This is a genomic window from Brevibacillus invocatus (assembly GCF_003710915.1).
GTDB classification, from domain to species: Bacteria; Bacillota; Bacilli; order Brevibacillales; family Brevibacillaceae; genus Brevibacillus; species Brevibacillus invocatus.
Window position 1 is genome coordinate 1 of record NZ_RHHR01000009.1, and the last position, 57,671, is coordinate 57,671.

61 protein-coding genes (1 of these 61 running past the window's edge) are annotated in these 57,671 nt (G+C 47.5%); 3 read left to right on the plus strand and 58 right to left on the minus strand.

Annotated elements, in window-relative coordinates; all coding sequences use genetic code 11:
• Nucleotides 1-698 precede the first annotated feature (698 nt).
• The 13 genes from EDM52_RS04665 to EDM52_RS04715 form a co-directional block, all read right to left on the minus strand.
• Nucleotides 699-1,436, minus strand: a complete 738-nt coding sequence (locus EDM52_RS04665) for a hypothetical protein (RefSeq protein WP_122907882.1) — start codon at nucleotides 1,434-1,436, stop codon at nucleotides 699-701.
• A gap of 12 nt (nucleotides 1,437-1,448) precedes the next feature.
• Complete coding sequence (locus EDM52_RS04670; protein WP_122907883.1) at nucleotides 1,449-2,345, minus strand: tyrosine-type recombinase/integrase; 897 nt, start codon at nucleotides 2,343-2,345, stop codon at nucleotides 1,449-1,451.
• Nucleotides 2,346-2,410: 65 nt separating this feature from the next.
• Nucleotides 2,411-4,222, minus strand: coding sequence for a DUF927 domain-containing protein (locus EDM52_RS04675; protein WP_122907884.1), 1,812 nt, complete (start codon nucleotides 4,220-4,222; stop codon nucleotides 2,411-2,413).
• Nucleotides 4,223-4,405: 183 nt separating this feature from the next.
• Nucleotides 4,406-5,068, minus strand: coding sequence for a hypothetical protein (locus tag EDM52_RS04680; protein ID WP_122907885.1), 663 nt, complete (start codon nucleotides 5,066-5,068; stop codon nucleotides 4,406-4,408).
• Nucleotides 5,069-5,151: 83 nt separating this feature from the next.
• Nucleotides 5,152-5,721, minus strand: a complete 570-nt coding sequence (locus tag EDM52_RS04685) for a hypothetical protein (protein ID WP_023555275.1) — start codon at nucleotides 5,719-5,721, stop codon at nucleotides 5,152-5,154.
• Nucleotides 5,722-6,231: 510 nt separating this feature from the next.
• On the minus strand, nucleotides 6,232-6,711 hold the full coding sequence (locus tag EDM52_RS04690) for a ribbon-helix-helix domain-containing protein (protein ID WP_122907886.1): 480 nt from the start codon (nucleotides 6,709-6,711) through the stop codon (nucleotides 6,232-6,234).
• Between the two features lie 149 nt (nucleotides 6,712-6,860).
• Entirely contained in the window at nucleotides 6,861-6,998 is a 138-nt protein-coding gene (locus tag EDM52_RS24495) for a hypothetical protein (protein WP_023555273.1), read from the minus strand.
• A 44-nt stretch (nucleotides 6,999-7,042) separates the two neighbouring features.
• Nucleotides 7,043-7,369 (minus strand): DUF960 family protein, encoded by a 327-nt coding sequence (locus EDM52_RS04695; RefSeq protein ID WP_103108904.1) that lies wholly within the window; start codon nucleotides 7,367-7,369, stop codon nucleotides 7,043-7,045.
• 2 nt (nucleotides 7,370-7,371) lie between these two features.
• Entirely contained in the window at nucleotides 7,372-7,851 is a 480-nt protein-coding gene (locus EDM52_RS04700; protein ID WP_023555271.1) for a JAB domain-containing protein, read from the minus strand.
• A gap of 70 nt (nucleotides 7,852-7,921) precedes the next feature.
• Nucleotides 7,922-8,167, minus strand: a complete 246-nt coding sequence (locus EDM52_RS04705; RefSeq protein ID WP_023555270.1) for a hypothetical protein — start codon at nucleotides 8,165-8,167, stop codon at nucleotides 7,922-7,924.
• Nucleotides 8,164-8,601, minus strand: a complete 438-nt coding sequence (locus tag EDM52_RS04710) for a hypothetical protein (RefSeq protein WP_103108905.1) — start codon at nucleotides 8,599-8,601, stop codon at nucleotides 8,164-8,166. The genes EDM52_RS04705 and EDM52_RS04710 overlap by 4 nt, the downstream gene beginning before the upstream one ends.
• Nucleotides 8,602-8,687: 86 nt before the next feature.
• Nucleotides 8,688-8,834 (minus strand): hypothetical protein, encoded by a 147-nt coding sequence (locus tag EDM52_RS24500; protein ID WP_164684902.1) that lies wholly within the window; start codon nucleotides 8,832-8,834, stop codon nucleotides 8,688-8,690.
• A gap of 51 nt (nucleotides 8,835-8,885) precedes the next feature.
• The gene (locus EDM52_RS04715) at nucleotides 8,886-9,374 is read right to left on the minus strand and encodes a hypothetical protein (protein ID WP_122907887.1); all 489 of its coding nucleotides are present in this window, start codon (nucleotides 9,372-9,374) and stop codon (nucleotides 8,886-8,888) included.
• A gap of 198 nt (nucleotides 9,375-9,572) precedes the next feature.
• Between EDM52_RS04715 and EDM52_RS04720 the strand changes: the two genes are divergently transcribed.
• Entirely contained in the window at nucleotides 9,573-9,926 is a 354-nt protein-coding gene (locus EDM52_RS04720) for a helix-turn-helix domain-containing protein (protein ID WP_122907888.1), read from the plus strand.
• A gap of 1 nt (nucleotide 9,927) precedes the next feature.
• On the opposite strand, the gene EDM52_RS04725 is transcribed toward EDM52_RS04720, so the two are convergent.
• The 7 genes from EDM52_RS04725 to EDM52_RS04755 all read right to left on the minus strand — a co-directional run bounded on the left by EDM52_RS04725 (nucleotide 9,928) and on the right by EDM52_RS04755 (nucleotide 20,382).
• A complete protein-coding gene (locus EDM52_RS04725; RefSeq protein ID WP_122907889.1) occupies nucleotides 9,928-10,209 on the minus strand; it encodes a hypothetical protein in 282 nt (93 codons plus the stop codon).
• Between the two features lie 20 nt (nucleotides 10,210-10,229).
• Nucleotides 10,230-11,105 (minus strand): tyrosine-type recombinase/integrase, encoded by an 876-nt coding sequence (locus tag EDM52_RS04730; RefSeq protein ID WP_122907890.1) that lies wholly within the window; start codon nucleotides 11,103-11,105, stop codon nucleotides 10,230-10,232.
• Nucleotides 11,106-11,164: 59 nt separating this feature from the next.
• Nucleotides 11,165-11,434, minus strand: a complete 270-nt coding sequence (locus EDM52_RS04735) for a hypothetical protein (protein ID WP_245996515.1) — start codon at nucleotides 11,432-11,434, stop codon at nucleotides 11,165-11,167.
• 24 nt (nucleotides 11,435-11,458) lie between these two features.
• Entirely contained in the window at nucleotides 11,459-12,298 is an 840-nt protein-coding gene (locus tag EDM52_RS04740) for an Rpn family recombination-promoting nuclease/putative transposase (protein ID WP_245996517.1), read from the minus strand.
• Nucleotides 12,299-12,745: 447 nt separating this feature from the next.
• Complete coding sequence (locus EDM52_RS04745; RefSeq protein WP_122907892.1) at nucleotides 12,746-15,328, minus strand: Ig-like domain-containing protein; 2,583 nt, start codon at nucleotides 15,326-15,328, stop codon at nucleotides 12,746-12,748.
• 188 nt (nucleotides 15,329-15,516) lie between these two features.
• A complete protein-coding gene (locus tag EDM52_RS04750; protein ID WP_122907893.1) occupies nucleotides 15,517-18,732 on the minus strand; it encodes an S-layer homology domain-containing protein in 3,216 nt (1,071 codons plus the stop codon).
• A 348-nt stretch (nucleotides 18,733-19,080) separates the two neighbouring features.
• The gene (locus EDM52_RS04755) at nucleotides 19,081-20,382 is read right to left on the minus strand and encodes a TolC family protein (RefSeq protein WP_122907894.1); all 1,302 of its coding nucleotides are present in this window, start codon (nucleotides 20,380-20,382) and stop codon (nucleotides 19,081-19,083) included.
• A gap of 261 nt (nucleotides 20,383-20,643) precedes the next feature.
• Here EDM52_RS04755 and EDM52_RS04760 point away from each other — a divergent pair, with 261 nt between their 5' ends.
• Together EDM52_RS04760 and EDM52_RS04765 are read left to right on the plus strand one after the other, a co-directional pair.
• Nucleotides 20,644-21,297, plus strand: a complete 654-nt coding sequence (locus tag EDM52_RS04760; protein ID WP_122907895.1) for a YigZ family protein — start codon at nucleotides 20,644-20,646, stop codon at nucleotides 21,295-21,297.
• Nucleotides 21,298-21,371: 74 nt separating this feature from the next.
• The gene (locus EDM52_RS04765) at nucleotides 21,372-21,905 is read left to right on the plus strand and encodes a coiled-coil domain-containing protein (protein ID WP_122907896.1); all 534 of its coding nucleotides are present in this window, start codon (nucleotides 21,372-21,374) and stop codon (nucleotides 21,903-21,905) included.
• A gap of 44 nt (nucleotides 21,906-21,949) precedes the next feature.
• On the opposite strand, the gene EDM52_RS04770 is transcribed toward EDM52_RS04765, so the two are convergent.
• From EDM52_RS04770 to EDM52_RS04955, 38 genes are all read right to left on the minus strand, one after another.
• Complete coding sequence (locus EDM52_RS04770) at nucleotides 21,950-25,903, minus strand: S-layer homology domain-containing protein (protein ID WP_245996519.1); 3,954 nt, start codon at nucleotides 25,901-25,903, stop codon at nucleotides 21,950-21,952.
• A gap of 170 nt (nucleotides 25,904-26,073) precedes the next feature.
• Entirely contained in the window at nucleotides 26,074-27,168 is a 1,095-nt protein-coding gene (locus tag EDM52_RS04775; RefSeq protein ID WP_122907898.1) for a glycosyltransferase family 4 protein, read from the minus strand.
• A 25-nt stretch (nucleotides 27,169-27,193) separates the two neighbouring features.
• Nucleotides 27,194-27,931 (minus strand): WecB/TagA/CpsF family glycosyltransferase, encoded by a 738-nt coding sequence (locus EDM52_RS04780; RefSeq protein WP_122907899.1) that lies wholly within the window; start codon nucleotides 27,929-27,931, stop codon nucleotides 27,194-27,196.
• A gap of 91 nt (nucleotides 27,932-28,022) precedes the next feature.
• On the minus strand, nucleotides 28,023-28,475 hold the full coding sequence (gene fabZ, locus EDM52_RS04785) for a 3-hydroxyacyl-ACP dehydratase FabZ (protein ID WP_122907900.1): 453 nt from the start codon (nucleotides 28,473-28,475) through the stop codon (nucleotides 28,023-28,025).
• A 177-nt stretch (nucleotides 28,476-28,652) separates the two neighbouring features.
• Nucleotides 28,653-29,177 carry a CDP-alcohol phosphatidyltransferase family protein gene (locus EDM52_RS04790; RefSeq protein WP_122908118.1) on the minus strand — a complete coding sequence of 175 codons (525 nt, stop codon included), beginning with the start codon at nucleotides 29,175-29,177 and terminating at the stop codon, nucleotides 28,653-28,655.
• 243 nt (nucleotides 29,178-29,420) lie between these two features.
• A complete protein-coding gene (locus EDM52_RS04795) occupies nucleotides 29,421-29,672 on the minus strand; it encodes a DNA-directed RNA polymerase subunit beta (protein ID WP_122907901.1) in 252 nt (83 codons plus the stop codon).
• 28 nt (nucleotides 29,673-29,700) lie between these two features.
• Nucleotides 29,701-30,552: a flagellar hook-basal body protein gene (locus EDM52_RS04800; RefSeq protein ID WP_122907902.1), complete on the minus strand. Its 852-nt coding sequence runs from the start codon at nucleotides 30,550-30,552 to the stop codon at nucleotides 29,701-29,703.
• Between the two features lie 20 nt (nucleotides 30,553-30,572).
• Nucleotides 30,573-31,541 carry a flagellar hook-basal body protein gene (locus EDM52_RS04805; RefSeq protein WP_122907903.1) on the minus strand — a complete coding sequence of 323 codons (969 nt, stop codon included), beginning with the start codon at nucleotides 31,539-31,541 and terminating at the stop codon, nucleotides 30,573-30,575.
• A 6-nt stretch (nucleotides 31,542-31,547) separates the two neighbouring features.
• Nucleotides 31,548-32,564 (minus strand): rod shape-determining protein, encoded by a 1,017-nt coding sequence (gene mreB / locus EDM52_RS04810; protein ID WP_122907904.1) that lies wholly within the window; start codon nucleotides 32,562-32,564, stop codon nucleotides 31,548-31,550.
• An 81-nt stretch (nucleotides 32,565-32,645) separates the two neighbouring features.
• Nucleotides 32,646-32,930 (minus strand): sporulation transcriptional regulator SpoIIID, encoded by a 285-nt coding sequence (spoIIID, locus tag EDM52_RS04815; protein ID WP_122907905.1) that lies wholly within the window; start codon nucleotides 32,928-32,930, stop codon nucleotides 32,646-32,648.
• 195 nt (nucleotides 32,931-33,125) lie between these two features.
• Nucleotides 33,126-33,860: a M23 family metallopeptidase gene (locus tag EDM52_RS04820; RefSeq protein WP_122907906.1), complete on the minus strand. Its 735-nt coding sequence runs from the start codon at nucleotides 33,858-33,860 to the stop codon at nucleotides 33,126-33,128.
• 91 nt (nucleotides 33,861-33,951) lie between these two features.
• Complete coding sequence (spoIID, locus tag EDM52_RS04825) at nucleotides 33,952-34,962, minus strand: stage II sporulation protein D (protein ID WP_122907907.1); 1,011 nt, start codon at nucleotides 34,960-34,962, stop codon at nucleotides 33,952-33,954.
• A 151-nt stretch (nucleotides 34,963-35,113) separates the two neighbouring features.
• Nucleotides 35,114-36,436 (minus strand): UDP-N-acetylglucosamine 1-carboxyvinyltransferase, encoded by a 1,323-nt coding sequence (gene murA, locus EDM52_RS04830; RefSeq protein WP_122907908.1) that lies wholly within the window; start codon nucleotides 36,434-36,436, stop codon nucleotides 35,114-35,116.
• An 18-nt stretch (nucleotides 36,437-36,454) separates the two neighbouring features.
• Nucleotides 36,455-37,204: a YwmB family TATA-box binding protein gene (locus EDM52_RS04835; protein WP_122907909.1), complete on the minus strand. Its 750-nt coding sequence runs from the start codon at nucleotides 37,202-37,204 to the stop codon at nucleotides 36,455-36,457.
• Nucleotides 37,205-37,300: 96 nt separating this feature from the next.
• On the minus strand, nucleotides 37,301-37,531 hold the full coding sequence (locus EDM52_RS04840) for a DUF1146 family protein (RefSeq protein ID WP_122907910.1): 231 nt from the start codon (nucleotides 37,529-37,531) through the stop codon (nucleotides 37,301-37,303).
• Nucleotides 37,532-37,732: 201 nt separating this feature from the next.
• Nucleotides 37,733-39,250, minus strand: coding sequence for an NADH-quinone oxidoreductase subunit NuoN (nuoN, locus tag EDM52_RS04845; RefSeq protein ID WP_122907911.1), 1,518 nt, complete (start codon nucleotides 39,248-39,250; stop codon nucleotides 37,733-37,735).
• A 3-nt stretch (nucleotides 39,251-39,253) separates the two neighbouring features.
• Nucleotides 39,254-40,729: a complex I subunit 4 family protein gene (locus tag EDM52_RS04850; protein WP_245996551.1), complete on the minus strand. Its 1,476-nt coding sequence runs from the start codon at nucleotides 40,727-40,729 to the stop codon at nucleotides 39,254-39,256.
• A 49-nt stretch (nucleotides 40,730-40,778) separates the two neighbouring features.
• Nucleotides 40,779-42,701: an NADH-quinone oxidoreductase subunit L gene (gene nuoL / locus EDM52_RS04855; protein WP_122907912.1), complete on the minus strand. Its 1,923-nt coding sequence runs from the start codon at nucleotides 42,699-42,701 to the stop codon at nucleotides 40,779-40,781.
• 27 nt (nucleotides 42,702-42,728) lie between these two features.
• Nucleotides 42,729-43,040: an NADH-quinone oxidoreductase subunit NuoK gene (gene nuoK, locus EDM52_RS04860; protein ID WP_057134156.1), complete on the minus strand. Its 312-nt coding sequence runs from the start codon at nucleotides 43,038-43,040 to the stop codon at nucleotides 42,729-42,731.
• A complete protein-coding gene (locus EDM52_RS04865) occupies nucleotides 43,037-43,546 on the minus strand; it encodes an NADH-quinone oxidoreductase subunit J (RefSeq protein ID WP_122907913.1) in 510 nt (169 codons plus the stop codon). The genes nuoK and EDM52_RS04865 overlap by 4 nt, the downstream gene beginning before the upstream one ends.
• Nucleotides 43,547-43,960: an NADH-quinone oxidoreductase subunit NuoI gene (nuoI, locus tag EDM52_RS04870; RefSeq protein WP_122907914.1), complete on the minus strand. Its 414-nt coding sequence runs from the start codon at nucleotides 43,958-43,960 to the stop codon at nucleotides 43,547-43,549.
• Between the two features lie 89 nt (nucleotides 43,961-44,049).
• The gene (nuoH, locus tag EDM52_RS04875) at nucleotides 44,050-45,057 is read right to left on the minus strand and encodes an NADH-quinone oxidoreductase subunit NuoH (RefSeq protein WP_122907915.1); all 1,008 of its coding nucleotides are present in this window, start codon (nucleotides 45,055-45,057) and stop codon (nucleotides 44,050-44,052) included.
• Nucleotides 45,057-46,205, minus strand: a complete 1,149-nt coding sequence (locus EDM52_RS04880) for an NADH-quinone oxidoreductase subunit D (RefSeq protein ID WP_122907916.1) — start codon at nucleotides 46,203-46,205, stop codon at nucleotides 45,057-45,059. Before EDM52_RS04880 ends, nuoH begins: the two co-directional genes overlap by 1 nt.
• Before the next feature lie 3 nt (nucleotides 46,206-46,208).
• Nucleotides 46,209-47,204: an NADH-quinone oxidoreductase subunit C gene (locus tag EDM52_RS04885; RefSeq protein ID WP_122907917.1), complete on the minus strand. Its 996-nt coding sequence runs from the start codon at nucleotides 47,202-47,204 to the stop codon at nucleotides 46,209-46,211.
• Complete coding sequence (locus tag EDM52_RS04890) at nucleotides 47,201-47,719, minus strand: NuoB/complex I 20 kDa subunit family protein (protein WP_122907918.1); 519 nt, start codon at nucleotides 47,717-47,719, stop codon at nucleotides 47,201-47,203. The genes EDM52_RS04885 and EDM52_RS04890 overlap by 4 nt, the downstream gene beginning before the upstream one ends.
• A complete protein-coding gene (locus EDM52_RS04895) occupies nucleotides 47,710-48,078 on the minus strand; it encodes an NADH-quinone oxidoreductase subunit A (protein WP_122907919.1) in 369 nt (122 codons plus the stop codon). Before EDM52_RS04895 ends, EDM52_RS04890 begins: the two co-directional genes overlap by 10 nt.
• A 267-nt stretch (nucleotides 48,079-48,345) precedes the next feature.
• Complete coding sequence (locus EDM52_RS04900; RefSeq protein WP_122907920.1) at nucleotides 48,346-49,086, minus strand: DUF6042 family protein; 741 nt, start codon at nucleotides 49,084-49,086, stop codon at nucleotides 48,346-48,348.
• Between the two features lie 230 nt (nucleotides 49,087-49,316).
• Complete coding sequence (locus EDM52_RS04905; protein ID WP_122907921.1) at nucleotides 49,317-49,715, minus strand: F0F1 ATP synthase subunit epsilon; 399 nt, start codon at nucleotides 49,713-49,715, stop codon at nucleotides 49,317-49,319.
• Nucleotides 49,716-49,742: 27 nt separating this feature from the next.
• The gene (gene atpD / locus EDM52_RS04910; protein ID WP_122907922.1) at nucleotides 49,743-51,152 is read right to left on the minus strand and encodes a F0F1 ATP synthase subunit beta; all 1,410 of its coding nucleotides are present in this window, start codon (nucleotides 51,150-51,152) and stop codon (nucleotides 49,743-49,745) included.
• A gap of 48 nt (nucleotides 51,153-51,200) precedes the next feature.
• Entirely contained in the window at nucleotides 51,201-52,064 is an 864-nt protein-coding gene (gene atpG / locus EDM52_RS04915) for an ATP synthase F1 subunit gamma (protein WP_122907923.1), read from the minus strand.
• Nucleotides 52,065-52,138: 74 nt separating this feature from the next.
• Entirely contained in the window at nucleotides 52,139-53,650 is a 1,512-nt protein-coding gene (gene atpA / locus EDM52_RS04920; RefSeq protein WP_122908120.1) for a F0F1 ATP synthase subunit alpha, read from the minus strand.
• Nucleotides 53,651-53,697: 47 nt separating this feature from the next.
• On the minus strand, nucleotides 53,698-54,225 hold the full coding sequence (locus tag EDM52_RS04925; protein WP_122907924.1) for a F0F1 ATP synthase subunit delta: 528 nt from the start codon (nucleotides 54,223-54,225) through the stop codon (nucleotides 53,698-53,700).
• Nucleotides 54,222-54,725 carry a F0F1 ATP synthase subunit B gene (gene atpF, locus EDM52_RS04930; protein ID WP_122907925.1) on the minus strand — a complete coding sequence of 168 codons (504 nt, stop codon included), beginning with the start codon at nucleotides 54,723-54,725 and terminating at the stop codon, nucleotides 54,222-54,224. The genes EDM52_RS04925 and atpF overlap by 4 nt, the downstream gene beginning before the upstream one ends.
• Nucleotides 54,726-54,848: 123 nt before the next feature.
• Nucleotides 54,849-55,070, minus strand: a complete 222-nt coding sequence (gene atpE, locus EDM52_RS04935; RefSeq protein WP_057134194.1) for a F0F1 ATP synthase subunit C — start codon at nucleotides 55,068-55,070, stop codon at nucleotides 54,849-54,851.
• A gap of 51 nt (nucleotides 55,071-55,121) precedes the next feature.
• A complete protein-coding gene (gene atpB, locus EDM52_RS04940) occupies nucleotides 55,122-55,937 on the minus strand; it encodes a F0F1 ATP synthase subunit A (RefSeq protein ID WP_122907926.1) in 816 nt (271 codons plus the stop codon).
• 71 nt (nucleotides 55,938-56,008) lie between these two features.
• Nucleotides 56,009-56,377, minus strand: a complete 369-nt coding sequence (locus tag EDM52_RS04945) for an ATP synthase subunit I (RefSeq protein WP_122907927.1) — start codon at nucleotides 56,375-56,377, stop codon at nucleotides 56,009-56,011.
• An 11-nt stretch (nucleotides 56,378-56,388) separates the two neighbouring features.
• Nucleotides 56,389-56,598 carry an AtpZ/AtpI family protein gene (locus EDM52_RS04950; RefSeq protein ID WP_122907928.1) on the minus strand — a complete coding sequence of 70 codons (210 nt, stop codon included), beginning with the start codon at nucleotides 56,596-56,598 and terminating at the stop codon, nucleotides 56,389-56,391.
• 144 nt (nucleotides 56,599-56,742) lie between these two features.
• Nucleotides 56,743-57,671 carry the 3' portion of an acetyl-CoA C-acetyltransferase gene (locus EDM52_RS04955; RefSeq protein WP_122907929.1) on the minus strand. It continues 262 nt past the right edge of the window, so the window shows 929 of its 1,191 coding nt (coding positions 263-1,191); the start codon falls outside the window, past its right edge — the gene reads right to left on this strand; it ends in the stop codon at nucleotides 56,743-56,745.

Sequence of the window (57,671 nt, forward strand, 5' to 3'; positions counted from 1 at the left end):
CAAACCTAGGGGGTTAATCCGGTATCACTAGGTGTAGTTGTCAAATCTTCAGCAGAAGCTTTATCAACCTCTTGGTTAAATACAACCTCAACTTGTGTACCGTTAATAGCACAAAACCCACGAGAAATTCCCATTTTTCTGGATAGTCCAAAACCCTAACGGACTCAAGGAGTTTGGCAATCGTCTCTTCTCACAGCATAGTAAAAGCCGAGTGAAAGTCTAGTGAGTTGTTGGGGAGCAGAGGAAAAGCTGAGTGAAAGCCGAACGAGGAAAAAACGAAAAACTCCCGGAAAAACCGTGAGAAACCCGCAAATCAAAACCACGTCTTTTCTTGCCAGACAACAAAACCCCGCAATCCCGTAATACCCGATAAAAAAAGTAATTTTAAACATGGAATTTCACCATCAAAAAAGACTCGAAAAAGAAGAGAAGAAACAAGACATATAATAAGGCAGGAAAAAAATAAGGAACCGAAAGAAAAGGGTCGAGGGAACTGTCGTAAGAGCACGAAAGTCACTTGAAAATAATCTGTCGCTCGAACGATCTTCCACCCAAAACGGTTAACTGACTATCTCCATACTGTGGGAGACATCTGGTTTCTTTATTTAGGACAGCCTTTTTCTGTTCGGAAAAACGGGAAATGCGGGGAACCCTTGATCTGACAACAAAAAAAGCGGGGGAGGTTTTCCCGCTCCCCGCTACGCTTGCAACACACTGCTCAGTTGATCTTCGTACCCATACTTCTTGAAAAATTCGGCTAGAGCTACCTCAATGATTACACGTTGGGTGACATTGAACTCCTTGCTGAAATCGCTCAGGAGAGTCATCAGCGAGGTCGGGAAACCAAGCGTTTTGTTGGCCTTGGCTCCTCGAAACTTGTACCGAGGCAGGGTTCCATCGTTCTCCGTTTCCAAAAGGTCAAACAGTTTGTTCTGCTTGGACAAGAGGTAGGCCAACAGCTGCTGGTAGTCTTCCAAGCCGTCTGCTGACTTGGAAGGTAGCTGTACTGCCGCCGTTTGCTCGTTTTTTTTCTTGGTGGAGAGGCTTTCACTGTACTCGTAGTTTTCTTGCTCACTACTCCAAACGTACCCTTGCCCCTTCATGTAGTCGCCCATTTCGTCGACGGTGGCAAACCCTTGCTTGATGGCTACCTGACGGATGTTGGCATTGCTTTGGCTCAGTTGACGAATGATTTGTCCAGCTTTGCTGTTCAAAAAACGAGACTCTTCCGCTGCTGACGTAGTTTCATCTTCTTCGGGAACAAACGTGTTACCGTTCCAACGCATCCCCCTTCTGCGGAAGTACTGGTCGATTGAAAACCACCCTTTGTGTCCAAAATGCTCGGTGATTTCTTGCTTACTTTTGCCTTCTGCCAGCAAAGCAAGCGTGGTTTTGATTTTTGAATCGTCGTATACGCTGGGATCAAACATGGTCATGGTTATTCCTCCTTAGAAATCAATGCGGTTCACGGCTTCTGCCAGATCGGTCTGCTGCACATGCAGGTACCTTGAGGTAGTCCGTATGTTTTCATGTCCTAACAGGCGTTGAATGACCGCCACATGGGTATCCTTTGTGACCAAGTAGCTGGCAAACGAGTGGCGCAAGATGTGACTAGTGACGTGTTTGGGGATGCCCGCTTCTTGGTAAGCTTCCTTCAACAGCCGATTGACGTACTGCTCACTCACTGTTCCCGTTTTCTTGAGGGCAAAGAAGAAGAGAGAATCGGTAGCAGGGCGGTATTTGGCTAGGTACTCCTTCATGTGCTGAATCAGCTTCTGATTCATCGGCACACGACGGTTTTTCCCGCCCTTACCATCAATCACTTGGACAAACCCTTCCTCCAGGTTCACGTCGCGCAGCGTGAGGTTGATGCATTCATTGACCCGAATGCCTGTGTGAGCCATCATCATGGCAAAGTGGTGAATGACTGGGTGCTTGATGGCCTGAATAATGGCTTCGATCTCGTCTTTGTTGAGGTAGGTACGTTCAAATTCCGGTACTTTTACCCTTTCCACGTCATCGACCGGATTTTCCTTTACCAGCTTCTTTTTCTTCAAGCAAGTAAAGAAGGTAGACAAGGCGTTGATCTTACGGTTGACCGTTCTCGGCTTACAGTCTCGTTCGTTGGTCAAGTATTCGACAAACGCATCCACTTGGGGAAACATTACTTCGTCAACAAACACAGGGCCATTCGAACGATCCGACAACCATCTCTGGAATTGGCTCACGTCCATCTTGTACCCCCGCAAGGTTTCTTCTCGCATTCCCCTTGCCTTGAGCCAATCCAAAAAGAGCGGAATGGTCTGTGTGAACAACATGCTATCTATGGGAATCATCGTTTTCATGTGCGTATCCTCCTTGTTTTGAGTTGAAAGTGATGGAGAGAGGAAGGCTCTGTCGCCATCCCCGTTCACATGTCCTCTTCATCAAGCGTAGGGTCATCAGGCAGCCTGCCCCTTCTGACGAGACCCTCTAGCTGTTCGTTCGGGATTTTTAGGTTGTACGTCGTGTCTTCCTGCTTTTTGGGAGGTGTTTCACCAAGCGCTTTTTTTCGCTCCTGTTGTTCTGACTCATCAAAAATCCGTGTACGCATCGTAGATCGATCACTTTCGGTGACGAGCCATTTCCTCTCTTTCCATTCTCGAATCAAGCCCTTTGTATCCTCAAATCCTAGTTGCTTCAACTGCTGCTCCAGGACATGCTTGAGGAAAGCCACCTCGGTGTTGGCCCCCTGCGGGAACATTTTGCCCCAACAATTGATTGGATTGGAGTAGACCCCTTCGATGCGAAAATTGCTCTGATGCTGGATGATGAGCTGAACCATCAGCTTCCATGCTTTCAAACCAATGTCGCGCTCCCCACTGATGGCTTCCTCCTGTTGGACAAGGAAATCAAGAATGGCGTCAAGACGCAGATTGAGATCCAACGCTCGGTTGGCCAAATCGGCTGCTGTCAGGAGAATGGCGTACTTCTTTGCGATCCGTGTACGAAATGGCGTATCCGGCAAAACTTCTGCACAGCGTTCCTGCCACTCCTGCCATGTCTCGTCTATGATGCCAAGCCCTTGGTCGAACAGGTATCGTACAAATGTTTCACCAGCATGACCGTAGTTGTGCTGGACAACCTCCCGAATCGCATCTGCATGGGGGGCTGACTTGGTCCACTCAATGCCTTTGAAATCGAAGGCTCTGACAGTCAAGCCGACATTATGATTGGTTCGTTCAAAAATGGACAGCTCCCCTGTGGAAAGGACGACCAACGCCCACTGCCCTTGTTTGCGTTGTTGGATGGTATCTGTGAGGCGACCCTTTTCCTGGCCCGATGCCAACACATACAACATACTGGTCAAGGATGCTTCATTACTCATGGACAACTCATCGAGGACGACGGGGATTCCGAAGTTACCCCCCAGCATGTTGATCATTGAATTGCTCGTTGCATTCCACGATTTCACAAGCCCCTTCATTTTGAAGGAAGGCTTACCAAAGATCGAAACTTCAAGAAAAGTTCCCGTTGTTTTGCCTTTTGTACTTTTTCCACCTAAGTGAATGATCAGACTATCCACGTCATCGTACAGGTACGAAAGGTAGCCAACGATTGGTGAAGCAAAACCAGCAGACAACAAAAATTCCAGTGGTGCGTATCCGATCACATGTTCCCGAACCATCTTCAACCATGTGCCGAGGTCGCCCTTGGGCTTTAAGTTGTAGTTGCCATTTTCATTGTCATTGATGGCCTTGACTGAGTCGTTGGCGGAAATGATGCGGTGATGGCGAAAAACGAGCTGCTTTTGGTTGTCACGATGCCAGCCGACTTGATGGAAAACAGCTTTGTGTGGGGCACGCTTTTGTTGCTCACGTAAGTAGGTGGCAATCACTTTGACAAACTCATGTGGAATGTCGACGCCCTTGCCCATGAGCTTGATGAGCTCACTGGGAACGAGCTGACCCATCCCGATCCGAAGCTCTTGGTATGTTCCCTTGAACTTGTAGCAAAGATCAAGATGCACATCCTTGGTGTCCAGGTTCTGTACCGTCTGTTTGATAAACAACGGCTCGCAGACTTTCGTAATGGTTTCTTCGCCCGTTTTCTGGTCTGTTTTTTTCAGGAACAGCGCCTTGTTAGTTACGGTGAAATCCCCAAAGGAAAAGGTCTGGCTATTTTTGAGTGCTTCTTCCGTAATGTGGATGCGGTGGGATGACTTTTTCGGTTGGCTTGTCATGTTTGACTCCTTTCCAGGGGGAGGAGGGGAGTACCCTCCCCTGGTTTACTGGTATACATGTCACCCCTACGGCATCAGGAACGATACCATTCCGAACGGTCACATATATATAATTTCTACTTGAAATCTGATTCGTTCCATTTTCTGGCTACTATTCGTGCCTGGATCCACCAGAAGCATCACTTATCTGACGCAAACTTCGATTCCACAAATCTGATCAAAATCTTGCAAGGGTTTTATCTTGTTCTGGTAATCATGGTATAGCTTGATCATCGGGATACTATGGTACCTCAGTTCGCCATCATAGAAGTCCTCTGTCGGGACTGGCGTACTAAAATCAATGCTGATGAGCATCTTGAGGAAGTTATCACGCATTTTGTAAAACTCTTGCTCAGAGAGGAACCTTCTTGCTTCCGGTATCTCCCAAACGGCTGTCAGGGATTCGGGATCATACATAAGGGTAAGCGGAACCAAGGGGAGCTCCTTCAGTGCCTGTTGGAGCTCGGCAATCATTACTAAACGTTGTTCGGAGGTCAGTTGATCAACAGGCTGTCCCTTGTAATCCATGAAATGGACTTCAATGAACGGGCGGTAATTTCTATGGAAGTACTGGACTGCCTCGTTAAATGCCTCGTTCAAATCCTCATCATGAAAATCATCGAACATTTCAACGAGGTAGTTGGCCTTCATCTTCTCTTCCACGAGGTACTGGTCAACGAATTTCATTAAAGATCCCATAGCCAAATCCTGATCCCTCATTGCTTCCTGCCCCACCTTTGGTACTACCACTGGATGTTGAACTCCGAATGCTTTTGCTTGAATGCGGTTGTTTACTTGATTCTTCATGAACATTACCTCCATTTTTCTGGTGCAGTGATTGGATTTGAAAAAATCGGTGACATGCAATTGAGTTCCTTTACACTAAGTGCTTAGTAGAACCCTTTGGGAAAAGGATCACCTGTAATGCCTTTATCTGATCTAAAGTCATATACCAAAATGGAACGCCACAATTTCGATCGATGGTTGCTTAATTGATCTGTAATATGGCTATATTCTAGTTTTTCAGCTTGAATACTTACCCCAAACAATCTTTGGTAGAGAGCTTCCTCGTTGGTCAGTTTGTTCGCCTGATCATCCCATGTAAGGTCCATAATAGTCCCTTTCGTGAAACCAAACGTATTCAGGTAACTTTGGAAGTTTTCAAGTAAATTGTAGAAATCAATTGGGTTTTCGAAGAAAAAAGGAAATGGCGGATACCAGTGTGCTGTAATGCCATCATCAGAGATAAACGCCTCATTTGGAGGTAGTTCGAGCGCACTTAGCCGATTTATAAACGCTTGATACACCTCTTTTATTTCTTCCTTTGCAAAGTCAGTTAGTAAAGTCCCGTTATACGTTTGAAAATTAGCAGCTATTTGGTAGAGAGGAATTTTCCCATTGCACATCTCATGAATCAACTCAATATCCGAAACCGTCAAAATCACTTTATTGTGAACCATATTATTGACCTCCATATCCCTGGATTGAACAAGTGAATCTACTGCATGCTTTTGTCAAGAAACCAAGATTGAACAAAGAAGGGGGAGAAACATAAGTGCCCCTGAAATGCTCCTCCTTTCCGTATTAGTGAACAGCTGAATCATTTTTAGTCAGTGTCTGACTATCAAAACCTCGATTGTCGAGCTCCTTTTTGGAGACGCAAAAAGGACGCTCGTTAACAACAAGAATCCTTTCGTACAGACTTAAATAAGCCTGTGAGCACAACGGCTCTGAAAAAATTCCTCGTGTTAATGGGCGTCTCGTTACGGACTGCGTACTTGGTTACTGTCCGTATTAACTGACTGTTAGCTTGCTTCCCGGAATACATGTATTCCCGCAGGGGCTGCCTTTTGTCGAGGTATTTATTTGTAAACAAACTATATCACGTCACTTACACAGAATTCAAGTACTTTTTTTCGATAACGAAAATTAACTATTCCATCCTAACAACTGGGAAGGAACGGCTACATCTATTCAACTTTGTTTCCGATTCTATTGAGATAGTGGTGGATAGCTTCCGCTACCAGCCAACTGTAGCTGGGGATGTACCGTTCCTTTTTCAGCTTTTCCATCGTCTCGATCAACTCTCGATCCACGTAGACCGTTAGCTTTTTATGCTGCTCATGAAAATCGGGCCGTTTTTGCAACCCAGGGTAGGAAGGGGAGGCATGAGCAATTCCAGTGATTTTTGACGTTTCACGTTCTGAAAAGCCCTGCCTAGACTGGCCCTTTGGATTTCGTCTGCTGCGACTCTCTTCTGCTGGTACAAAAAGACCCGCATCGCCTTCTTCCCAGCCATCTTCCATTTCCGTGCCTTCACTTTTGTCTGGAACCCAGTCATTGTTTACGTGGTGTTCATTCCCCCAGTTGATTCCATGTGTAGCTCCTTCTTGTTGGTTACTATTTTGTGTCCCTGTAAGGTTCCAATTCCGTTTCCGTCGTTCAAACATGGTATTCCCTCCATGACTTTTTTTGTAGTCGACACCGACGTCGACGTCGACTTTATGAAAATGTTTCTATGTATGTGAAAGCAAAAAAAAGAGGGCAAACACTGTCTGCCCATGTATCCCGGCAACTGTACCAGCCGGGACTCATCCGTTTACTGCAACAATGTGTGTAGATCTTCCGCAAGAAGCCCGTGCTCGTTCGCTACCTGAGCAATGGCTTCGTCCCTACTCATTCCATCAAGGACTCGTTCCGCTATGTCCCAAATTACAGCTTGAAGAACTGGATGCATGCCTGATTCCTCCTTTCCAAATGTGGTGTTTCGCGTTTACCGCCTCAGTATTCCTCCGCTAGTAGAGCTGTACTGTACTCCCCCGAATCGATGATCCAAACCGTAACTCCGATCGCTAGATTCTCGGTATGATCCACGTAAATCACTTCCTCATGGAAAGGCTGTTCCTGTCGGTTCAGTACCTTCTGCAACGGCTCCCCGTCTACCCATTCAGCCGAAAGTTCAAAGATTTGGAGGTGATCCAACTGATCTCCCCGTACCTGCCGTTTCTCAAGGATGCTCCACAGCATCCGCTGTAATTCAATCGGCACGACTTCATTGACCCCACGTGTCACGTATCTGTCCGTTGAAAACATTTTCCGCGCTTCCATCTTTACATGTACCCCTTTTCCTTTAGGCTTACGTAGGCACCCTCTACTCCCACCACAATGTGATCCAAAACAGTGATGCCCAGCAGTTCACCTGCTTCTTGAAGTCTTTTTGTTACTTCAATGTCTTCTCTGCTGGGAGTAGGGTCGCCGCTCGGATGGGAATGCGCTACAATGATGGATGCCGAATTGGAGAGAATCGCGATCTTAAATGTCTCACGGGGATGTACGATGGAAGCATCCAGTGAACCAACTGAAACCGTGTGAATAGCTGTTGGCTCATTTTTGGTATTCAGGCAGAGCAACAAGAACTGTTCCCGATCCGTTGCATCCAGAAACTGCCGAAATAGTCCTGCAGCATCGCTAGCCATTCTGATTCGTCTTTGCGGGTACAGGAGACTAGACTCCCGTACCATTTTTACCGAGACAATGCTGACTCGCTTAGCTGGTGTATGTCCTGTTTCAGTTACCACCGTATCGTTCATATGTTCTCCTCCCATTTCTGAAAATAGGGACTCCCCAAAACGGCGAGCTCCTAGTTCATTGTCTTTTCAACTACTCCTCAAGAAATCGCTGTATTTCAATCGCTTCTTTCATTTCGCGAATGCGTTTATTCGCCAGTTCGTCCAGTATCACCCGCACTCTGTCGATGTTGACTTGAATTTCTCCGCCTTCACACTCGATTTTCCGAATGAACAGCAGTCCGTTCATGACATACAAGATGCGTCTATCTTCAAGATACAGCGGGTATCCTCCTTTTAACTCCCGCTTGAACTCCCGGATCAACTCTTCTTTGTTCATCTTCCTTCCCCCGTCCCTTGAAAAATAGCATCTCTTTCAGCCTGTTCTTCCAGCCAGGTTTTCATTTCATCGTCCGTTACAGCTTCAAGAGGAAGGTATAAGGCCATCGCGTACTCATTGGTGTAAATGACCACTACCTTGTACCAGCACTCGCCGTTCCGTTCTACCTTCTCTACAAACTCCGGCAGGCTTCCTAGTAAACCTTCACGATTGCGCTCCAGTCCCACCACGGACAAATCCCGCAGATTGTCGCCTTTCTCCAAGACAACCATGAAGCCGTACATGTCCAACGTGAAATCTTCGTCCAAACCGTCGAAGTCAAAAGCTTCTTTTAGTCCGTGAAACTCTTCCTTCAAGTAGGAAGTAAACGCATATGAAAACACCCGCGCCTGTCGCAGCAGTCGTACATCCTGAATGGTTTTGATTGTCCGCATCATTAATCCCTCCAGAAATGAAAAAGGGACTCCCCGTCTGCCGTAGCAGAAGGAAATCCCCGTTATTTGGAAAATCAGTTGATTGATTATTGCCAGAAAGTACGGAACAGCCATTTTCGAATGGCGACTCCGGCAATTCCACCGACAGTCACTGCCACCATGAAATCAATGTCGCTGAACATCCAGCAGATAGCACCAATAACAGCTCCACCTATCGCCCATTTTACAATCATTTTCTTTTTCCCCTTCTCTTTGTATTTGCGTTCATTTGTTACCGGTAATGATTAACTATTATTAATTTGGTTAGTCGCTTGCCGAATGGTCTCGTAATCATTGAAGGTTTTCCTCAAAAACACGACAGCCTCCATGTTTCCAAGAAGGAATCCGTCTACTGCCACGTAGGAAACCTCAAAGGTGCCATTATCCAAAAGCTCGAACTTGAGTTGCAACTCGTAGTTTTCCATCTCCGAGTAGTACAAACCAGTAAACTCTACGAATTTCTTACCATTGGATTCGCTGAACGTCCACTTTGGCTCCGAGTGCAAGTACTCTAGCACCTCACCCAGTGGTTCAGTGGAGTATTGCTGGAGCGAACTAGCTTTAATGGCCTCCACATACTTTTTGCCTGGTTCAACAGCTTCTTCAATTTTCCCCTGTACATCTACTCCCATCCATGAAGCGATGAACCACACCGCTAGGACGATGATCCCCAGACTCGTCATGAAACTGTAGAATTTGTTCATGCCGTTGAGGATCTTTTTACCTGCTCCCATTCCTTGTACATCCTCCCTTGATGACTTTTGGCCTATCTAAGCGTTTTCTCAATTAGTTGTCGGAACATAGATGATTTCATCGAATCTAGTAGAATCTTCCTATATTATCTTATAGATGTTAATTGTTAGTCAATTACTATTTATAGTGTGTGTAAATGGTTTTTACCCTCTAGTACGCTTGACTAGAGGTGGTTCCATATGGAAGAGAGCACGAAACAGCTTGCGAAAATGTTAGGTGAACGTATCCGCAGTCTCCGTCTGGAACAGGGACTCAGCCAGGAACAACTCGGTGAGCGCTCTGGACTGCACACCAACTACATTGGTCAAATTGAGCGGGGGGAGAAGAACCTTACCCTCGAAACCTTGCTAAAAATTGCCCGTAGCTTGGGGACTTCTTTGGAGCAGCTCCTGCATTCCGTTGATCCGCTCGATGTTCAAACCCCTCTTGGGCAAATTGTCGTCATGCTCTCTGAACGTCCTGTGGCCTACCAAACCCTTGTTTTAGCGTTGATGAAAACTGTTTTTTCATGGGAAGAAGAAAAGCGGAAGTAAGTCACAGTGGACTTTCTTCCGCTTGTTTGTTTGCCGAGGGAAATTGGCAGGCGAGAACGGTCATTTCCCAGCGTACCGCAAAAATCTCCCTGCGCAGCTTTTCTTCCCGCTGTTGAATCCATTCGCACACTTCCTTGAGTGTATCCTGGCATGCTTCTCCCCGTTGTTTGTACAGCATCTCATCCTTTAAGAGATACATCGCTTTCTCGCATGTCCTTGCACCCCGTATCAACGTATCCTCCTTGCCAACAAGCTCTTCGTATTTTTCCTGTACGCTTTTCATGGAATTTCCCCCTGATTCATTTACAGCAAGGCTACAGCCTGCTCCTTGTCCTGTCTGCTAGTGTTGATGTAGTAGTGCGCCGTCGTCTGGATGTGAGCATGGCCTGCCAGCTTAGAGACGGTGGTGAGCGGTACCCCTTTCTTGAGCAGTCGGGAGCAGAAGGTATGGCGAAATTTGTGGGGATAGAGCTTGAAACCAAGCTGCTTCTCCAAGCCCTCTAGCAGCGTGTTGACTGCGTCCTTATGCATCTTCTCGGCTCGTTGACTGAGCAGGAGGTAGGGACTGTCTCTGTGCTTATTTGCCTGCCGTTCTGACCGGATGTACTCTTTGATGAGTTCCACAAGATCAGGGCGAAGCGGAATCTCCCTGTACTTGCCACCCTTACCCGTTACCCTGAGCGTATTCGTGAGGTAGTCCAAGTCATGAAGCTGAATCCCACACAGCTCGCTTACACGAACGCCTGTGTACAACAGCAGCCAGACAATGAGGTGGTTGCGCACACTGACTTTGCTCCTGTCCTGGACGAAAAAGAGCAGCTGGTTGACCTCTTGCTCCGAAAACACCTCCACCTCTCCCTCACTGCCAGCGGCCACCTTGATCCTGTCTTTCTGCAGCGTGACGACTTGCTCAGTGGTCAGCTTACGGTCGATCAGGAACAGGTTGAACGCCTGTAGCGAATTGATTTTCTTGTTGATGGTGGCCACTGCGTACTTGTTTTCCATGAGGTGATTTTTGTAGCTGGAGACGTAGAAGCGTTTCAAGTCAGCGGGCTGCTCCACTCCCATCCCTGTCAGGAACGCACAAAACGCTTTTACGTCGCCCACGTACGACTCGATGGTTTTCGGCGCGATCCCGTTTTCTACGAGGGACTGCTCAAACTCCTCGATCAGTTGCATTCATTCTCCCTCCTGAAACGCAAAAATGCCCTGCTGCCTTTTGATTGGCGCAGGGCGTGTTAGTCTTGGCTTACTAAAGTAAACTTGCGAAAGGTACGCCAGATGGATGACTCATCTGGACTCCATGCCTGACGGACATTCTCTGGATCAAGAATGCGGTAATGCTCGGTGATGAGGTTTTTCTGTAGCTTCCAGCCGTTTTTCCTGTCCAGGGTGTCCCAGAAGAAGCTCCCTCCTAGTGTTTTGGTCGGTAGGTTCGGGAAAAGCATGTACAACAACTCCTTTGATTTTTTTGAACGTAAAATGCCCTGCATCCATTGATTGGACACAGGGCTGATTGTGAGAGCTGCTGTTTAGTGAAGCTGCTGTTTCAGTTTTTCGATTTCTTCCGTTGGCAATCCCGTTGCTTTTGCAACCATTTCAACAGTCATGTCCATCGCTAGCAGATTTTTGGCAACTTCCTTTGCCTTTTGACGCTCGCCTTCTGCCTTTGCGCCTTCAATCATGTTGAGCTCATCCTTCAAGGCCATTTCCCGCATCTCATATAATTTACGGGCTTCCTTATCCTGATTCAGAAACTCAAGCACATTGACCGCCTTACGAATCGTTGGTTCACTCATCGCCAATTCCTCCAGTTTCGTTTGGCTCTCGGCTTTCAGGAACAACAGCCATTTCACCAGCAGATCGCTGGTTTCCTGATGTTCGAATCCAAGTTTCGGCAACTCAAGAAAATGGATTTCAAGATTGTCCGTCAAAACGAAGCTCTCTGTGTCTTCCCTCAGACGAAAAACACTGTGGTAGCTCTTCGAGTGTAGGTACGAGAAATCCACAATGCTAATCGTGACAGTCTTTTTGAGGTTTCGGTATGGTTCACCCTCTGCCAGTTGACCTTCGTACATCTTTGCCCAGTAGTACAGGGAGCGTTTCTCCATGTCGTACTTGTTGTGCAGTTGTACTTCGATGTTGATCTGTTCGCCTGTCTTCGTTTTCCCCCTGACATCAAGGATGGATGCCTTGTCACCCACCTGATCCGCGTTGATGTGCGGGTCAACCAGCGTGATCTCCTGTAGCTGTTTTCCTTCCTCTGGCTTTAGTGTCGCGTTGAGAAAAGACAGCAACAAGTCTTTGTTTTCCTCAGTACCAAAAATCCGCTTGAACACGAAATCGACGATGGGATTCATTCGTTTGGTCACGCCATCACTCTCCCTTGTTCCGTACGTCATATATTTTTATATTTATTATACCACCGGAATGCTTTTCAGACACTCCAGCCAAAGCCTCCTTTCAGACATATTCCTATTAATAATATAGTATTGAAATCTTGATAAAACCGGATTGCTGATCTCTCCTTGAACTGAAAAAAGCCAGCTGCCAAAAACCGGCTACTGACTGCATTCTTTATATTATGCAGAATATTCTGTTATTTATCTTGATATGATGTTATTAGAAAGTACTTAGTGGCAGTCCCTCGGGAAAAGTTATGCAGGGAGTTCTTTTAGCGTTTTGCAGTCAGTTCCATCAAAAAGAAAAAGCCTACCCCTTTCGCGAGGTAGACCCTTTCGACATTCTTCGGGCGGTGACAGGCACCGATCCCCAAGAAAAAAGAGCCCGAGTTATCGGGCTCTCTCTTTGCAAGGAAATTACTTAACAGTAATCTCTTTATCACCTTTAACAGCATTACCTGTTGTAGAAGCATCCTTAACAAGTGTTGGAGTTGCTTTAGTTGCGAGTACAACAGAAGAAGCACTGTTCAGGTCATAGTTTCCATCTGCAGCAAACGCAATTGCTGTAGTGTCACCAGTATCTACTGCACTGATGAGAATATCACCAGCATCATAAATTTTAGAACCATTTACATCTACAAAAGTAAACTTAACAACATCTAATGCATCTGCAGTAGTGTGTGTTTGTCCGTTAACAGTTACTTCCTTATTGTTATCAGAAGCGATACCAATTACGGATTTTTTAACTGTCAATACATATTTACCAGCTTCGGAACCAGTACCATCAGCAATTGCAAATGCTTTGTCAGTTCCTGTGTTGAATTTAGCAGAATCGTTTACAAACAATTCGAAGTCTGCTTCAGTATTAGCACCAGACAGAACTGCTTCACTGAAGGACAGTGTCAATGAACCATTTGTGTTCAGAGTCGCAGCAGACAATTCTGGAGCAACAAAGTCTTTCAGCCCTACCGCATTTTCAGTAAGAGTAACTGCAGTATTACCAGCTTTATCTTTAATTCCAGATACAGTCAGTGCATAGTCTTTGTCTTTAGAAATTGCTTCAACAGGAAGGTTAACTTTAGCAGTTAATGTGGTAGTTCCTGTGATTGTGATATAAGTTCCAGCAGGGAGTGGAGCACCATCTAAACGATAGTTGTTCAGATCCAGAAGTGTTGCTTTGTCAACTTCTACATCATCACTCGCCGTAATTGTGAATGTATTACCAGTTGCAGCGGTACCACCCTCAGTACCAAATGCTACTGTAGGAAGTGTTGTATCATCAGAAGGAACTGCATCTGGATCAACTGTAGTAGATACTACTGCAGAAGTATTTGTATTTGCACTCAAGGAGAGATCATCAACTTGGCCTTGTGGCAATCTTACAGTCAAAGAAGTAATTTTGTCTGTAGCCAAGATTGTAGCTTTGAGTGGAATAACAACTTCTGTTTTATCAAGTGTATTTACTTTAGCTGCAGCGAGTTCAGTATCTGTCAGATACGTAGAAGTAACAACAGCACCGTTATTGTCAATTAATGTCCAGCTTGCAGAAGCAGTATCCATTGCAGCGTCTTTAGCAACTTCTTCGCTGAATTTGACAACCAAAGCACCCTTAGCTAAAGATACACCACCATAAGTTCCAGTAGCATTAGCTTTCTTGAAGCTTACACCAGTTACTGTTGGTGCAGTTTTATCAAGAGTCAATGTTACAGGCTTGCTCGTAGGAGCAATTTTATTTCCAGCTGTGTCTGTAACTTTATCAGTAAATACCAGAGTACCACTGAAAGAGTTGTTTACAAATGGAATTGTGGAGTTTGTCAACTGAATTTGGAAGGTTTTTCCACCAGTTGTGTTAGGTTTGGTGATAATTCCTGCAATGTTTGCAGAGATATCAGCAGAATTACCATCCAACAATTTTACTGCACCACTTGCTTGCAACGAGCTGAGGCTAATTGCTTTATCAAATGTAACTTCTACAAGGTTATCTCTAACCACAGTTACATTACCAACAGTTGGAGCAGTGGCATCACCTGTAATTGTTACGTTTCCATCGTAAGAAGCCAACAGGTTACCAGCGAAATCTTTAAGATTCAGAACTTGAAGAGAATAGCTTTGACCTGCAGTAAGTGGAGCAGTAGTTGTTACTACCAACTCAGTTTTATCATCACCGTAAGCAACAGATCCAGCAACTCCGTTAACTTTAACAACAGGAGAAGTATCAACCACAGGTTCACTGAATTTCAAAGTTACTTTGTTAGTAGTAGTTTTAGCACTTGCAGTTGCAGATACAAATGCTGGAGCAGTTGTATCACTAACACTCAAAATTGAAGTGTATTTTTGAGCAAGTGCATTACCAGCTTCATCTTTTACACCAGTAGATACTTCAACAGTGTAAGTGCCTTTGAAGTATTCGCTGCCACCTGGGTAAACAGTCAATGTTTTTCCATCTTCGCTCAGTTCTGCGTCAACGTTTGCTTCAGTTACCCCTGCTGCGTTAGTTGTTTCGATAAACTTAACATTCAGAAGTTTACCAGAACCATCAACAACTGTATCTTCGTCAACAGCTGTTGCAAATTTGATTTCTACTTGTTTACCGTTAATAGCACTTACACTTTCAACTTTCAGTTCACCAGGAACTACTGGAGGCCAATCAGTTTCATCCTCAGGATTCCATACTTTTCCTTCTTCGCCTACAACTTTATAGTCGTTAGCTTCGAAGTCAGCCTCAGTAGCAGGTTTCAGAACAGTGTTGATGTCATCAGCAGAAAGTGCATCGGACAATTTGGCAGCATTTCCGTTTGGATCAACGAATACGGAATCTTCCAGGTTATCCAAGATCTCATCTAGAGCTGCGTCAAAGTTATCGAGGAAAGGAATGGCACTGTAGTACTTATCTACATCTCCACCAATGTAAATACCAGCGCTTGGTTTAGCCATTGCAGCAGAAGCCATGCTCGCTACGAGTGCAGTCGAGAGCACAGAAAGGACCAGCTTTTTATTCACGTACTACCCCTCCAGATTAAAAAAATAGGATTTTTTATATGAGAAACACTCTAGCTGTATGTAATCTTGTTGAGTGTGTTCCTCCGTACTTAGTTGCATGACAAGTCGCATGAGTAAATCAGAGCAGAGGGGAAAACCCTCTGCCCCAGATTACTCAATCAAGCTTGTGTTTTTCTGTCGTGTTGCTATTAGATAGATACTTCGAATTCTACTGTTTCTTCGCCTTCTTTAGATACAGTTACAGTAGCTTTAGTTTCGCCTGGTTTACCTGTAACTTTCACTTCGAAGTTACCATCAGCATCGATAGTGTCTTCAGCGGAACGAGTACCTACTTTAACTTCTACAGTTGCTCCAGCAAGACCTTCACCAGTTACGGTGTAGATGGAGATCATACCTGGCAGTTGCTCTTTTTCAACAACTTCTACAGAATCTTTGTCTACGAGTTCAGTTGGTGGATCAATTACTCCGCCATCATCTTCACCGTTGGATGGGCTTTGTTTCAAGAATTCTTCTGTATCCAGATCGTATTTCTTAACTTCTTTCTCGCTGTTGATGTAGAGTACATAGTCGTAACGGCTAGCTACGTCTTCAGTACTGAAGAGTACGATGTAGTCGCCTTCTTCAACTTTGTCACCTGCTACCAGGTCGTAAGCGTTGAAGTATGCAGTGTTTGTACGAGTGATGTAAGTTTCGGAATCTTTGTTGCCATCCTTATCTTTCCACTCATAAGTGATTTTGTTGCCGTCAACTTTAGTAGCAATCGCTGTAGTGATGTGAGCGATTTCTGCATCTGCCCAATCATCTTCATCGATCAGTTTCAGGTCTTCGATGGAGTGAGCCATGTCAACCACTTCAACTACTTCGTCAACTTGAACTTCATTGTTTCCATCCAAGCTGAAAGCGATGAAGTCACCACGTCTGATACCTCTGTCAGTCAGTTCGCTGGAGTTGTCGTCCAGAGTGTAGGTTACTTCTTTCACTTCTTTGTCTACGCTAGTAACAACTTTCATAGTGTAGACGCCGCCGGAACGATCCCAACCAAGAACTTGACCGTATTGCATGTCGCTGCTCGCGGATTTACCTTCAACGAGGAAGATAGCTTCAACCTCTTGATCGTCTTCATCTACTGTGAAGAGAACAGTTTGGTTTTTCTCGTCAGCGATTTTGGAGAACTTAGCGATACCTGGCTTTTTCAGGGTTTCACGCAGGGAACCTGTGATTTCGCCAGTCATATCGAAGATAGCAGTGTCTTTCGTTACTTCGTATGTTACGCCGTCGAATTTAACAACTTCTTCGTCTTCATCAGCAGCGTCGTTCCAGTCGGAACCAGCCAGAGTTTCCAATTTGGTTTCGAGAACTTTTACTTTCTCAGCTTCGCCTTTAGCATCCAAGGTTACTTCCAACAGCAATGGGTTGGTTTTGCTTGGAGTGAAGTCTTCGATTACCAGATCCTCATCGTACTCTTTACCATCAGTACCTTTGATGTCTTTAGGATCGATCTCGATAGTGTGTTTTTTACCTTTTTCAGAGATTACTTCGAAGGAGAAGTCTCCACCGGAGTAGATCGCTTGTTTGGTAACAACAGCTTTGAATTTGCGATCGCTGATGCTGTCTTTGGTTTCGATGTGACGAATCCAACCAGCTGGATCCAGATACAGTTTTACTTCTTCTCCATCCAGATCTTTCATGGTGTCTTGGTTGTCTTTTGTGATATCTTCGATATCTTCGTTACCGTTGTCGGAGTAAGTAGATTGATCCAGCTTGAAGCGGTAAGTTTTACCACCGATTACCAGACGGTTGTCTGTAGCTGTACGGATGTTAACTTTTTCTACTTTACCTTCAACTACTGTACGGTTAGCAAACACGAGCAGTTTGTCTTCGTCGCCGTTTGCATAGTATACGCTGTATACATCCATAGGCTTCAGGTCAGCCAAAGTTGCTGGTTTGTTGTCCAGGAATACGAGGTAATCTTCGCCCTCTTCCAGGTCTTCCAGGTCGTTGAACTTTTTGCCGTCCAAGTTGGTGATTTTCTTCTTGTCAGCGTCAACTTTCTCAACGATTTGGGAGCCGTATTTAACGCCCTTAGTCGTTTTCTTCATTGTTTTGTCATCAATTACATGGATGTAACTGATTTCGTTCTTGTCGTTCAGAACGATTTTAGCAGAGAACAGATCGTTGTCAGAGATGATATCTTGCAACAGATCCAAAGAATCGTCTGGTTTGAAGTTGTAAGTTACTTTTACATCTTCAGAGAATTTGTAAGTTTTACCGGAACCATCCAGTTCAACTTTCAGGTTTTTAATAGCACTGTCTTTGTCCAGTTTGCTGCCGTCACCTTTCATGTCGGTGCCGTTCAGGAAGAAGTCACCCAGACGATCCAGAACTACGTCCTCATGAGTAGATCCTTCGATCCAAACGATTGTGCTTGGAGCGTCGTCTTTGATCCAAACTTGAACGTGTTGACCAGCAAATTCGTTAGGGTTGATACCATCAGCTACTTTGTAAGTAGTGTTGTTACCCAAACCAGCGGATTTACCAGCGATTGTGATTTCGTTAGCTTTCAGAGTACCCAGACCAACTACAGGTACGTTAGTAACGAATGGCAGGTCATCGCCATCAAGACGCTCGTCGTTTACCCAATCCATGTCGCGAACTGTTACGTCGAGGTAACGAGTCAGCAGTGTTTCGTTGGAGAATGTGAAACGGATGTCAGTACCGTATTCAACTTGCTCCATCAATTTAACGCGGAGTGCGTTGTCCAGCATTTTGAAAACTTCGCCACGAGTTGCGGCATTGTTCGGAGCTGCTACGTTTTTCGCAATGTTCAGCTCAGAAGCTTTTGCGATGTAGTTGTTAGGCCATGCACCTTTAACTGCAGGGTCATAACCCAGGGCGCGGATGATCATAGCTACTGCTTCCGCGTATGTTACTTGATTTTGAGGTTTAAAGGTTTTGTCTGCATAACCTTTAACGATGTCTTGACCGGAAGCTACGTTTACGAAGCCGGAGAACCAGTCAGCCGTGTTTACGTCAACGAAAGTGGATTGGAATTGTGCCAGTTTAGCACCTTGCTCCAAACCGCGAGCGCGAACGATCAGAGTAGCGAACTCAGCACGAGTGATGGTTTTGTCTACGCCGTAGTCGCCGTTTCCATAACCTGCTACCAATCCGAGTGCTTCCAAACGTTTTACCGTTTTTTCAAGCTGAGCATCCATTACAGGAGCTGTTGTAGCTGCTTCTTCAGCAAAAGCCATAGGAGCAACTGTAAGTGCTAGAGCACTAGCCAGTACACTGTTAACAACCTTTTTCATAACCTTGTGTTCTCCTCCTCTAGTATAAACAAATTGTTCTTGGGGAATATTCGTTGATAATCTATCTTTCTTTTTAAAGCCCGAATCCTGCAAGCGCGTGTCACCTCCTTCCGCAGGACAGCATCGCTTTTTCCGTGTTAAAAATCTCTAGTATATTCAGTATTGTGTAAAATGCAACAATCACTAGTGTAACACAGTTGCTAGAATTCGTGAATCTTTTTTACACAATTCCCCGTGTTTCGTGTGACATCCTATTAAACGCCTCAGCTCAGCAAAAGTTGCGGCGCCTTCGAAAAAAAGTTTAAAGATTTTTTCGTGGTCGTTATTCACTTGTTTATGTAAGGAGTGACAACCGCCACAACTCGTATTATAGGGTACGCTCGGCGGTCTGTCACCATTGAACCTTTTTCCAGTTCTAATCAGATCCTTACAATAATTCTCTTAGTTGCCCAATGCTGTATCGAAGTTGACTACAGCCAGGTTGTAGGTAAGGATCGCACGTTGATACTGGTTTTCGCGATCAGACAATTCTTCCTCTGCCTGGATCACTTCCAGTGTCGTTGCAAGTCCGTTTTCAAAGCGCAGGTTGGTCAGGCGGTAGCTTTCTGCTGCCGAATCCTTCGCTTTTTTCTGAAAGTCAATCGCTTGACGTGCTGCATTCAGGTTGTAGTAGGCTTGTGCTACTTCTTTGCTGATGGCACGCTCTTGTTGTTCAATCGCGACCTTGGAAGTCTCTACATTGTTTTTAGCAATACGGCCTTGGTAAGTAGCCATCACAGAGTATTCTTCTACAAGATTCACATTCAACTCAGCCAGTTTGAGTTCTTCTTTGACCTTGGTCATTTCCACGCGTTTTTCCAGCGCTTCTGCCTGTGCTTGCTGCAAAGTTTTGGTGATCGGCGCAGCCTGTTTGTTGGCAACGACAATATTCCACTTCTTGTCCAGGTCTACCCCGAGGAAATCATTGAGTTCCATGCGTTCGATTTCCAGGTTGTTCTCCGCTGTAGTCAAAGCAGCCTGCGCACCAGCCAGGCCCATTTCCGCCTGCAAGACGTCTGTTTTCGCCTTGGTTCCGACTTCAAATGCTGCTTTCGCTACCTTCAACTGCGTTTGCGCACGCGTCAGACTTTGTTTTTTCAGGTTCAGGTCATTTTGTGCGTAAATCAGATCGTAGTATGCCTGTTGCGCTCCCAGCTTGATCTTGCTTTCAGTTGCTTTGAGCTGCAAGGAGTTCAACAGACGGTTCATATCGATGGTAGCGTTGGTCACGTATTTAGCTTTCGCTGCATCCAAAGACCAAATGACCTCACTCGGCATCTCAGCAGGTGACTTATAAGAGAGCATGGAGTTGAGGTCCGCGTTCTTCACACTCAAGCGGGTATTTTCGAGCGTAGCATTTGTTTCCAATGCTTGTTGAATCGCTTTTTCCAAGGTCAATTGCTCTATACCGGTCGTTGCCTCAGCTGATGGTGTGGTGGTTTTTTGTTCTGTGGCAGCAGGTGTTTTGGTTTCTGTAACAGTTGCTTCCGCTTTTGGCTCATCTGCCTTGGCTTCGGTTGCCTGTTCAGGAGCAGCTTCGGTTGGGGCTGCTGTTTCAGCTGATGCCTCCACTTCAGTCTGAGCTGCCTTGGCATCGTCTGCATTATTCGCATAGGCTGTCAACGAGCCTACTCCAAGCACTGTCGTCAAAACGGCAGCCATACTGATCTTTTGCCATTTTTTCGATGAGTATGGAAAATTCATATTGTCCACTCCTTCTAATCAAAATATTACAGTTTGTCCCAACATCACTATATCACATAGGAATGTTTCGTACACGAAAAATTAAAACTTGGAACTATTTGCATAGGCCGGTTCGACACACACCTCCTCATGTATAGATTCGATCCTTTCATTATTTGTACACATCTGCTTGTAAAGAATAATACGAATATGTGTCAAAAACATTTCAGGATTCGCGAACTTTCTTTTGACATGCTATCCTTTTCTTGAGGTGATCGGACGATGTTACATCAGTATAAGACCGTTGCGGGCTATGGAGAAGACGACATTATAATAGAACGTTCTCGATTTATTGGGTATGCACAACGCGTGACTACCGAAGAAGAGGCTTCAGCGTTCATCGCAGCCATCAAGAAAAAGCATTGGGACGCTACCCATAACTGCTCTGCATTTGTCATTGGAGAAAATGATCAGATTCAACGCTCCAGTGACGATGGGGAGCCAAGCGGAACAGCGGGCAAGCCCATTCTGGAATGTATCAAGAAAAACGGAGTCAAGGATACCGTAGTGGTCGTGACCCGCTACTTCGGTGGCATCAAGCTGGGCGCTGGCGGCTTGGTTCGAGCGTATACGGCTGGGACTGTCACTGCACTGAAAGCAGCGCGGATCGTCGTGCATACGCTCCACCAAAAAATATCCATTCATGTGGACTATACGTGGTGGGGCAAGGTGGAAAACGAACTGCGTATTGGGGAGCAGCGTGTGGTCGGCACTGACTTTACGGATAAAGTATCGGCACATGTGCTCATCCCCGAAGGTGAACAGGATGGCTTTATCGAGAGAATGATAGACTTGACGAATGGCCAGGCCCAGATCGAGCTTGGTGAGAAAGAATATGTAGAAGTGCCTGTGGATGCTGTCGGGGATGAGGAATAAATTCGCTTGCGGGATGGGCTATCATTATTTACGATAGTTATATAGTGCATGCACATGCGCGAGGGGGTACGGACATGGGGAAGACTTTGGATGACTTGTTTGAAAAGCTCAGTCAAATGTCTGATCGAATGGAAGAAAAATTTGGAGCGATTGAGCAACGGCTGGACAGAGTCGAGGAGCGGTTGGACAGAGTCGAAGAGCGGTTAGACAGAATCGAAGAGCGGTTAGACAGAATCGAAGAGCGGTTAGACAGAGTCGAGGAGCGGTTAGACAGAGTCGAGGAGCGGTTAGACCAGCATGATATCCGGTTTGAACAACTGGAACAGCGTATGGGAAATTTCGAGCAGGGCATGGGTGCCCTCGAGCAGCGCATGGAAAGACAAGAATCGCTCATGAAGCTCGTGGAAGAGATGGGTGCTGAGTTGATTCAGAAGGTTGCCAGTACGAATGATCGGTTGGACAACCTCTGTCAAGAGGTAAGGGAAATTCGGGAGGAGCAGATCGATAAAAAGGTACATCTGGATTTTCTCGAAAAAAAGGTATGGCAGCATGAAAAAGACATTTACCTGCTGCGTGAACGAGTAGCGAAGTATGAAAAAGAAAGCTGAAGCGGCGCAGAGCTGCTTCAGCTTTCTTCTATATTATAGTGCTTTTACTGCTTCGGCAGTTTCTTCATTTGTACCATCACGCGCACAGTGATCACGGCCATCTCTGCACGAGTCAGGTTGTTTCTTGGTTTAAAGCTGAACGTCGGCTTTTTGGCAGTCGCATCGTTTGGTTCGCCGTTCATCAGCTTGGCTTTGGTAACTGCCAATACGGATGGTGCAGCGTAGTAGCTGACATCTTTGGCATCCGTGAACGATTTGTTCAATGCCAGCTTGGAAGCATCCAGGGAGCCCACCTTCAGGTTGAGCGCACGTGCAATCATGATGGTTGCTTCTTCACGTGTCAGGGAATCATCCGGACGGAAGTAGCCAGGCTGTTTACCACGAATGATACCTGCGCGAGCTGCTGTCTCGATGTATTTGTACTCGTAGTCCCAACGATCACGATTGGGTCGAACGTCAGTAAATGTTGGTTCGAGTGGATCGCGCTCATTGCTGTCGCGGTACGGGCCAGCGTCAATCGGCAAAGCCAGCGCTTTTACCAGCATGGTCGCAAACTCACCACGTGTCATATCACGGTTTGCTCCAAAGCTGCTTCCGCTGTATGCAGGCATGATTCCTTTTGCATACAGAGTCTCCATCGCATCGCGAGCAAAATCATGACTTACTACATCATCGTAGGATTCTCTGGTTTTCATGACCATGTAGAAACCAAAGCCTTGGAACGGCACTTGAACAGTTTGGGAACCTGTATTCACTACCCCGCCTACGTTTCTCCACTCATCACCGTTGTGATAGTAGATCGTCAGCATGGTATTCGCTGCATTTACAATAGAGGAATTGTACTGCAGCGTGAGTGTTCCTTGACGGCTTGGCACCAGGTTATCTTCCCAGCGGCTCTTGAAGTCTTCAGCATCTCCTTCATCATAATAAGGATCTCTACCCCAAGGAGCTTCCATGTCGCCAGCGTCGATGTAGTACAGCGGGCTGGCGTAGTTAAAGTTGGCATCCAAAACGAGTCTGTTTTCCAGGTTGTCGTCTGGCAGACTGACTTGTCCAGTCGTACGATCCGCGATACCGAAGTAGAGTGGAACGTCAACGAAGATATCACCATTCGGATTTTTTACTTCCTGACCGGCACGTCCGTCATCTGGCGACAGCAGAACTGTACCACTTGGGAATTTCAGCACCAGCTGCTTATCGAACACAGTGAACGAGACTTTTTTACCCAGTACATCGCGGTATTCGGCACCATTAACGGTGGAATTGGCGTTGTAGATCTTGATCTCGTCGTTGTATGTCTCCGTGCCTACTTGGATCGCAAACTTCACGTTGTTAAGGCCTTTTTTCAGCGGGACAGTAGCTGTAAAGACATAATACGTTTCTGGAATGGTTTTGCCCAGATCGTCATCATAGTAGAAATCGCGATTGGTTGTATTGGATACAGTAGCCTCTGTTTTACCAAACAGGACCTTATCCGCATTCTCTGCAAATACACGTACAATCGCCGTGTTGCTGTTTACAATGATATATTGGTCTGTCTCTTTCGCTTTTACAGGCGAGAGAACTTCCCAGCTGGAGTACTTTTGTTCGATATTGATATCGTATCGAACGACTGTACCGTTGTCATCCTCGGCAACGATGGTATATACCGTCGTACCGCCTTTGCGGAGTGTCAGCGGGAACAGCGCGAGCTTTTGCTCCTGCATCTGAGCATCCGTTACAGCATCCTGAACTCTTTCTACGAGGTCGCCGTATTGACTTGCCGTAATTTTACCCTCGAATTTCGAGCTGGAAATAGGGGAGATATTCCGTCTGTCAAAGATATCGGCGAGATCGTTGTCATTCAGCGTTGCTTCTTGACGTGCATTTACGTAGTCCTGATGGGTATCGATCTGATCCCAAGTGCCGTTGTCGTACTCAAAGTCGTTGATCCGTTTACCGTTTTTCTCGATGTACACATGTGTAGCATCCTTCACTGTGAAGCTCAGGCCTCTCAGGAAGTTCGCTCCTGTGCGATAAGCAGAATCCCCAGCTTTTTTCACCAGTTCTTCGGTTTCGCCATTCGAGACGATCTCCAGCTTCACATCCTCAACGCTTGGCGCTACGGATGTATCGTAGGATACGTTGTAGGTAAATGTTGTGTTGGTATCTTTGTTGGTGTCATCACTCAATATAATTTTGAGCACGTTGTTTCCTTTTTTATAGCTCAATTGCGTATCTGCAATTCGGAAAACCCCGGTAGTCGTATTGATTCCCGTGATCGTAATAGGTGATGCATTCAAGGTAGCTTTGATGTTGATATTGGCGTTGTTTTTCAACACATAGTTGTACACTCTACCATCCAGGCTGCGAATATCATTTGCGCTCTTGATTTCGAACCCGTCTTCAAAGCTGCGCACTTGCCCATCTACCATATATGTCAGCTGTACATAAGGTGTAACCCGAATATCCAGTTGATAGACCCCAGAAGTACTATTAGAACCCGATGTATACAAAATTTCTAGTTTTCCATTACCAGGAGGTGTCTTTTTCAGGGTCAAATTATAGTAGTAGGCAGGTACTGCCGGTGCACCAGTTCCAGTAACCTGTACAAGACTATAATCTCCATCTGTCTGGCTCAAGGTCACACCATTGTACTTGATAGTAAAACCACCAATAGTATCTGCATTCATTGTTTGCAGCTGCAGTTCCAATGGCGATGTTACGATCGTATTGGTACCCGTTGGGGATAGTTGCTGAGAATTAACCTGATTGATAACCTTTTCAATGATCGGCTTATTGCTATCCACATACTTGAACTGATACTGGTAGTTGTTCACCAGTGTAAAACCGTTCGGAGTAGTAGGCTGTGCATTTGGATCGTCACTGGATACTTTCACAAGGTACTGATAGCTCAGACTTACTTGATACACTTTTCCATCTTGTAAGCCAGCAGGTACTCTCGCGGAAATGTAGTACTCAGTGAAACCATTCTGAGGATTGCCTACTGGAGCAAACCCGATTTCAGATGGTGAATCCGGATCTACCAACGAATTGAGCGTAACTGGAACAATCTCGTTGTAGCCATCGCCTGTAATGGTCAGTCTGAATTGGTCAAATTTCTGGAGCTTGTCGATGTCGATAAAGCGCAAGAGTGCTTTACCCGTAATGGCCACTTCACTAGAAGTTGGCGACGGCTGCTTGATCACAGCTTGTAGGTCTGGATTCAGCAGTACATTATCTAATTTGACCTGGTAAAATTGATCGGAGCTGCCCGAGGAAGTCGCAGTGACCAGGATTTTTCTTTCAAAAACCCCTACTTCCTTGTTTTGGTTAAACACGCGGATGTGCAACGTGTTTTCACCAAGCAATGAAGGAATGTTCAAACCAAAAGTACCCGTCCGATTTACCTCTGAACGAATGACTTCGTTGTTACGCAGGTTTCGTACTTCCACGGAATCCGCGTTCAACGCTTTACCGTCCATGCTCAACGTCAGTCTGTTAATCGATGAAATCGCAATGTAAGTTGGATTGGTCGTAATATTCGGGTCATTCAGTGGCACATCATTGATTTTCAAATCACTGACTAGCGGTGTATCGTTGTACTGAACATAAAAATGGTAGTACTCTTTGGTCACGCTTCCGACTCTTTCATAGAAGGTGATCTTGTTCAGTCCGGATTTCAGCGAAACGTCCGTAAACGTAAAGTTGCTTCCGTTGATCTCAGGAGCTGTATTGGCCAGATCTTGAACAATTTGTCCATTATTCGTAATCAGTTTGAGGCGCAGGCTTGGACCTGATACGCTCGCTCCGTATGTACCTGTAATCGTAAACCGTGAATCTCCATACACGACCGGATTGGCTGCACTGGTATCATTCGGAAAACCTGTGAGCGTGATCGGGTTGTTCGTATTTGTCGCAGCAGATGCTGGCAATGCCGGAATTAATCCCGTGACCAACATCATCATCGTCAGGCATAACGCGAACCAACGACGAAAGTCTTGATATTGCTTCCTCATGTCTTCACCTCTCCACTTCATTGAATTCCTTATTTACACCCAGAATCTGGTAGTTCAGGGCAATTCCTTCTCCCTTTATTTATCGGACAATTAATCCAGTCAGTTAAGGGTTTGCACCTAAATAATGGCGAAAAAAAACCCCTGCTGGTCAGCAGAGGTTTTGTACGGAATTAATGACTGCGTCGATGCGCCATCTTCACTTTCAATCTCCGATAAATATTGATCAACGGGCGATGCCTGCGACTTACCAGCCCGACAATCTCCGTACCCAGATGGATCGCGATCAGAAGCGCGACCATCACGATCAAAGTTGTCCACTTCGTAGTCTTGGTCAGCAAGATCGCCATCGTTCCGAAGAAGACGCTGATCGTGTAGATGACAAGTACGGTGGAGCGATGAGACAGTCCCATGTTTAGCAAACAGTGATGCAGATGCCCTTTATCCGGGCTCGAAATCGGCTTTTTGTTGACGATCCGCCGCACGATAGCGAAAAAGGTATCCCAGAGTGGCACTCCCAGGACCACAATCGGAATGATGAATGAAACGAACAATGCTTCTTTAAAACCCATAATCGATAAGGCCGCAAGATTAAATCCTAAAAAGAGCGATCCGGTATCGCCCATGAACAGGCGCGCCGGGTGGAAGTTGAAATACAGGAAGCCGAGAATCGCTCCCAGCAAAACAAAACAGTAAATGGCAACGTTAACCTCGTCCATTAGAAGTGCCACAACCGCCATCGTTCCCGTAGCAATGGCGGAAACACCTGCAGACAAGCCATCCAAGCCATCAATCAGGTTCACGGCATTCGTCACGCCGACGATCCAGAACATCGTGATCGGCACTGCCAGCCACAACAGCCAGCCACTGCCAAAATCAATGCTTCCCGAATACGGAAGATTGACCACGCCTATTTTTAAACCGAACGGGATAACGACAATGACTGTAGCGACGAGCTGCCCCAGCAGCTTCCATTTTGGCGAGAGCTGGTATTTGTCATCCAGCATTCCCACCACCATGACGATCGTACTACCAATAAAAATCCCCATCATCTCTGTTTTATCGGCAAACGGAACAAACAGAAAGAAAGCAACCATATATCCGAGGTAAATGGCCAATCCACCCATGCGAGGCATAATTCGGGTATGCACCTTGCGTTGGTTGGGAGCGTCCACTGCCCCTACTTTTTCAGCCAGTTTTTTTACATAAGGTGTAGCAATAAATGCAACGATCAGCGAGGTCAAAAATCCGAAGATTAACGTAGACATCGGCTGTCTCCTCTCTACGGGTGCTCTAGGAGCGGTTACTCCATTTTTCTTTTAAGACGGTCCAAACAAATCGCGGTATCGCCAATTGCCGCTTCCAACGTGAAGGCGTAGCAAGCAACCGGTACAGCCATTCCAGATTCAGCTTCTGCCACAGCATAGGGGCTCGTTTTACTTTTCCCGAAATGACGTCAAAAGTTCCGCCCACTCCCATCATCAAGGAAGCTTGCAGTTGGTCGCGGTATCGGGCTAGCCACTGATCTTGCTTGGGCGAACCCATCGCTACAAAGAGCAATTGGGTCTTTTTGCTTGCGATCTCCTGTACGATCTGTTCTTCTTCGTCTTGCCGAAAATAGCCGTCCCTATACCCGACGATGTGCGCATTCGGAAATCGCTGCTCCAGCTTTTGTGCAGCAAGCTGGATCACTTCCGGTGACGCACCCAATAAATACACATTCCATTGTTTTTTGTCTGCTTCTGCCATCAAAGCTTCTACCAGCTCCACGCCGGTTACGCGCTCGTGGATGGGTTGATTCGTCCACTTGGCTGCATATACGATTCCGATCCCATCTGGTACGACATAGGCTTGTTCTACGATTGTGCGAAAAGCCTGATTTTCGTTTGCAAGCATAACAATTTCCGGATTTGCGGTGAGTACATGCATTTGTTCTCCGCTTTCAATCCGTTCCACCAGATGAGTAACTGTTTCGCCAAAGCCGCGTGTAGTAAATGGTACGCCAAGTATATTTGCAACCGGTTTGGTCAATGGTTTCACCTTCAGTTTATTAGACGGTCGACGAGTTAAAAATGTTCCCAGATGCCATTCTAACCGAAAAGAAAGGCACATTCAAGATAGATCAAGAATGTGCCTGTTCCGCATCGATCAGAGCAAACATCAAGTCGCCCTCGGCAACGACCTTGTCGTTTACCATTGCTCGTCCATGCCCTTTTCCAACAGTTCCGCGAACGCGTGTCATTTCGACCTCCAGGATCAGCGTATCTCCAGGCTTTACCTGATCCTTGAAGCGGAACCCATCAATCCCTGCGAACAGTCCGATCTTTCCTTGGTTATCTTCCATGCTCAGCATGGCCACAGCACCCACCTGTGCGAGCGCCTCTACGATCAGCACACCAGGCATGACCGGAAATCCGGGAAAATGCCCCTGAAAGAAAGGCTCGTTAATGGTAACATTCTTAAGTCCGACAGCCCGCTTGCCCAATTCCAGCTCCGTGATCTTGTCCACCAGCAAAAAAGGGTACCGATGCGGAATAACAGCTTGAATCTGTGTACTATCCATAGGTGCTTTCATTTTACGAACACCGCTCCATTTCCATGACTTAACTAGACTTGTCCATGCATGAAGAAGAACCTTCAAACTGAAACTAAAAACAACCACCCGCCTCCGTCAAGAGGAGCTCGGGGTTGAGATAAAAGGAGCACTTCCTTCCCTTCCCGGAAGTGCTCTTTTTCCAACGCGAATAACAGCTTATGACGATTTGTTCAACAAACGAAATTTCCCCAAGTAGATCGCGCTTGCAAGGAAAGAAAATGCAATGACTGACCATAGGATGGCCTCGCTGTACGGATAACGGTACATGACCAACGGTATAACCAGGTAAAGCAGCACCGTAGTCAGTTTCCCGTAGGCATTGGCTGGTACCGTCTTCTTTCCACGGAAGTGGTAGACAGCTGCAACACCAATCATCGCCACATCCCGAGCAAAGAAAAACAGCGTAGCCCACAGGCTGATCCGATCTGTCAGAAATAATGAGGCTATGACTGCAAGCATCATCAGTTTGTCTGCCAAAGGATCCATCATGACGCCAAACGTGGTCACCAGCTTATACTTCCTTGCGATATACCCATCCGCAATATCTGTCAGCCCTGCCACGATGAGGATGCCCAAGGCGATCTCCAAATGAAAGGGCAGTTCGGAAAAAAACACGTACAGGTACAAAGGGATAAGAACGATGCGAAAGATTGTAAGCATATTAGGAAGATTCACGGATATCCCTCCGTAATGAAAAACTGCACTTCCTTTTTCAACCACTCGATCTATTATACTCTGTGGACAATCTCAACAACAAGTCCTCCAAAACGGTCATGACCGTTTTGGTAACCGCAAGCGGTAACATCAACTTTTATGAAAAACGTCGAGATGTTTCGATCCCCCGATGAGAGGGGACGTTTTTCACAGAAAAAGCAGATAGCCCAAACCAATGGTCCGGGCCCGCTAAGGATGTGAGCTTGTTCCCTATTCCGTATCTGCGAATAGCAAATCATACATATGTTGGTACGTACCCAGATCGAACACTTCCGAAGACGGCTTATCCCCAACAACACCGTAACCGATCATCAATCCAACAACCAGTGAGAAAAACAACAGGATCGGGACCAACAAGACTTTTGCCAACACGACTGGCCATCTCTTGCCGCTCCTGACGCGTTCTTTTTGAGCAACCTCTTGGGTATCTCGCGGGAAACGTTGTCCCTTTCCTTGATTCATTCTGTATCCTCCATCTAGACGAATGGGATTAACGACTGCGTATCGAAGTGGCAATGCCCATCATTTGATCTGTGATCCCAATCGCCCGTGAATTGAGCTGGTATGCGCGCTGAATATTGATGAGCTGAGACATTTCCTCCTGCAGGTTTACATTGGAACCCTCCAATGCTCCTTGACGAACGGAAGCAAGATTGTTTGTCCAAGCCAGCTCGTAGTAATCATCGGGATTAAAGGTCGCAGGATCATCATAAGCAAGCTCTGAAAGACCCCATAGATTTTTTCCAACCTGTCTCATGGAGTCAGGGTTATGTACTTTCCAGATTCCTACTCGTTCAAAGGTAGGTTCTCCGTTAACCGACACATACCCGTCTTCGGAGATCACTAGCTCCCTCACTTCATCCGTAGGAAGAACAAGTGGATTATCCGATTCGTTCAACAGCACATGGCCTGTAGAAGAAACGAGTATAAATCCACCAAAATACGCGCTTTCCTCCAAGTGAAAATTCCCATCGCGCGTAAAGCGCATCTCTTCCACTCGGGCACCGTTTGCATCCGTCTCCTGGGAACCTACCCGAAAATAGCCTTCCCCCTGAATCATCAAATCGGTGGGAACATCGGTTGGTTTCATACTACCCTGTCCCATATCCAGCTTGGTCATTCCGAGTTTGGCTCCACTGCCAATGCGTATACCAACTGGTGAGTTGCGATTTTCACGGTCGGTAGAAGGCTGCTCATTCATCGAATCGGCAAGCAACTCGGAAAACGAAGCGACTCGACGCTTGTATCCAACCGTGTCCAAATTCGACATGTTGTTCGCAGAATTGTCCAGCGCAAGCTGAATACCGCGCAGAGCTGAAGTAGAAATGTTAAGAGACTGCATCTTCGTCCTTACCCCCTAGTTTACCCGTTTACTCGTCCAATTTCATTGGCAGCCTTATCCAAAGTTCCGTCAATCGTAGTCAAAACCCGTTGATTCGCTTCATAGGCGCGCAGTACAGCCATCATGTCCGTCATCGTTTGGGCAGGGTCTACATTCGCCCGCTCAATCCACCCCTGCTTTAATCCGTAACGCCCTGCTATTAGGGGATTCGCATACTCGCCAGCACCAAACGCAGTCAAGTCTTCAATCTCGGCTTCCTCTAGTGCTGCGGGCGCAATATCACCCTCATAGCGAAACACACTTGTGCCTTCGCGAACCATCATCTGAGGTTTTGTGATGACTGCCAAACCTAGACGCTGATCCATTAAAACAGGTGGATCCTCAGGTTCTCCAGCAGGGTCTTTGTACATCAACTCGCCTTGAAGACCGATCTGCAGTAGCTCTCCCACTTTCACACCAGCCGGATCATTGATGCGAATGGCCTGATTATCATTGCCCAACACGTAATAACCATCCGGTGTTACGAGATACCCGTCAAAATTGACATCCCAGTTCCCGTTTCGCGTGTAGCGAATTTGCTCCGGATCAGCGGGTTGCGTCAAATCCTCCAACTTAGCCACGCTAAAGAAGAGGCGTTGTTCATTGCCGTCTTCATCCCTCTGCAGGTTGTCCATCAATGCAACGTCATACGGATTGCGAGTTTCCGCGATATCGCCTTGCCCAAATACCGGCAAAGCTTCTGACATGTACACACCCGTGTGCAGACGACCAATAACGGCAGCCTGTCCATTCATGGTCGGCATTCCTTGAATATCTGGTCCCTGCTGATCGCGAATCCGAGAGATCAGCTGTTCCGGAAATGCACGCATGAGACCCACGTCCTGCTTGTAGCCAGGTGTATTGATATTCGCGATGTTATTCGCCAGTGCTTCGTGTCTGTTCTGCAAGGCCAACATGCCTGATGCAGACGTATACAAGCCTCTGATCACAGGATCTTACCCCCCGAAGAGCTTCTTATTGCGAGTCGCTGGTACTTTATCCAAGTAATCCAACATCATTCCCGTACCTTTGGCTACGCACATCATCGGCTCGTCCGCTACCAGGACTGGAACCTTCAGTTCCTCTGCCAGCATCTGGTCAAGTCCGTGCAAAAGTGCGCCGCCACCAGTCAGGAATACACCCTTATCTATTATATCGGCAGAAAGCTCCGGAGGTGTTCGTTCTAAAACAGATTTTGATGCTTGTACAATTGCACTAACCGACTCAGCCAGGGCTTCTTGGACTTCATGGGAGCGAATATTAATGGTTTGCGGCAATCCGCTTACCATATCTCGTCCACGAATGTCCATTTCGTCCTGGCGTCCGCCGAATACAGTTCCAATCTGAACTTTAATATCTTCAGCCGTACGTTCACCAATCAGCAACTTGTATTTATTCTTTATGTATCGCATGATCGCCACGTCAAACGTATCGCCTGCGATTTTGATGGAAGAAGACGTGACGATATCACCCATCGAAAGTACGGCTACGTCCGTTGTACCGCCACCGATATCGACAACCATATTTCCGGACGGCTGAAAAATGTCCATGCCAGCGCCAACAGCAGCTACTTTTGGCTCTTCCTCAATATACACTTCTCTCGCTCCGCCGCTTCGTTCAGCCGCTTCGCGAATGGCCTTTTGTTCCACAGACGTGATGTTTGTTGGACAACAAATCAAGATACGCGGACGAGCAAACATGCTTTTTCCGCCGATTTTGGTCAAGAAATGCTTAAGCATGGCCTCAGTAATTTCGAAGTCCGCAATAACCCCTTCTCGCAAAGGTCGGATCGCTACGATATTCCCTGGAGTCCGGCCTACCATTCGATAGGCTTCATTGCCTACAGCCAACACTTTTCTTGTTTGATTGTCAATTGCCACGACAGCTGGTTCGTCAAGGACAATTCCTTTGCCTTTCACAAATACCAAGACGTTTGCCGTCCCCAAGTCGATTCCGATATCTTTGCCAAACATTGCAAGGTCCTCCCTGTTACCAGTTACATTCCTAACTAATATCATAGGCTCTTCTACGTGAGAGGACAAGGAAATTCTTTCTTACACACTTTCCTCCTGTTCTACATGCACTTTTTTGCTACGTCTCTTGTACTTGATTTTCGTTGCCTCTCCTCCGCGAAGATGGCGGATAGCCTTGTGGTATTCCAAAATTTCCTTTACTTGGTTGGCCAACTCGGGATTTATTTCAGGCAACCGCTCTGTCAGGTCCTTGTGCACTGTACTTTTGGAAACACCGAATTCTTTGGCGATCATCCGAACCGTATTGCGCGTCTCTACAATATATCGGCCGATTTTGATGGTCCGCTCTTTGATGTAGTCGTGCACATCACTCGCCTCCTTGTATCTACATTGTCTGATACAATATATGGGTGGGTGCGGACACATATTCTACGTTTCCAAGCCTGACAAGCCAGCACGGCCGCATCTTTTTTTCACAGTTTGTACACATGCAAAAAGTCGAAGCGTTTTGCACAAAAAAACACCTGTAAAAAATTGGGATTTTACAGGTGTTTTTTACGATTATTGATTTTTTGCTTCCGGCTGAAGCAGGTATTGCTCCGGATTTACTGCCTTGCCATCGACACGTACTTCAAAGTGAAGATGTACACCGGCATCTTTTTCATACTCGCTGCGTCCTGCAGAACCAAGCACCTGTCCTTGTGTGACTTCGTCGCCCGGTTTTACAATGATATTCTCCAAGCTTTGATACACACTTACCATCTTGTCAGCATGCTCAACTTCGACGACTCGACCGACGAGTGGATCATTTTCCACTTTCGTCACTTTACCAGCCAATGCAGCTACGACATCAAAGCTCTTGCCGTCGACTGCCTTCAAATCGATTCCCGTGTGAGGGAAGTAGGAATTGTTGTACTTGATCAACGCTTTTTGCTGCTCTTCCGCTGTTGCCTTTTCATCGAAGAAGCTCATGACCTGATCGTACTGAACTCCTGCTCCGACTGGCCATGCCAGTGGTTCCACGCTACCTGCTACCGGTACTGCATCATCGCCTTGTGTATCAGTCCCAGGAGTTGGATTACCCTCTGGGTTCGTCACTACCACGCCATCCTGTGGATTGGTCAATTCGGATACCGTGCTGATGACATTACCCTGATACCACATCACAAAAGCGAGAATGATTGCTGCAGTACCGATGTAGATCGCCGGAAACGCCCATTTCTTGCCCATCATCTTTTTCCAAGAACTTGACTTCTTGAATGGAATCGGTTGATTTTGATTTTTTTCATTTTCCATTTTATTCATCACCTCATCCCTCAGTATCGCCAGAATTTTGACGTATAAACCTGAGAGAGAAGGGAAAATTAAAAATTTACCAATTGCCCATCTAAACGGAGAGAAACTTCGAATAATCCTGCAAATCGATCCCCTGATAATAATATTTCACGATCTGCTCTGCGTTTTTCCCTGACTTCGCCATTCCATTTGCACCCCATTGACTCATGCCGACGCCATGGCCGTACCCCTTGGTCGTGATATAGACCTGCTTGCCCCGCAATTCCATCGTAAACGACGAAGAGTTGAGATTCAGCTTTTCCCGCACTTCCCGTCCTGAGAAATCCTTTCCTCCAATGTGGATCTTACCGACGCGATTCCCCGTAGTCGTTGAAGTCACGCGAAACCAGGAACCATTGGAAGACACCTCTTGCACCAGCTTCACCCCAAGACTTTTTTCCATCTCCTCAGTCGTAAAAACGACGGTTTCCTGATAGCGGGGAGAATCAATGTCCCACGGACTCGCCACGCTTTTCAAATAAGGAATGGCTTTTTCCCAATACTCACCGGAGTTCTCAGTGAAGCCATTGCTGGTGGAAAAGAAGGTCGCGTCAATCGGCTGTCCCTGAAAGGTAAGCACAATGCCTGCCGTGGCCTGAACCGCTTGTTGAATCCGCTTGTTTTTCCACTCGTACTGACTGCTCCATCGTTCTTTGCGCTGTACTTCATCCATATAGACCTGGTGACGGACTGTGTCCAGCACCTGAGCCCCATCCGGTACATCGTCCCATTTTCCCTCGCTCAGCCTGCGCACAATGTATGTTCTCGCAGCCATCGCCTGTGCCTTGAGAGCTTCCAGTTCAAACTCTGCCGGCATTTCCGCGGCCACCACTCCGGTGATGTACTCTTCCATTGGTAGTGTTTCCACCACTTTTTTCTCCGTACGGTAAACCTTCACTTCCAGACCTGGCTTTATGACGGCCTGGTTGTCCGGTTGCAGGACGGCGACACTCTCTCCCCCCGCTACCTGACTGGTTGGTGAAAACAGATATACCAAGGCGGCTGGCATGAGAACGAGCAAGATCGGTAATGCGACAAACCACATGACAAAATAACGTTTCATGCTTGGAATCCTCCCCGTATCGTGCTGACACTTCCAGTCTATGTTCTGTGCCCATACGATAGAACGAGAGAATGAGAGAGAAACGAGAATGCAAAAAGGCCCCCTGCTAGCAGAGAGCCTTTCTTTCATTTCAATGCCTCGACGGCAAATATTAAGCAAAGTTGGGTGAAAAATTGATCTTAATCGCTTCCGGAGCTGCAGCTTCCTGCTGCTCTTGATGAATGTAGCGCTCCACGTCTGCGCCCAACGCTTGAAGCTTTTCCGCAAAGTTGACGTAGCCTCGGTCGATGTGATGCAAGGCTGTAACTTCCGTATCGCCTTCAGATACCAATCCGGCCAAGACCAGAGCTGCACCTGCGCGCAAATCTGTAGCGGCTACCTTGCTGCCAGTCAGCTTGGCTCCACCCTCGACGATGGCGCTACGTCCCTCAATCTTGATATTGGCGTTCATCCGACGGAACTCCTCGACATGCATGAAGCGATTTTCAAAAACCGTCTCTGTCACAATGCTTGTACCCTCGGAAACGAGCAACAAAGCCATCATTTGTGACTGCATATCGGTAGGGAAACCAGGGTATGGTAAAGTCTTCAAGTCAACAGCCTTCAGCTTGCCCTTGCGCGTCACGCGAATGCCGTTTTCCTGTTCGTCTACTTCTACGCCCATCTCTCTCAGCTTGGCTGTAACAGACTTCAGATGGTCGCAGATCGCACCTTCTACAAACACATCGCCACCCGTAATAGCAGCAGCTACCATAAACGTACCTGCTTCAATCCGGTCAGGAATCACACAATGTGTGCAGCCCTTCATGGTTTCAACGCCTTCGATCCGAATCGAACCAGTACCAGCACCGCGGATTTTTGCTCCCATTCGGTTGAGATAGTTGGCCAAATCCACGATTTCAGGTTCTTCTGCGGCATTTTCAATCACGGTCGTGCCTTCTGCCAAAGCAGCGGCCATCATGATGTTTTCGGTTGCTCCTACACTGGCGATATCCAGGTAAATTTTCGCACCTTTCAATCTGCCCTCCACGCTCGCATCAATAAATCCTTGTCCGATATCGATTTTTGCTCCCATCGCCTCAAAGCCTTTGAGGTGCTGATCGATTGGTCGCGTCCCAATGGCGCAACCACCTGGAAGAGCGACACGTGCCCGTCCCTTTCTCGCTAAAAGCGGTCCCATTACCAAGAAGGACGCCCGCATTTTGCGAACAAGTTCATAGGATGCCTCAACGCTCGACAAAGAGGAAGCGTCGATTGTCAGCACTTCATGATCATATGTAAGGGAGATTCCCATCGATTTCAAGAGGTCGCATATCGTCCTAACGTCGTCAAGGGCTGGAACATCCGAAATGATGCTTGTCCCTTCTTCTGCCAGGATAGATGCTGCAATGATAGGGAGTACGGCATTTTTGGCTCCGGAAACCTTGACGTTTCCTACCAATGCCTTACCACCGCGGACAATCATTTTATCCAATGTGTACCCCTCCGCGTGCTAATATTCCACTGTGATGATTGGTGTGCCTACGGTGATCTGCGTTCCTGCATGACTGTCTCGATGCGTTGCCACCTGTAGGTTCATCTTGTCCCCGTTTAGCGAAATGAACGGCTTCCACAGCTTCGTGTAGCCGGAAATACTGACTACAGTTTCATCCGCTAAACGTTCTCGTTCTTTGGCTTGGAGGGCCTGAAAAATCGACAATATTTTACCCTCCTGTTGATCAACACTCATCTTAACATTGTACATTCCGCGAATACAAGTGCTAATTTGCGGAATAAAGTCGGCTTTTGACAAGGATTTTACAAAGTTATCCTGCGTAGATTCAATATATGGTAGTGATTCACGGCTTCCGGTTAGTTCCAACACTAGATATGTATCAAATGCACCATTTATGGAAACTCCTGTTATTTCAAAACGTACCTGTACGCCATCCTGGATGATTTCTGCCGTGTGAGAGACGATGTGATTCTCTTGAGAAAAAACGAAGCTGGTAACCGGAATTGCGAGTTCTGTTGCCCAACTGTTTGCCAACTTTTCAAGCTCCGCAGGACTTTCTACCTGTCCAAGCGATGTGCGGCCGCGCATCTGAACCTGTAGTCCGGTAGCTCCCGTCTCTTCGATTACCGCAAGCAACCGCGCAGCAATTGCCACATCGGGAATTTCCTTCGCTTGTGCCGGTACCCAATAGACGATCCCCAAAACGATTAGCATCGCTAGAGACAACAAACCTGACCACATTTTCATTTTTTCTCTCTCCCATTCATGTAGCTCTTTGTACTTCTCAGTTTGCACATGAAATTGGGTGGATATACCAATAAATTCAGATTACACGTGAGAGAATTAGGAGAAGAGATTTCCGATGATCAGCGACCAACCCAGATAATCGCTGAAGAAGCGGGACAACTCATAGCCAATTACAATAGACAAAAAGATTTGCAGCAGCTTGGCTTGTGCGCTGTTCGGTTTTTTTAGGAGTTTTTCAAACCTTACAGCCTGAAGGGTCCACCAGCTTAATCCAATAAAGACGATGGACAGGATGATACTTAAGAAGCCATATATTTCACTCGGCACAATCCGTTCCTCCTCTATTGAAAATACATGAGCCATCTTACCTTTGCCAAGAGTCTGATGGTACAGAAATTCGGGTTCTCCGCGATATATAAGCGGTTTTAACAGATTTAACATATTTAAACGCGAAAAAAGGGACGGTCATTGGTTGACCATCCCTTTTATTGTACATGAAGTACGGGTCTGTTTCGAGTTTCATTGTGCTCAAGAAGGCAGCATATTTCCAAAGTCGAACGCCGGGTTAAAGTTTACTTGGATATAATCGGTCACGAGTCCCGGGAAGACACCGAAGAACACGGTCGCGATCGCGAGCAGCAATACAAGTAGCCAGATTCCTCTTGGTACGGCCAATGGTGCTTCGCTCTCTCCTGAGCGCATGTACATCTGCCGGATAATCCCGAAGTAATAGTAATAGGAAACGACGCTGGTCACAATCATGACACCCGACAGCCAGTAGTTCTCCTGGGCCAGCGCCCCCATGAACAGATAGAATTTCCCGAAGAAGCCGACCGATATGGGAATCCCTGCCAAGGAAAGGAGGAAAATTGTCATCGAGATCGCCATGACAGGAGAGCGATGGTACAAGCCGGCAAATCCTTTCAGGTCTTCCGTCTGTTGTTCTTTGGCCACCGCCATGATCACGGCAAACGCACCAAAGCTCACGAGCAAATAACCGAATAGATAGAAGATCACTTCACTGAAAAACAGAGTCGTCGGCGGTGAGAACGGTACCAGCAAATAACCTGCCTGTGCGATACCCGAATACGCCATCATCCGCTTGACGTTGGTCTGTTTGAGGGCCATCGTATTTCCGATGATCATCGACGCTGCTGCTATGAGTCCCAGATACAAGCTGCCCTGTACGAAAAAGAAAGGTCCTTCAGCACTTGGCACTTGCAGAAAACTAATCAGCAGCAATCGGAATACGAGGGAAAATCCAGCTGCTTTCGAGACAACTGCCAGGAAAGCTGTCACCGGGGTCGGAGCTCCCTGGTAGACGTCCGGTGCCCACATATGGTTGGGTGCCGCAGAGATTTTAAAGGCAAGGCCAACCGCTAGAAATGCAAACGCCATATAGATGATAAACTGGTAGCCCATCATCCCCGCTTCCGCCAGACGCTGCGAAATTTCGTAGATGTTGGTGGTTCCCGTCAAGCCGTACACATACGACATCCCAAACAAGGTCACTGCGGTGGCAATCGAGCCGGAAACGACGTATTTAAATGCCGACTCGTTGGAATGGAGAGACTTTTTCCGCATGCCAACCAGCACATACGATGACAGCGACAGTAGCTCCAGCCCGACAAACATCGTGATCAGGTCCGCCGAGGAAGCCATGACCATCGCACCAAGCAAACCGCTGAGCAACAGGTAGTAATATTCTCCCCTATGTGCCACCTCTCCCTGATTTAAATAGGAGAGGGAGATCAGAATCGTGAATGCAGTCCCGCCCAGGAAGAGCAGTTTGAAAGCATTGCCGTAGTCATCGATACGAATCATGTCCGCCATGTAGCTGTATGGCTGATCAAGCGTCGTCATGTTGACGAAAACAAATGTCGTTGCCAGCAGCACCCCCACCAGGGAAAGCAGTCCGATCGCTTGTTTACCCAATCGCTTTCCGGCGAACAGATCGAGAAGTGATAGCCCTGTAGCAAAGCCTAGAATGATAAATTCGGGCAGAAGGTAGCTCCAGTCATATGAGAAGATGTCTTTTACTTCCATGGCTTACCCTCCTATTCCCGTCACGATGGGTACGATTGTTTTCAAGGTCTGCTGCAGCGGATTTCCCAAAATGGCAGGATACACCCCGATCAGGATGATGAAGCCGAGGAGGACAACCATCGGGATCACTTCCATTGGTTGAGCATCCGCGAGACGATTAAAACGGTCAGGTGTTGGGCCGAATGTCGTACGCAATATGGCACGCAGCAAGTATACTGCCGTCAGTACGATACCGAGTGCGCCGACGACTGCCATGACTGGAAGTTTGCCGAACAATCCCAGGAAGGCGAAGAACTCGCTGATGAATCCAGACATCCCCGGCAATCCGAGGGACGCCATCCCTCCTGCCAGCAAGATTCCACTGACAAATGGCATGGATTTGGCCAATCCCCCCAGCTCGTCGATCATCGAGGTTTGGGTACGATCCCAAATCACGCCGATCAGGAAGAAGAGCAGTGCAGAGATAAAGCCGTGCGATACGATCTGGAACATGGCCCCTTGAAAGCCGATGGTATTCATCGCCGCAAATCCGAGCAGGACAATTCCCATGTGACTGATACTGGAATAGGCCAGAACCATTTTCAAATCCTTTTGCACATATGCGAGTACCGCGCCGTACAGAATGTTGATGATGCCAAGCACGGCCAACCAGGTAGCGAACTGGTATGCCTGCTCAGGGAAAAATCCAATCCCCATCCGCAGGACCCCGTAAGCCCCCATCTTCAGCAAAATGCCGGAGTGAATCATCACGATAGACGGAGGTGCCTGAACGTGTACTTTTAGCATCCAGGTATGGAACGGAAATACCGGAAGCTTGATCGCAAATGCGATGAACAAAGCCAGGAACAGGCCAAATCGGAGTTCAGGAGTGATCGCTGATGCGACCGGATGACCCGCCGTCGTCAATGCATTCGAAATCTGCTCCATGTTCATCGTCTGCAAGAGAAGATAGAGAACAATGAACGCAATCAGCATGATTCCAGAGCCAATACCGTTGTACAGCAAGAATTTGTTTGCTGCCTTCTCCCGTTCACCATAACCCCAGATTCCGACGAGGAAAAACATCGGCACTAGCGTCATTTCAAAAAAGATAAAGAACAGGAACAGGTTATCTGCTGCAAAAACGCCCAACATTCCGATTAGCAACACATGAAACAGGATAAAAAACTCTTTCAGCCTCTTCTTGATCTGCCAGGAAGCGACTGCCGCCAGCGTAGCGATAATAGCAGTCAGAACGAGCAGCGGCATGGAAACCCCATCAACACCCAGTTCGTAGTTAATTTCCAACCCGTAGGGATTACCTGCCTGATCAAATGAGATGGGAATCGAAATCCAATCGTATTTCTCGACAAACTGCAGATTGGATGACCCGTAATGAAAGGAAGCAAACAAATATAGAGACAACAGAAGCGGAAGCAGCGTACCAAGGACTCCCACTTTTTTGATGACCCCACCCTGGTGTTGAGGGATAAAAGCCATGACCAGGATCGCCAGAACGGGCGAGAATACCAGCACCGACAAGAGGATGCTATTGACCAGATCCAAAGAGTCCACCCCCTTGTGCCGTCAAGCTGATGGCGATGATCAACAACAACAGACCAAACAACACCATCGCTCCATACGATTGAATCTGTCCATTTTGTGCTTTCGTGTGAAGCGCAGCGATGCCAGTCGCGATTTTGGCTGTGAGTCCAACCAAACCGTCGATGACATACTTATCAAAGCCATTCAACACCACACCGATCCACCCAAGCGGACGAACGATCACTGCATGATAAAGCTCATCCACGTAATACTTGCGGTAGGAGAGCTGATAAAGCCATGGGAGCGTCTCCGGGATGGTATCGGAAGGGATTTTCTTCTTGCCGTACATCAGATAGGCCAGCACGATTCCCGCGATCGAAATCAGCAAAGCCACAACTTGCAGCCATGATGCCGCATGCGCCACTTCGTCTCCAAAAACCTGGCTGATTGCCGTTCCTGTATCGGAAGCGAGCAGCCAATCAGACAAATACGGTCCATATGGAGTATTGATGAAGCCTGCCACAATCGCCAAAAGCGCGAGGATCAAGAGTGGACCTGTCATGACTGCAGGAGATTCATGCGGTACGTGTTTTCCTCGTGGTTTTCCCGCGAAGGTCAGGAAGAACAAACGGAACATGTAGAAAGCCGTGAAGAACGCTGCGACCAGAGCGATAATCAGCAGGTCAAATCGATGCGCCCCATAAACAGCGCCGATAATCGCCTCTTTCGACCAGAATCCAGCGAACGGGAATATCCCCGCGATAGCCAGACAGCCAATTAAAAAGGTTAATGCGGTAATCGGCATTTTCTTCCAAATGCCACCCATTTCAAATACATTTTGCGTATGTACAGCGTGAATGACGCTGCCCGCTCCCAGGAAGAGAAGGGCTTTGAAAAAGGCGTGGGTCATCAAATGGAAAGAACCTGCTACGTAACCTGCCGCTCCTGCTACACCGAGAGCCATCATCATGTACCCGAGCTGACTCACTGTAGAGTATGCGAGCACTCGCTTGATATCGGTCTGGGTGAGACCAATCGACGCCGCAAAAATAGCTGTGAAGCCGCCTACGTACGCCACTACGTTCAACGCTGTATCCGATGCGATAAACAAAGGAAAGGTAGCTGCTACCAGATAAACCCCTGCTGCAACCATCGTCGCCGCGTGAATCAAGGCCGATACAGGTGTCGGACCTTCCATCGCATCAGGAAGCCAGGTATGCAGCGGAAACTGACCGGATTTTCCAACCGCTCCCACAAAAATCAGGATAGCCGCCAAAGTAATCATCCACGGGTCCAGTTTGCCTAGCGCAACACTGTCAAAGATTTGCGTATATTCAAAGCTTCCTGTCCACCAGAACAACAGACAGATGGCGATAAACAGACCCAGATCCCCGATCCGTGTAACAATAAACGCTTTTTTGGCTGCTGCTTTCGCTTCGTTCTTGAAGTAGTAGTAACCCACCAAGAGGAACGAACAGACCCCGACCAATTCCCAGAAAATATACACCTGCAGCAGGTTCGGAGAGAGCACAAGACCCAGCATGGAAAAGGTAAACAGCGCCAGATACTGATAAAACACCGGAAAACGCTCATCTCCGTGCATGTAGCCTTTGGAGTAGATCTGTACCAAGAGGCTCACGAGGGTCACGATTACCAGCATCATCGCGTTCAGCTGATTGACTTCGAAACCCATGCTGATCACAATATCTCCGACCTGCAACCAGTTCACGTTAAATTTATAATTTGCCGCTCCATCCTGGAATCTCTCCCAAAAGGTAAGCAGCGCTAGCCCAAAAGAGATCCCGGTCAGCACGATCCCAACCAAGGCAGCTCCTTCTTTCAACTGGCGACCAAACGAAACGATCACGATGAAAGCAAGAAGCGGAAACAGAGGGATGAGCCAGGCGTAAGCAAATAGAGTATCCATCTTTGTCCTCCTTATCAGGTTTCCATCTTATCGTTTCATCTGATCCATCTCGTCTACATTGACCGTCGCTTTGTTTCGGTACAAGGCAATCAGGATCGCCAATCCTACCGCTACCTCAGCGGCCGCTACCGTCATGGTAAACAAAGTAAATATTTGCCCTGCAACACCAGGATGCAAACCAAACTTGGAGAACGCCACCAGATTGATGTTCACCGCGTTTAGCATCAACTCAATGGAAATCAGCACAACCACAGCATTCCGCTTCGTCAGTGCTCCGTACAACCCAACACAGAACAGGATCAACGCGACCATCAAATAGGAGGAAATGCTCACTGTCATGGTTTATCCTCCTCCTTCTTTGCCATGATGATTGCCCCTACCAGGGAAACTAGCAACAGGACGGAAAGCAGCTCGAACGGAATCACGTATTTGGTGAACACCTCAATACCAATCTCTTTGGCATTGCTGACAGCCGATGGCACTGGCTGGGTCGGTTCCGCCCAAGGCGTATTTTGGATTCCCCAGAAAATGAGCCCAAATACAATCGCCACGAACACGAGTGCAAAACGGTTTTTCCAAGATGGCCCTGCTCCCTCGTCCTTGGCGTCATGCTTGGTCAACATGATTCCGAACAACATCAGAATGGAAATGGCACCTGAGTATACGAGAATTTGGGAGACCCCGACAAACTCAGCACCGAGTAGCACGAAAAGACCGGCAATGCTGATAAAGGTAACGCCCAGTGAAATGACCATATGCACAACACGGGTAAAGCTGATCATAAATACGGCTCCACCAATGGTCAGGAGAGAAAGGATGAAAAAGGCTATAAATTCGCCGCTCATTTAGTTCTCCTCCCTGACGTTGGTATTGTTGTCGTCCAGCCATTTGAGATCCTTGTACAACTCGTCTCTGCTATAAACGGCCAATTCAAAGTTGTTGGTCATGACAATCGCTTCTGTCGGACAAACCTCTGTACAAAGATCGCACAGGATACAGATCTCGAAATTAATATCGTAGGTGTCGATGATTTTCCCTTTCTTCTCCGGGTCCGGATGAGGCTTTCCTGTCAACTGGATGCACTCGGTCGGACAAACGCGTGCGCACTGGTTGCAGACGATGCATTTTTCCGGGGAAAAGTGCTGGATGCCACGAAAGCGCGGCGGCATGGGAAAGGGTACATCGGGATAGAAATGGGTCACTTTTTTCTCAGTCAACTTTTTAAAGGTATACCCCAGGCCTTTGGCCAATCCTAGCATGTATGTCACCCCTCAGGATTAGAGAACTTGACTGCGCCAAGCCTTTCAGCGAAGCCCTGCAATAAAGCATGGACGGATCATGCTTTCGCTTAGAACATGCCACTTTGATAGGAAACTACCACGGCAGTAAGCAAAATATTGAACAACGCCACTGGCAAAAGCACTTTCCAGGCAAATGACATCAACTGATCCACGCGCATCCGCGGCATCGTGGCACGCAACCAAAACTGGAAGAACACATAGGCAGAAAACTTTAATATAAACCAGATGATTCCCGGGATAAAGTCTAATTGCGGAATGATTGGCAACCAGCCACCCAGGAACAGAACCGTGATCAACGTCGCCATCCCGAACATGTAGACGTATTCCGCCAGCATGAACATCGCAAAGCGAAAACCGGAGTACTCGACGTGATAACCGGATACCAGCTCTGACTCTGCTTCCGGCAAGTCAAATGGCGTACGGTTCAGCTCAGCTTGTGCCGCAATAATAAAGACGACAAACCCGAGAAATTGCGGAATGATATTCCACATGTCCCGCTGCGCTTCTACGATCTCTCTGAGGTTCATGCTGCCTGTCAGCAACACGACCCCTACAACGGACATGACCAACGGCACTTCGTAGCTGATCATCTGAGCAGCGGAGCGAAGACCACCAATCAGCGAATATTTGTTGTTGGAGGCCCAGCCTGCCGTAATCACGCCCAACACAGTAATCCCGGATAATGCAATGTAGTAGAGAAGGCCAATACCCAGATCCGCGAACTGAATGCTCTCTGTAAAAGGCATGACGGCAAGCACACCGAATGCAGGAGCATACGCCAGGATTGGAGCTAGAGTAAAGAGAGCTCTATCCGCATTCTTTGGTCGCGTATCTTCTTTGATCAGCAGCTTGGTTACATCCGCTACGGTTTGCAAAAGTCCCAATGGGCCGACTCGGTTGGGACCGATGCGCAGCTGCATCCAGCCGATTACTTTTCGTTCAAAATAAATCGCATAGGTGACGAAGCCCAGCAATACAGCCAGCAGTACGACTGCCGCCAAGACAAACCAGAGTGTATTTCCCAATGAAGGTGCCTGCTGTAAAAGCTCGCTCATTAACAGTCGACCTCCCCGAGCACGATGTCGATGCTACCCAGAATCGCAATCATGTTGGAAATGCTTTGTCCCTCCAATAATTTGGGCAGGATCTGTAGATTGGTAAACGATGGACGCCTGAATTTCAATCTCCAAGGCTTATCTTTACCCGTACTGGAAATGTAGCACCCGATCTCCCCACGTGGCGACTCAATCCTCACATAGGCCTCACCAGCAGGAGGACGAATGACGCGTGGTACTTTTCCAAGCACTTCCCCTTCGCTAGGGAACTGTTCCAGTGCCTGTTCCAATATTCGCAATGACTGTACAACTTCAGCCATTCTCAGATGGTAGCGAGTCGTACAATCTCCACCCGTCCCTGTCGGAACATCAAACTCAAAGCGGTCATAGATGCAGTAGGGCTCGTTCTTGCGCAGATCCCAATTGACCCCTGTAGAGCGAAGCATGACGCCAGACAGAGAATAATCAAGTGCGGTTTTCTCATCAAACTTGCCGATTCCTTCAATCCGGCTAAGGAAGATTTCATTGCCCGTCACGAGCTGGTGGTAACTGTCCAATTCCTTCTTCATGTATTGAACAAATTCCTTTGTTTTCTCGATCCAGCCTGGAGGGGCATCCCATTTGACGCCACCGATGCGCATGTAGTTGAACGTCATGCGGGCACCGCACAGCTCATTGAACAAATCCAGGATTTTTTCCCGATCGCGGAACGCATAGAGAAAGGGGCCCATTGCTCCAAGGTCCAGCAAAAACGTTCCCCACCAGACCAGATGGCTGGCTACGCGATTCAATTCCATCGCGATCAATCGAAGAAACTGGGCACGCTCCGGAATTTCCAAACCCATCATCGTCTCTACGGCATGGCATAATACATAGTTGTTCGTCATGCCTGATACGTAGTCCATCCGGTCGGTATACGGAATAATCTGTGTGTACGTCAGGTTCTCCGCCAGCTTTTCCGTGCCACGGTGAAGGTAACCCATAACAGGAATGGCTTCCTTAATCGTTTCCCCGTCGATTTTCACTACCAAACGAAAAACGCCGTGCGTGCTTGGATGCTGAGGGCCGACGTTCAAGAGCATCTCTTCGGTTCGAATACCTGTATCAGAAGAGGTCTCTACATGTGTCGTGAGGATGTTCTGGTTCATCTGCTACACCTCCTCGTCGTATTGCACGTAATCCTTGCGCAGCGGATATCCTACCCAATCATCCGGCAGCAAAATCCGACGCAAATCGCTATGTCCCGGGAAATGAATCCCGAGCAAGTCGAAAGTTTCCCGTTCGTTCCAGTTGGCCCCCTGCCACAAATCCATCACGGATGCCACGCTTGCCTGTTCTCGTCCTGTTTTGACTTTTACGGCAACGCTTTGCTGATTTTTATAAGAATAGAAATGGTAATAGACTTCTAATCGATCTTCGTAATCGACTCCATGCAAATCCGACAGGTAATCAAAGGCGAGCTGTTCGTCATTTTTAAGAAAAGTCGCGACGTCGTGCCATCGCTCATTTTGAATCACCAAAGTCGGAACCTCTTTACTCAATTCATTAATATAGGAGGCCTCCAGTACATCAGCGCCAAACGCTTCTGTCAGACGAGCCACATACTTGTCGAGATAAGGCTGATTTTTGGAAGGAGCTTTTGGAGTCTCTTCTTCTCCGCCTGCTTCTCCAGATGCTTGGGCAGCTTTCGCTTTTGCCGCTGCTGCCGCTGCAGCTTTTGCTTTGGCAGCAGCCGCTGCTTTCGCCTTGGCATCGTCTCCGCCCTCGTCGCCACCTTGACCAGCTGCTTCACGTGCCGCTTTTGCTTTCGCTGCTGCAGCTGCGGCTGCCTTGGCTTTCGCTGCTGCCGCAGCTTTTGCCTTTGCGTCGGCGTCACTACCTGCCTCTTCGCCTTGCTCTGCCGCTTCCTTCGCCGCCTTGGCTTTTGCGAGCGCTTCTGCAGCTGCCGCTTTTTTCGCGGCTGCCTTTTCTTCCGGCGTCATTTCCGAGACTGGCTTGCTCGCTGGTGCGGATTCAGTAGCAGGAGTACTCGCTTCTGCTTGAGCGGCGGCTTCCTTCGCTTCCTTCGCCGCTCTTGCCTTGGCCATTGCCTCAGCGGCTGCTTTTGCTTTTTCCTCCGGCGTCGGTTTGCGATTCTCTTCCGTCATCGACTGGTCACCTGCTTCCCAGTCTTCGCCTCATAGCGAATCTTTTCTTGTAGCTTGTTAATCCCATAGATCAACGCTGCAGGATTAGGTGGACAACCCGGTATATATACATCCACCGGAACAATCTGGTCAACACCTTTGACCACGCTGTAGGATTTTACGTACGGACCACCGGCTGTCGCACAGGAGCCCATCGCAATGACCCATTTCGGCTCAGGCATTTGATCGTACAATCGGCGCAGCAACGGTGCCATTTTTTTGGTTACCGTACCCGCTACGATCATCACGTCGGATTGTCTCGGCGAGGCGCGAAAAATCACACCAAAACGGTCCAGGTCATAACGCGCCCCACCTGCACCCATCATCTCAATCGCACAACAGGCCAAACCAAAAGTTAAAGGCCAGAGCGAATTGCTTCGCACCCAACCCTTTACCGTTTCCAGTGTTGTAAACATGACGTTCCTATCCAATTCTTCTTGCAGTTCAGGCGCAATGCTCGTCAGGTCTAGTTCCATTCCAGCACCTTCTTTCTCCATGCGTAAATCAATCCAACGACTAGCAAGGTGATAAAGATCGCCATTTCTACCAGTGCAAAAAGACCAAGTTCTTTGTAAGCAACAGCCCACGGGTATAGAAAGAGCGTCTCTACATCAAAAATCACAAACATCAAGGCAAAGATGTAATACTTTACATTGAAGCGAACCCAACTGTCACCAACTGGAATGTTACCGCTTTCATAAGTCGTTTGTTTTTCTGCAGTCGGTTTTTTCGGACGCAACAACGGGCCAACAAAGCTAACAGTAGCCACGGGCAACAACACACCAAGAATCAAAAAAATGGCGACAATGACGTAATTGTTGGTATAGATGTCCATTACCCACGTTCCCTTCTGTCCCTCATGGTAAAAAACTGTTTTTTCTGCCTTTTAAAGATGTGGTTCTCCTTTCGATCTTTCCTTACGCATTCTGATACTGCTAGAAAAAAATACCTTTATCATTATAGCAAATCCGCCAGAGAGTGTCTAACGAAAGCCTTCCACCTCAGGTATATAAAGGAAAAAACTCAGAGAAAATTTCCCTAAGTTTTTCCAAACGTTCATGCATATTCTAAGTGTGGCTCTGTAAAGGCTTGGCCAAACGCATTATTGAACGTTATTACCAAACTGCTGACCCAGGAAGTCTTCGTATACGCGTTCCCACACGACTGTAAATTTCATTTTCTCATCGTCTGGAATCTCAAGCATATTATCAATAGCCTCTTCCAAATATGGTGTCAGCTTGATCAATACTTCGGACAGCATCTCGTCGTTCGTATTCAACATCTCTTTCAGCTCATCTTTAGACAAGTTGAAGGTGTTCTCATCATGTTCATGCAATTGCATGATCAACTTGCTGAACATGGGATGCACCAATGCTTCCAGCTTGACATAGGACAGCGCCAATTGCTCCGCCTCTGTCAGCTCAAACAGATTGATGACATCTGGGAAGGGCTGTACTGGGATATCCCAAACATCTTGCTTGTCAATCAACAAGCCCCATTTGGAAAAGAGCTGGACGGCTTCTTCACGGGAGCTTGGATATTCGTAGTTGGAACGGCTAAAGAATGCCTTGTGCTTGTTCAACAGCTTCACATAGCCTTCATAGTCACTCTCAGACTTGAACATGTCAGGTGTTGGCGGAGCAAAGGTTCCTTGAAGTCCCTTGAATTCGTTTAGTTCCTTTTCCATTTCTGCTTTCGTCTCGAATTTAGTGACAACAAAGCAGAGAGCTTGAAACAGGACGTTCATTTCATGGGGCAATACGTTGGACCAGCCGTTTGCCGTAAAGCCGCTTGGAATGACAATCCCATTATTGTTTTGACGAATATCGCGAATCGTTTGCATCACTTACACTCTCCTTTATTCCCATTCGCCAATACAGTACGTCCCAAATGAAAAAAATGTTAATTGGCAGGGCATTAGGTCTATTATACACAGAAATACCGAGGAATTACCAACTTCAAATATCATGCCCGCAAAGCAGGTCTGCTCATGCATCGTGCCCAAAACCAGTGTATTTCTTTGTGTCCTACACGAAAAATCCCCGCAACCACAAAGGGTGCGGGGATACCTGCTTACTTCGTCACATCAATACGTGCAAGAGCACGTTGCAGTGAACGTTCAGCACGCTGAACATCGAGCTCAGGATACTTCTCGGACAAGCGCTTTTCGGCACGCCCTTTGGATGCCTTCGCGCGCTCAACGTCAATATCTCCTGGCATTTCAGCTGTTTCAGCGAGGATGGTTACTTTGTCGCCACGCACTTCCATGAAGCCGCCGCTTACAGCCATCCGCACTACTTGATCGCCTTCTACCTTGATTTGAACAGGCGCTATTTTCAACGGGGTAACCATCGGCATATGTTTAGGCAAGATACCGAGATCCCCTTGAACGCCGCGGGCAATGACCATTGAGGCTTGACCACTGTAGACAACCCGTTCAGGAGTTACGACTTCAACTGTCATCTTACTCACTTACTGGTCTCCCCTTTCCAGGGTGTCTTACGCCATGGATTTCGCTCTTTCAACAGCTTCTTCAATCGTACCTACATAGAGGAATGCGCTCTCTGGCAGATGATCGTGCTTGCCTTCGAGAATCTCCTTGAAGCTGCGAACGGTTTCTTTCAGAGGCACGTATTGTCCTGGGTTACCGGTAAATTGTTCGGCAACGTGGAAGGACTGGGACAGGAAACGTTGAATGCGGCGAGCGCGTCCAACGACTTGTTTGTCCTCGTCGCTCAACTCGTCCATACCGAGAATCGCGATGATATCTTGCAACTCTTTGTAGCGTTGCAGGATTTTTTGCACGCCACGTGCTACGTCGTAGTGTTCTTGACCTACAACGTCTGGAGACAGAGCACGGGAAGTAGACGCGAGTGGGTCAACCGCAGGGAAGATCCCCAACTCAGCGATGGAACGCTCCAGGTTGGTTGTCGCGTCCAAGTGAGCAAACGTAGTAGCGGGAGCCGGGTCAGTATAGTCATCCGCTGGTACGTAGATCGCTTGAATGGACGTTACGGAACCTTTTTTCGTGGAAGTAATACGCTCTTGCAATTGACCCATCTCAGTAGCCAGGGTTGGTTGGTAACCTACCGCAGATGGCATACGGCCCAAGAGAGCGGATACTTCAGAACCCGCTTGAGTAAAGCGGAAAATGTTATCGATAAACAGCAACACGTCACGGCCTTCTTCATCACGGAAGTATTCCGCCATAGTCAGACCAGTCAATGCTACACGAAGACGAGCACCAGGTGGTTCGTTCATTTGACCGAATACCATCGCGGTTTTCGGCAGAACGCCTGCGTCTTTCATCTCATGGTACAAGTCGTTCCCTTCACGGGTACGCTCACCTACACCGGCAAATACGGAGATACCGCCGTGCTCTTGCGCGATGTTGTTGATCAGCTCTTGAATGGTAACGGTTTTACCTACACCCGCACCACCGAACAGACCAATCTTACCACCCTTGATATACGGAGCGAGCAAGTCAATAACTTTGATACCTGTTTCCAGGATCTCAACCGTTGTCGCTTGGTCTACGAATTCAGGGGCTTTGCGGTGAATAGGGTCACGACGTTCTACGTTACCCAATTCCTGCAGGTCGATTGGTTCACCCAGTACGTTAAATACGCGTCCGAGGGTAACAGCACCTACTGGAACGGAGATAGATGCACCAGTATCAACCGCTTCCATACCGCGAACCAGACCATCGGTGGAAGACATCGCTACGGTACGAACCATGTTGTCACCCAGGTGAGTCGCAACCTCGACGGTCAAATCGATGTCGCGCTCTCCAGCGCTTTGTGCTTTATGCTGAATTTTGATCGCATTGTAAATGGCAGGTAGGTGTCCGCGGTCGAACTCGATGTCAACAACCGGACCCATTACCTGAACCACGCGTCCATTCGCCATGTTACTTTTTCCCTCCTGTAAAGCTAAATTGGGAGCTATTCGCTGCCATTACGCCTGTGCGTTGGCACCTGCGACGATCTCGGAAATTTCTTGTGTAATAGCTGCCTGACGGGCACGGTTGTACTGCAACGTGTAACGATTAATCATGTCTGTTGCGTTGTCTGTCGCGTTGCCCATAGCAGTCATACGGGAACCTTCTTCGGACGCCTTCGCTTCAAGCAAGGCGCTGTACACCAGTGTTTCCGCATACTTCGGCAGCAAGACGCTCAGTACTTCCTCCGAGGACGGCTCATACTCGTAATCCATCTTGCGCTCCGTGTTGCCTTCAGGGGCTTCCAACGGCAGCAAGCGTTTTACGGTCGGGATCTGCGTAATCGCACTTTGGAACTTGTTATAGCACAGGTACAGCTCATCAATCTTTTCATCAGAAAAATATTGTACGGCGTTTCCTGCGACTTTTTTGATATCCGCAAAGGACGGGTTGTCTTTCAGGCCAGTAATCTCTTCCAGAACGGGGTAGCCGCGCTTGGTGAAAAAGTCACGACCCTTTCGTCCGATTACAAATATCCCATACTCATCCTTGGACTTATGCTTTTCAGCAATGGTGTTCACGACTGCTCGAAGCATATTGGCATTGTAACCGCCAGCAAGTCCACGGTCAGATGTAATGACGATGTAACCGGTCTTTTTCACTGGACGCGACTGCAGCATCGGATGCTTGGAGCCAGACGTACCGCTCGCAATGCTTGCGATCACTTCCTGAATTTTATCAGCATAGGGACGCGCTGCTTCAGCTCGCTCCTGATTGCGGCGAAGCTTGGCAGCCGCCACCATTTTCATCGCTTTGGTGATCTGGCGCGTATTTTTTGTACTTTTAATACTGCGTCGAATCTCGCGAATTCCTTTAGCCACTCGTTTTCACCACCTTGAGAACGCATGCCCGAGCGATACCGCCCGGCATGCATCTGATGTCAAACCGTGAATAATTAGCGCGTTACCGAAAAGCCCTTTTTGAACTGTTCGATCGCCGCGTTAAATTCTTTTTCATCTGGAAGATCTTTTGTCGTACGGATATGCTCCAACAATTGTGGTGCGTTGGATTCCAGGTAAGACAGAAGCTCTTTCTCAAAGCGGCCAACGTCTGCAACTGGAATATCGTCGATGAAACCTCTTGTTGCTGTATAAATAGAAGCTACTTGCTTCTCGACTGGCATTGGTTCGAATTGACCTTGCTTCATGATTTCCATCAAGCGCTCACCACGAGTCAAACGTGCTTGAGTCGCTTTATCCAGGTCGGAACCGAACTGCGCAAATGCTGCCAACTCACGGTATTGAGCCAACTCGAGCTTGAGTGGACCTGCTACCTTTTTCATGGCTTTAATTTGCGCCGAACCACCTACACGGGATACGGAAAGACCCGTGTTCACGGCAGGACGTTGACCTGCGTTGAAGAGGTCAGTCTCAAGGAAGATCTGACCGTCAGTGATGGAGATCACGTTGGTCGGAATGTATGCGGAGATATCGCCTGCTTGTGTTTCGATAAATGGCAGAGCCGTAATGGATCCGGCACCCAAATCATCGGAAAGCTTCGCTGCGCGCTCCAACAAACGGGAGTGCAAGTAGAATACGTCACCAGGGTACGCTTCACGGCCTGGAGGACGACGGAGCAACAGGGACATTTCGCGGTATGCGGCAGCCTGTTTGGACAGGTCATCATACACGCAGAGAACGTGTTGTCCTTTGTACATGAAGTACTCACCCATGGTTACACCGGTATAAGGAGCCAGGTACAGCATCGGAGCTGGGTCAGAAGCTGTAGCGGATACGACGATTGTGTATTCCAGAGCGCCTGCTTTACGCAGGGTTTCTACGATGTTAGCAACAGTCGATTGCTTTTGACCGATCGCCACGTAGATACAAATCATGTTTTGGCCTTTTTGGTTGATAATGGTGTCCAGAGCTACCGCTGTTTTACCGGTTTGACGGTCACCAATGATCAATTCACGCTGTCCGCGGCCAACTGGAATCATCGCGTCAATCGCTTTGATACCGGTTTGCAGTGGTTCATGTACGGATTTACGTGCCATTACACCAGGAGCTGGGCTTTCGATCGGACGGAAGCCATCGTTCGCGATTGGTCCTTGACCATCGATCGGTTGACCCAATGGGTTCACGACGCGGCCAAGCATTGCTTCACCAACAGGAACCTCCATAACGCGACCTGTACGTTTCACTGTGTCGCCTTCCTTAATGTCACGGAAAGGCCCCATGATAACCGCACCCACGTTATCTTCTTCCAAGTTGAGTACCATACCCATTACGCCATTTTGGAACTCGAGAAGCTCCCCTTGCATGGCTTTTTCCAAACCGTGAATGCGGGCAATACCGTCACCTACCTGGATGACTGTGCCAACATCCACAACTTCGATTTCAGATTTAAAGTTAGCGATCCGCTCTTTGATGAGGGAGCTAATCTCTTCTGGTCTGATTGCACTCACTTCATTCACCCCATTCATCCAACTTCTTAGTAGAGGTACTGCCTGCCTTACGCTTTTTGCGCGAAGGATTCCAGCTTGGTCTTCATGCTGCCATCGTATAGACGGTCGCCAATCTTGATGATGATCCCACCCAGAATAGACGGATCTACTACTGCAGTCAGACGCAGCTTTTTATTCAATGTTTGTCCGAACTTCTCTGCCAATTCCGCTTGCTCTTCGGAGCTGAGTGGTTGAGCACTGGTTACGACTGCATCCGCAATCCCACGCGCGTCGTTTGCCAGTTGGACAAAGGAACGATAGATATCAACCAGTTGCAATTCGCGTCCATTTTCAATCAGGACGCCCAGGAAGTTGAAAGTCTCTTCTCCCACGTGGCTTTTGAACAGGTCATCAACCAGCGATTGCTTGGCAGCCGCCGCAATATGCGGGTGGAGGATGATTTTGGAGAGATCTTCGCTTTGCTCTACAGCTTGCACGATCGCACCCAGATCTGCCTCTACCTGGTCGATTTTCCCACGTTCGCTCGCCACATCAAACAAGGCACGAGCGTAACGCTTTCCTACCGCGCTACTCATAAGCGATCTCCCACTTGTGCGAGAAACTTATCAACGGTAGATTTTTGCGATGCTTCATCCAGTTCTTTCTCGATGATCTTGGAAGCCAAGAGTACGGAAATGCTGGTCAATTCGCCGCGCAGTTCAGCTTTCGCTTTTTCTACTTCACGAGCCAGCTCAGCTTTTGCGCCTGCTTTCATGCTTTCTGTCGCAGCTTGTGCTTCTGCTACGATTTTGGCAGCTTCATCAGACGCTTGCTTTACAGCACGGTCGATGATTGCCTTGGATTCAGCACGAGCTTCATCCAGAACCTTGCGTTGTTCAGCCAGAAGCGCTTCCGCTTCTTGGCGATTGCGTTCAGCAGAACTGATTTCGTTCTCAACATGCTGACGGCGTTTTTCCATAACGGCCATAAGCGGCCCCATTGCATACTTGTTTACAACCCACAGCAAAATCAAGAATACGATAGCCTGGGTAAGCATCGACCCCCACTCAAGGGATACGGCACCTAAGTCTAACATGCTTTTCACTCCTTCCTCAGTAGCAGGAGAATATCTTAATAAATGGATAACATCATACGTAACTTTTTTTACAAAAGGAAGGCGAAGGTCGAGCCCTCGCCTATCTTACTTTTATTGTTCCAATTACAGCTTACCGTAGAGCATGAAACCGATAGCTACTGCGATAATTGGAACCGCCTCGACCAGACCCAAACCAAGGAACATGATACCCATCAGGCTGCTTCTTGCTTCTGGTTGACGAGCAACGCCATCAATTGTTTTAGAAATTACGAGGGAGTTACCGATTGCAGCACCGAATGCTGCGAGACCAAATACGATACCAATTGCCAAAGCCAAACCTTCCATTGTTTAAAAACCTCCTTAGTATTGTGTAAGCATTAGGAATATCCTAGAACATTAATGTTGGTCATTTGCCTGCTGGGAAATATAAACCATTGTGAGCGTTGTAAAGATGTACGCTTGAACGGCACCAACAAAAACAGAGTATCCAAGCCAGACGAACAACGGAATCGATCCGAGAACTCCCAAGGAAAGCAGGAATGCGATCAAGATCTCACCCGCAAAGATGTTACCAAACAAACGAAGTGGAAGCGTGAGAGGTTTAATGACGAACTCTTCAAGAATGTGTAATGGATTGAGCAGTGTATGCTTCGCCCATCCTCCAAAACTCTTCTGAATCCCGATGATATGAGAATACAAGAGCACGACAAAAGCCAGTGCAAACGTCACACTTGGTGCTGCGGTCGGTGATTTCCACCAAGCCACTACAACCCCGTGACTGTTCGGATCTTGGGAGGTCAGTTCTTCCATGACTATCTCCCGTTTTGCTAACTCAGCTTCTTCCGTTCCTGAGATCGTAATCAGCTTGATAAAACTTTCACTTGCTTGCTGATCAGCAGTATTGTGATGAGCTGTCATCACGTTTGTTGCTAGACCCAGCCAGTTCCCGATCAGGATATAGAGAATCAAAGCAACTCCCAACCCGATAAAACGGAAAGCCGTCTTCGTATCCATAAACTGTCCAGCAATCCCTCTTACGAAGTCAACAATCCACTCCAAGAAGTTTTGCCCTTTGCCAGGAACACCTGACTGCAGGTTGCGAGTCAGTCTCAGGATAAGCCATATCACGATTAGAGTGGTTACCACCATCATGATGAGTGTGGGTATGTCAAACACCATTCCCATCCATTCAAATCGCAGCGTATAATGCATGTATTTCACCCCTTTCTTCCGCGTGAATCTGCTGCAAAAATGTGCATGTACATAAGAAAACCAGATGCAATCTATTTAAAGGAGCGATACACAAAAATAGAGCCTAGCACCAAATAGAGGAACAGACCGATCAAAACGCCCGATACCACGAACGTCTCTGGAAAGCGAATCGTAAGGAAGACGGCAAATCCCGCTACCAAAATGCGCGTCAACATGCCAGTTCCTTTCGGCCGCACGCCAGGATCGATAGTACTCTGACCTACTCGCCAGACTTTGCTAAACAACACTGCACCATTCATGAGACTTCCGCTCATTCCGAGCAAAAGGCTTTGCAAGAAAATCCGATACTCTGGCAACAGTGCCCACAGTATCAAGACGATCGATACGCAGAAAAAGGCATAACGAAATGTAGCTCGTATAGCCGCGGTAAACGTTTGCATCTTCCATCTCCCTAGAGATAGCCCCGAACTATGCGATAGACGCTATAAACGCCCACACCCAATCCTAACAGCAGGCCAACCACTAGAAATAAAGGGTTGGTAGCGAAGAGACCATCCAGATATTTGCCGAGAAGTACTCCCCCAACAACACAAATGGCCAAGTCTCCACCGATCAAGGTGACCAGTGTAATGGCTCGCCAAGGATTATCGATTTTTGGCACAGGACGTTCTCCTTTCATTTATAAGGAGAGGGAAGGTGAAAATAGCCCCTTTGCCCTCATCCATATTAACGAAGAATTATTCCTTTTGTCAATCTAGGTCTCATTGTGTACACAAACCGTTCACAATTCCTCCAAATGCTAGAATCAAATCTTTTCGACAACTGTTGCAACGCCTTGTCCGCCACCAATACACAGGGTTGCTAAACCATATTTTACCCCTTCACGCTTTTGTAATTCGTGAACGAGCGTTACGAGGATTCTGGCGCCACTTGCACCGATTGGATGGCCTAGCGCGATTGCCCCACCATTGACGTTCAATTTCTCACGATCCAAGCCTAGCGCTTTGCCTACTGCCAAGGACTGTACGGCAAATGCTTCGTTGGCTTCGATCAGATCCATCTGCTCGAGGGAAAGGCCCGCTTTATCCAGAACGCGCTGTGTTGCTGGTACCGGACCGTAGCCCATGATGCTTGGGTCGACTCCTGCGCTCGCATTGGCAATAATTCGAGCAAGCGGTTTTACACCTAGCTCATCTGCCTTTTCTTTTGACATGATCAAAAGAGCTGCTGCGCCATCGTTAATACCTGATGCATTACCAGCCGTTACGCTGCCATCCTTTTTGAAGGCCGGCTTTAATTTGCCCAGTCCCTCAGCCGTTACGCCAGCGCGTGGAAACTCATCTACCTGGAACTGCACCGGCTCGCCTTTTCGTTGGGGAATTGGTACAGGCACGATCTCTTCCTGGAAGCGTCCGCTCGCCAAGGCCTGCTGCGCCTTTTCCTGGCTCCAGGCTGCAAACTCGTCCTGCTCCTCGCGGCCGATCTCATACTTGCTGCACAGATTTTCTGCCGTAATCCCCATGTGGTAATCGTTGAACGCACACCAGAGACCATCGCGAATCATGGAGTCGACGACTTTTTGATCGCCCATACGATAGCCAGAGCGCGCTCCTTCCATAAGATAAGGCGCCTGACTCATATTTTCCATACCGCCAGCCAGAACGACATCCGAATCGCCGCTTACGATTGCTTGTACGGCCAGGTGAACAGCTTTCAAACCGGAGCCGCATACCT

Excerpts from the sequence above, each read along its gene's own strand:
- EDM52_RS04665 (WP_122907882.1), bottom strand. The coding sequence starts at position 1,436 with ATGACCATGTTTGATCCCAGCGTATACGACGATTCAAAAATCAAAACC.
- EDM52_RS04670 (WP_122907883.1), bottom strand. The coding sequence starts at position 2,345 with ATGAAAACGATGATTCCCATAGATAGCATGTTGTTCACACAGACCATT.
- EDM52_RS04675 (WP_122907884.1), bottom strand. The coding sequence starts at position 4,222 with ATGACAAGCCAACCGAAAAAGTCATCCCACCGCATCCACATTACGGAA.
- EDM52_RS04680 (WP_122907885.1), bottom strand. The coding sequence starts at position 5,068 with ATGAAGAATCAAGTAAACAACCGCATTCAAGCAAAAGCATTCGGAGTT.
- EDM52_RS04685 (WP_023555275.1), bottom strand. The coding sequence starts at position 5,721 with ATGGTTCACAATAAAGTGATTTTGACGGTTTCGGATATTGAGTTGATT.
- EDM52_RS04690 (WP_122907886.1), bottom strand. The coding sequence starts at position 6,711 with ATGTTTGAACGACGGAAACGGAATTGGAACCTTACAGGGACACAAAAT.
- EDM52_RS24495 (WP_023555273.1), bottom strand. The coding sequence starts at position 6,998 with ATGCATCCAGTTCTTCAAGCTGTAATTTGGGACATAGCGGAACGAGTC.
- EDM52_RS04695 (WP_103108904.1), bottom strand. The coding sequence starts at position 7,369 with ATGGAAGCGCGGAAAATGTTTTCAACGGACAGATACGTGACACGTGGG.
- EDM52_RS04700 (WP_023555271.1), bottom strand. The coding sequence starts at position 7,851 with ATGAACGATACGGTGGTAACTGAAACAGGACATACACCAGCTAAGCGA.
- EDM52_RS04705 (WP_023555270.1), bottom strand. The coding sequence starts at position 8,167 with ATGAACAAAGAAGAGTTGATCCGGGAGTTCAAGCGGGAGTTAAAAGGA.
- EDM52_RS04710 (WP_103108905.1), bottom strand. The coding sequence starts at position 8,601 with ATGCGGACAATCAAAACCATTCAGGATGTACGACTGCTGCGACAGGCG.
- EDM52_RS24500 (WP_164684902.1), bottom strand. The coding sequence starts at position 8,834 with ATGATTGTAAAATGGGCGATAGGTGGAGCTGTTATTGGTGCTATCTGC.
- EDM52_RS04715 (WP_122907887.1), bottom strand. The coding sequence starts at position 9,374 with ATGGGAGCAGGTAAAAAGATCCTCAACGGCATGAACAAATTCTACAGT.
- EDM52_RS04720 (WP_122907888.1), top strand. The coding sequence starts at position 9,573 with ATGGAAGAGAGCACGAAACAGCTTGCGAAAATGTTAGGTGAACGTATC.
- EDM52_RS04725 (WP_122907889.1), bottom strand. The coding sequence starts at position 10,209 with ATGAAAAGCGTACAGGAAAAATACGAAGAGCTTGTTGGCAAGGAGGAT.
- EDM52_RS04730 (WP_122907890.1), bottom strand. The coding sequence starts at position 11,105 with ATGCAACTGATCGAGGAGTTTGAGCAGTCCCTCGTAGAAAACGGGATC.
- EDM52_RS04755 (WP_122907894.1), bottom strand. The coding sequence starts at position 20,382 with ATGAATTTTCCATACTCATCGAAAAAATGGCAAAAGATCAGTATGGCT.
- EDM52_RS04760 (WP_122907895.1), top strand. The coding sequence starts at position 20,644 with ATGTTACATCAGTATAAGACCGTTGCGGGCTATGGAGAAGACGACATT.
- EDM52_RS04765 (WP_122907896.1), top strand. The coding sequence starts at position 21,372 with ATGGGGAAGACTTTGGATGACTTGTTTGAAAAGCTCAGTCAAATGTCT.
- EDM52_RS04770 (WP_245996519.1), bottom strand. The coding sequence starts at position 25,903 with ATGAGGAAGCAATATCAAGACTTTCGTCGTTGGTTCGCGTTATGCCTG.
- EDM52_RS04775 (WP_122907898.1), bottom strand. The coding sequence starts at position 27,168 with ATGTCTACGTTAATCTTCGGATTTTTGACCTCGCTGATCGTTGCATTT.
- fabZ (WP_122907900.1), bottom strand. The coding sequence starts at position 28,475 with ATGAAAGCACCTATGGATAGTACACAGATTCAAGCTGTTATTCCGCAT.
- EDM52_RS04795 (WP_122907901.1), bottom strand. The coding sequence starts at position 29,672 with ATGAATCAAGGAAAGGGACAACGTTTCCCGCGAGATACCCAAGAGGTT.
- EDM52_RS04800 (WP_122907902.1), bottom strand. The coding sequence starts at position 30,552 with ATGCAGTCTCTTAACATTTCTACTTCAGCTCTGCGCGGTATTCAGCTT.
- mreB (WP_122907904.1), bottom strand. The coding sequence starts at position 32,564 with ATGTTTGGCAAAGATATCGGAATCGACTTGGGGACGGCAAACGTCTTG.
- EDM52_RS04820 (WP_122907906.1), bottom strand. The coding sequence starts at position 33,860 with ATGGAAAATGAAAAAAATCAAAATCAACCGATTCCATTCAAGAAGTCA.
- spoIID (WP_122907907.1), bottom strand. The coding sequence starts at position 34,962 with ATGAAACGTTATTTTGTCATGTGGTTTGTCGCATTACCGATCTTGCTC.
- EDM52_RS04835 (WP_122907909.1), bottom strand. The coding sequence starts at position 37,204 with ATGAAAATGTGGTCAGGTTTGTTGTCTCTAGCGATGCTAATCGTTTTG.
- nuoN (WP_122907911.1), bottom strand. The coding sequence starts at position 39,250 with ATGGAAGTAAAAGACATCTTCTCATATGACTGGAGCTACCTTCTGCCC.
- EDM52_RS04850 (WP_245996551.1), bottom strand. The coding sequence starts at position 40,729 with ATGGCTTTTATCCCTCAACACCAGGGTGGGGTCATCAAAAAAGTGGGA.
- nuoL (WP_122907912.1), bottom strand. The coding sequence starts at position 42,701 with ATGGATACTCTATTTGCTTACGCCTGGCTCATCCCTCTGTTTCCGCTT.
- nuoK (WP_057134156.1), bottom strand. The coding sequence starts at position 43,040 with ATGACAGTGAGCATTTCCTCCTATTTGATGGTCGCGTTGATCCTGTTC.
- EDM52_RS04865 (WP_122907913.1), bottom strand. The coding sequence starts at position 43,546 with ATGAGCGGCGAATTTATAGCCTTTTTCATCCTTTCTCTCCTGACCATT.
- nuoI (WP_122907914.1), bottom strand. The coding sequence starts at position 43,960 with ATGCTAGGATTGGCCAAAGGCCTGGGGTATACCTTTAAAAAGTTGACT.
- nuoH (WP_122907915.1), bottom strand. The coding sequence starts at position 45,057 with ATGAGCGAGCTTTTACAGCAGGCACCTTCATTGGGAAATACACTCTGG.
- EDM52_RS04880 (WP_122907916.1), bottom strand. The coding sequence starts at position 46,205 with ATGAACCAGAACATCCTCACGACACATGTAGAGACCTCTTCTGATACA.
- EDM52_RS04885 (WP_122907917.1), bottom strand. The coding sequence starts at position 47,204 with ATGACGGAAGAGAATCGCAAACCGACGCCGGAGGAAAAAGCAAAAGCA.
- EDM52_RS04890 (WP_122907918.1), bottom strand. The coding sequence starts at position 47,719 with ATGGAACTAGACCTGACGAGCATTGCGCCTGAACTGCAAGAAGAATTG.
- EDM52_RS04895 (WP_122907919.1), bottom strand. The coding sequence starts at position 48,078 with ATGGACATCTATACCAACAATTACGTCATTGTCGCCATTTTTTTGATT.
- EDM52_RS04900 (WP_122907920.1), bottom strand. The coding sequence starts at position 49,086 with ATGCAAACGATTCGCGATATTCGTCAAAACAATAATGGGATTGTCATT.
- atpD (WP_122907922.1), bottom strand. The coding sequence starts at position 51,152 with ATGGCGAATGGACGCGTGGTTCAGGTAATGGGTCCGGTTGTTGACATC.
- EDM52_RS04925 (WP_122907924.1), bottom strand. The coding sequence starts at position 54,225 with ATGAGTAGCGCGGTAGGAAAGCGTTACGCTCGTGCCTTGTTTGATGTG.
- atpF (WP_122907925.1), bottom strand. The coding sequence starts at position 54,725 with ATGTTAGACTTAGGTGCCGTATCCCTTGAGTGGGGGTCGATGCTTACC.
- atpE (WP_057134194.1), bottom strand. The coding sequence starts at position 55,070 with ATGGAAGGTTTGGCTTTGGCAATTGGTATCGTATTTGGTCTCGCAGCA.
- atpB (WP_122907926.1), bottom strand. The coding sequence starts at position 55,937 with ATGCATTATACGCTGCGATTTGAATGGATGGGAATGGTGTTTGACATA.
- EDM52_RS04945 (WP_122907927.1), bottom strand. The coding sequence starts at position 56,377 with ATGCAAACGTTTACCGCGGCTATACGAGCTACATTTCGTTATGCCTTT.